We start from the raw sequence: 57671 nt of genomic DNA on the forward strand, positions 1-57671 counted from the left end.
ATTTGGAGAATTTGAATATTGGTTTGCTATGATTAAAATTGTGGCAATCGTTGCCTTTATGGGAATCGGTTTAGCTATTATTTTCGGATTGATCCCAGGTACATCTTCACCTGGTCTAGCTAATTTAACGGGCCACGGAGGCTTTATGCCAAAAGGTACGAACTCTATCTTTTTAGGAGTTATTACCGTTATTTTCTCTTATTTTGGAGCTGAAATTGCGGCTATTGCAGCTAGTGAATCAGAAAATCCAGCAAAAGCTATCACAACTGCTATTCGCAGTGTCGTATGGCGAATTTTAATTTTCTATATTGGTTCAGTTGCTATTTTAGTAACTCTTTTACCTTGGAACTCAGCTGATTTACTAAAAAGTCCATATGTAACAATGTTAGAAATGGTCAATATTCCAGCAGCTGCACAAATTATGAATTTAGTCGTATTAGTATCCGTTTTGTCTTGCTTGAACTCTGCTTTGTATACGAACTCACGAATGATTTTATCATTAGCTCAAAAAGGACAAGCTCCTCGCGCTTTAGCAAAAGTAAGCAAATCAGGCGTGCCGGCAAGAGCCGTATGGATTAGCACAGCTGCTGCATATGTATGTGCTATCTTTAGCTTCGTTTCGCCGGATAAACTCTTTTTATTCTTAGTTAATGCATCAGGAGCCATTGCTCTTATTGTGTACTTAGCTATCGCTATTTCTCATTTACGCCTGCGCAAGAAAATGAATCGAGCAAACCAGCCAATTAAAGGGATGAAAATGTGGTTGTTCCCGTATTTAACATACGTAACAATTGCTGTTATTACCGTAATCTTCTTATCAATGGCATTTATCGATTCGATGCGCTCACAGTTTTTCTTAACTCTTGGATTAACCGCTGTGGTTCTTCTTTCATACTCGTTCATCAAAAAAACAAACAACAAGCGACCTGACGATCAATTTTCCGAGTCAGAAAATATTGCAAAATAAAAAAGCCGCATCTGCGGCTTTTTTATTTTGCTTTTGATTATTTCTCAACCGATATGTCACGATGAAGATTTCGAAGCGGCTGAGGAGGGCAAATACGTCGCGTCGTGTAAGAAACGATAAAAATAGTTAACAACCCGCCTACCATCGCAAATGTACGAAACGGAAACATGACCACTCCGTCTTCAATCATCGGGTACGGAAGCAGTGCCTTTAAATGAAGCAATGGTTCTCCTCCACCAATTCGCAGAACAAGAGACACAATGAACCCAGCCAAAGATCCGTACCAGTTAGCTCCTTTAAAGAATAAAGCACAAACCAACTGCGGAAAAAGTATGCAATACACTAGGTCCCCTGATAAATACCATAAAGAGTAAACACTCTCAGAGTTTAAAGCAATTAGAGTTGCTCCGGTTCCAATAATAATGATTGAACGTTTAATAACTTTATCTAACTGCGCCTGTGTCGCATTTGGTTTTACAATCGGACGATACACGTTCCAGGCTGCCATTCCCGAAGCTGAAAGTAACGAAGCTGCTACTGCAGCCATGACGGCAGCAGCTAGTCCTCCAAGCGCAATCGCTCCTACTAAATCAGGCGTTAAGTATTTAAATACATACGTTAAAATCATGGACGCGCTCTCAGGGCTTGACGCTCCAAATGAAGACCAGTCTGCACTATAACCTATCATTCCTATTAAAGCTGGAGGCAATGCCGCTAGCGCGCAAAAGATGCCGGCTGTAATAGATAGCCACATTGCTGCTTTTTCATTTTTAGCAGATAACACGCGCTGAAAATAAATTTGCCATGGAATACCACCAAAAATAAGTAAGAATGTGCTATCCCACCATTGCCAATATGTATTTCCCCATTTCGGATCTTCCCAGCCTTTTAATGGAGGAAATAAATGAAGAGAACCAGTCATGCCTTCTGAATAAGTAGAAAAAACAGCTCCCACTCCTCCCGTATTCGAAAATGCAAAGGGAAGCACCAGAAATAGTCCTAAAAACATAATAGAAAGCTGTAAGATATCGGTATGTGCTACTGCCCACAAGCCGCCAATCACGGTGTATGCAATGGCAATAAGTGCGGAAAGAATGATGGAAATTGAAAAACTGAGGCCTAAAATCACACCGAATGTTGTTCCTAAAGCAGTTAAGATAGCTGCGCTCCAAAACAGCTCTCCCAGTATAGCTGGAAAATAAAGAACCGTAGCCATTTTCTTACCGAAACGAGATTCTAAAGGGTCGAGCATTGTCATAAACTCAAACCTTCTCATCTTTCTAGCAAAAAAGATACCGCCTAAAATCAAGCTGATTGAATAACACCATGGCGCTTGAGTCCATGTCAGCCCTGAGGAATAAACGGTTTCGGCCGTTCCAGCAATATACCCTCCACCTACCCAAGTGGCGGTCATTGTGAACATTGAAATCCATAGCGGCATAGATCTTCCTGCAACAAGCATATCATCTGATTTTCCTTTTTTACTTGCAGCGGCTCGAGCACCAATAAAATAAATAACACCATACATAATGAACATTAAAATGAGGCCTGGCCAATAGAGATCTGGATTATAGAGAGAATAGATAAATGCGACAACCATAAAGATGGAAAATCCTATAATAGTTGTCCATAAGGGGGTTAGTAGACGGTTGTTCCTCTTTGATTTCCCTGAAAAGTCAGAAGTCTCATTCGACTTTTCAGGCCTGGCTTGTTGTGTGTCTGAACGAAATGGCTTTTTAGCATTTTGCATCGTCTCACATCCTTTAAATTGATAAAGAAATCTAAAGACATAATTGTCCTCTATTCCTTTTTCCTACCAGCATACAATTAAACCTAAAAATAGATTTTTTAGAATAAAATATAAATAGTTGGATTATAAATACCAATGCGAAGGGGAGAAATTACGTTTATATAATTATATTAAAATAATTTAAATTGACCTTTTTTAATATTTTGCTAAGAAATCATAATTATTTTCATCTTCCATCTAAACTCCTTTCTTAATTTCCACATTCAAAATCCTTTGTTTTTCAAGGTTTGTATGCAAGCAGATATAGTACTATGGTTAATATATCTGAATGTTTAGGATATTGTCAAAAAAGTTTGAGTGTTTTCATATAAAAAAAGAATAATATTCTCATAGCACATACACAAAAAAACCTTTGGTATCAAGGGACATAGCAATCAGTGATTTTTTATCACTTTTTATTAAATTTTTTCTTAATATCCGAATGATTAGTCTCTTACAGAGAAGATACTCTAATGAATTCAGAACATTTAGAGTTTTAGGATTTGACTAAATTAAATAACCGATGCTATAATTCGAATTGTTAAGAACGTTAAATATAAATTTAACAAATTCTATTATTTGGAGGTCGATGCTATTGGAACAAACACTTACGCTTGAAAAAATGCACATAAACGGCGAATGGGTTGAAGCACGCAGCGGCGAGAAAAGAGAGATTATAAATCCTTTTAATCAAGAGGTTATCGCTGTTGTTACAGAAGGAAATCGTGCTGATACTGTAGAAGCTATTGAAGCAGCTAGAAAAGCTTTTGATGCAGGTGAATGGTCTAAATTTACAGCGGCCCAAAGAGGTTCTTTACTATTTAAAGTAGCGGAAGAAATTCGTAATGATCGAGAAGAACTCGCTAAACTCGAAACCTTAAATACTGGAAAAACCCTCGTTGAAAGCCTAGCAGACATGGATGGGATTGCTGATGTCTTTCAATACTATGCTGGATTAGCAGATAAAGATGGTGGACAGATGATTGAGTCACCTAATCCCGATTCTGTTAGCCGCGTTGTCCGCGAACCTGTAGGTGTATGCAGCCAAATTACTCCTTGGAATTACCCTTTATTGCAAGCCTCTTGGAAATTGGCTCCGGCACTTGCTGCTGGGAATACAATTGTTATTAAACCAAGCGAAATCACCCCTTTAACAACTATTCATATGATGAAAATTTTTGAAAGAGTTGGCTTTCCAGCAGGCGTCATTAACATTGTACTCGGCCCGGGTGCGACTGTTGGACAAGAAATGGCAGAAAGTCACTTAGTAGATTTAGTTTCCTTTACAGGTGGCGGTGTATCTGGACGTAAAGTCATGCAGGCTGCCGCAGGCAACTTTAAAAAAATTGCTCTTGAACTCGGTGGAAAAAATCCGAATATCGTCTTTGCTGACGCTGACTTTGACACTGCGGTTGACTATGCATTAAATGCGGTCTTCTTTCATGCCGGCCAAGTTTGTTCAGCTGGTGCGAGATTACTCGTTCAAGATGATATTCACGATAAATTTGTTTCAGCAGTTATTGAACAAGCAAAAAAAATTAAGCTAGGAGATGGCATGGATGAAGCCACTCAAATGGGACCTGTTATCTCAAAAGAGCACCTAGCTAAAGTAGAGCATTACATTGAGCTTGGCAAACAAGAAGGTGCTTCCCTTATTTTAGGCGGCAAGCGTCCAACTCAAGAGTCTTTACAAAAAGGTTTATTCATTGAACCAACTATTTTTACAGACTGTCATGGAGATATGAAAGTTGTCCAAGAAGAGTCATTTGGTCCAATTATGACCATTGAGCGCTTCAGCACCGAAGAAGAAGCGGTGGCACTTGCTAACGATACAATCTATGGATTAGCTGGAGCCGTTTGGACAAGTGATATGAATCGAGCTGAACGTGTAGTAAAAGCACTCCGTATGGGAACAACTTGGATTAACGATTATCATCCCTACTTCCCGCAGGCTCCTTGGGGAGGATATAAGCAATCTGGGATTGGAAGAGAGCTTAGCCACATTGGGCTAGAAGAATATACGGAAATTAAACATATTTATACGAATACAAATCCACAGCCAATGCGCTGGTTTCAATAAAATTCAAGGGGGAATGTAAAGATGTTTATGCGATTTGAAAGAATGGAACGTTTAAAAAGTTTTGAGATGCCAACGGTTGTAAAACATGGAATTGGTGCTGTTAAGCATACTGGAGAAGAAGTAAAAAACCTAGGTGTATCTAAGGTTTTACTAGTAACAGATCCTGGTGTAAAAAAAGTAGGCTTAGCAGACCCTGTAATCGCTAGTTTAAAAGAAGCGGACGTAGACGTTGTTTTATTTGACCAAGTAGAAGCCAACCCTTCTATTCACGTAGTAGCAGACGGCACAAAAATGTACAAAGAAAATGGATGCAACGGACTAGTAGCTGTTGGAGGCGGAAGCTCAATGGATACGGCAAAAGCTATTGGTGTAGAAGTAGCTCATAATGCTCCCGTCTTAGATTATGAAGCAGCTGAAGGAAAAAAACCTTTAACAAAACGTATTCCTCCTTTAACAACCATTCCTACAACTGCGGGTACAGGAAGTGAAGTCACACAATGGGCTGTCATTACAGATCCTGTTCGTGAGTTTAAGTTTAATACAGGTGGACCTTTAATTGCTGCTCACTTAACAATTATTGATCCAGAACTGCACGTATCTATGCCTTCACATATTACGGCCGGTACAGGAATTGACGCATTAGCTCATGCAATTGAATGTTATACATGTCACTTTGCACAACCAATGACAGACTCTGTTGCTTTATTGGCTATTGAGTACGTTGGAAAATACTTACGACGTGCAGTTGCAAATGGACAGGACATCGAAGCACGCTATGGAATGGCGCATGCGGCTATGCTTGCTGGCCTTTCATATGGAAGTGAATCTGCAGGAGCAGCTCACGCGATGGCACAAACATTAGGAGGCATTTATCCAATTGCCCATGGCCCTTGCGTAGCAGCTATGCTAGGTCCTGTAATGGAATATAACTGGATGGGCGAGCCTGAAAAATTTGCGCGTATAGCTCAAGCTTTAGGAGTTAATACACATGAATTAACGCTTGAAGAAGCAGCTCAAGCAGCTGTTCGTGAAGTATATCAACTAGTTAAAGATGTACAAATCCCTTCTTTAGAAGAACAAGGTGTTCCAAAAGAAGCCGTTTCTCGCTTAGCTCAAGAAGCATTTAATGATCCACAAACAGTTGGTAACCCTCGTGATTTAACGGTAAAAAGTTACGAATGGATTTATAACCGCTGTTTTGAAGCTACACCGTTAACCGTGTAAAAATAATAAAAAGGCTGTTGATTTTTCAACAGCCTTTTTTATTTACTCTTTCGCTAATTCTTCATTTAAAATATCAATGATTCTTCGGTCGTCAAAAACTTTCACTACTTTTTTCAAGAAATAATAATACTGTTTTGACTCTTTAATCTGCGTTAAATTACGCTTTGCTTTTACTGTGATCCCCTCAGGTACATTCTCATCGTTTAAAAGAATCTGCAGCTTGTTTTCCGCTTCTTCGATTGCCTCTAAATTAACTGAAATTTCTCTTTGCCACTTCTTACAGAAAAATGAAAAAAAGGACTTTGAAAAATCTTTTTCTGCTTCATATAAGTCTTTTCGAACACCTTTTTTCCACACTTTGTGAACCATATCAATATTTTGCAGTGAACGAATGGATGTACTCATCGTTGGTTTACTCATACCCAATTCTTCACTCATTTGATCTAATGTAACAGGCTCATCCATAAAATAAAGCATACCATACAGCCTTCCTACTGAAGGTGTGACCCCATATAAATCCATCGTATCAGCTAAAGCGCTGACAACCACATCTTCCGCTTCTTTTAATAAATCATGATACTCTTGAACATCACTCATTTACTCTCCTCCTCTTTTGTTAAATTTATTTGAATTATACTTAATAAATTTAATGATACACGATAAAAAGGAAAAAAACAGAAATTCAGTTCAATTTTTTTGATAAAAAAGAAGCCTTTCTCTTGAAGAGAAAGGCTTAAGACATAGTGGGGAATACTATATGTTTATCTTTCCCGATTTAGATATTATTTATACCGTATATTTTTGATTATTTTCAAACTGATCGTTTTATTTCTTTTTTGGTAATTGTTTCAGCATATCAATAGCATGCAGTGTAATTTGAGAAGCACTTTTATTTTCGTTACGTATTTCTTCATAAATCTCTTGTCTATGAATATCTACAGACTTTGGAGCTTGAATTCCTAACTTTACTTGATCACCATTAACTGCAAGGACGGTCACTTCAATTTCATCACCTATTTTGATTGTTTCATTTAACTTTCGTGTTAAAACAAGCATGGACTCACTCCTTATCTATTCCTCTTACTCAAATAATCTGTGCTTCGTTTCATAAGCTGTATTCATTAAAATCACTTGTTTAGCAAGCTGTTGCTTTGTATTAATAATAACAGGAGCCTGCAAATTAGCCGTTATCTTTTCCACAGAATCTGACATCGTAAGCATTACGTAAACAGCTGCATCTTCCGTTTGTTGTAATTGAAGCTTTTCAATTTCCTGAGGTTCTAGTTGAAAATCATAATCTAAAAAAAACTGAAATGGATCCGTGATAATAAAAGCGAGTTCTTTGGTTTGAATAGACTGCAGAACTTGGAAAGCTTCGGCTTCCGGAAGTGGTAAAATAACAAATTCAGTTTCATCCAAAAAACCTGGAATCCCTTGATTGAATGTCAGTGTTTGCTGATTATCTATTTCTATATCTCCATGATAGCTTGTTGAAATTTTCATCTCATCACACCTTTGCTAATTGATTTTTTCTTGTTATCTTTTTTCATTGTAAAAAAGCTCCTTCTGTTTAGAAGGAACTTTTTAACGCAAGAAATCTAGCAGCGTAGGCTGAATAATTTGAGCCCCTACTCCCAAAGCAGCACGATGCGCGCTTTCTTGTACGGTTAAATCCGTAATGACTTTTTCAATATCTGCATCTTCATTATTTGAAAGCATCTTAGTAGCTGTAATTTCCTGTGAATCAAGGCGGTTTTCGATCAGCTCAAGCCGATTGCTTCTTGCTCCCAATTCAGATCGCTCCGCTAATAGCGTAGACAGCTGCGTGTCTACCTGTGTAGAAAGATCTTTTAGTGAGTTTACATCATTTTGCTCAAAAGCTGTTTGAACATTGTTCATTAAGTCGAATGCACCTTGTCCGAAAATGTTTTCAGGGTGAATATTGACTCTCAGCTGGATACCTTTTGAGACTTCAACTGAAAAAGGATCCAGGTTAATATTCGATTCTATCATACCGCTTGCATTCTCACTTATAGGCGCTGCTCCTACATTTACACCGTTAAAGATATAGTTTCCTGCCACCTGCGTATTGCCTACTTGCATATAATCCAGCTTTAACTGTTCAATTTCACGTGCAATTGCTTGGCGGTCATCACTTTCATTCGTACCGTTTAACCCCTGCACAACCAGCTCTTTGGTGCGCTGAAGAATAGAGTTGACTTGTTCAAGTCCAGATTCTGAACTATCAAACCAAGACTGAGCTTCTGTTAAATTACGTTTATATTGATTTACTTCAGAAAGATTAGAACGATAAGCCATTCCTTTAGTAGCCACTACCGGATCATCTGAAGGACGAGTAATTTTCTTCCCCGTTGATAATTGGTTTTGAAGTGTTTCCAGCTTATTATAGCTATTGCTAATCTGTTTTAACGAATTAGCCGCTAACATTCCTTGTGTGACACGCATCTTTACCTTCCTCCAGTTCCAAGACCGTTTACAATTTTATCAAGCATTTCATCAATCATAGTCACCATACGGGCACTAGCGTTATATGCATGCTGAAACTGAATCATATTGGTCATCTCTTCATCTAATGAAACTGCACTGGTAGACTGGCGCCTTTGCTCCACAGCTCCCTGGAGAGTTTCTGAATTACTTTTTAAGCGGTTGGCTTGTTGAGCATCTACTGACATTTGGCCAATAACAGATTGATAAAAGCCATCTAGGGAAACAGCTTGATTCCCGGAATTAATAAGCACCTTTTGACGAAATTGAGACAATAGCTGAGCATTTTGTCCATCTCCTTTGCGGCCAGTTCCATCATCTCCAGAGGAGGCCGAAGAAGCAGCAGCAATATTGTTTGTGTTTTGTTTGATTTTATCAGCAATAACAATTCTAGTTGCAGCTCCTTCTTTCTGAGAAATCTCATTAAAAAAGGACATACCAGTTTCACCATCTAGCGTGACACCTTGTTGGTGCTTATCATTAAACCAGTTCACAAATTCATATGCCATTTCATCTAAATCATTAATCATTGAAGCGTAAACACCTGTTTTATCACCACTATTATCTATATATCCAGAAGCCTCAATTAACCCTTTAAGTTTTCCTTGAGGAAATGACTCGGGATTTCGTATCTCATCCCCTATATGAATTTCCGTTACATAGGAATCTTGATTTGTTGTCAAACTGATGGCATTTACTTGATGAGTTTTCCCATCTAAAAGAGTAATAGGCCCTTGAGACGTTTGAAGCTGAACCGTTACCACTCCTTCTGACGTTGCAGAAGCGTTTCCGCTGCTTTTTGTATACTCTAAAGAAACCGGCATAAATTTAGAAATCTCATCTAGCAGCCGATCTCTTTCATCATACAAATCATTAGGCAAATAGCCATTCGGTTCTACGTTTTGTATCTGTTGGTTCACGTTATTTATTTGCTCTAGCAAAGAATTCACTTGCGTTACGGCTACGTCACGCTCGTTTTGTAAATCACCTTGAATCGTTTTTAGAGAAGTAGATAAATAAGAGAAAGTATCGCCTACTGCTTCAGCTCGTTCAATAATAACAGACCTGGCTCCTGCTTCTGAAGGGTGTGAAGCTACATCTTGAATGGACTCAAAAAATTGATTAAAAACAGCTGAAAGTCCATCTTCAGTAGGTTCATTCATAATTTCCTCCATTTTTTCAAGAGCACCAGCGCGTGCATCCCAATACCCCACTTTAATGGTTTCATCTCGATACTGGGTATCTAAAAATGTATCACGTATTCGCTCTACCGTGCTGGCTTCTACTCCCATTCCTATTTGACCCGCAGTTCCAGTCTGATTCATCCCTGGGGCTGGATAAGCTGGGAACGTTTCTAAACTTACTCGCTGACGCGTATAGCCCGGCGTATTTGCATTAGATACGTTATGGCCAATCGTGTAAAGAGCCGCTTGTTGGGCATCCATTCCTCGTTTAGCCACCTGCAAACCATGAAATGTTGAACTCATTCTGCTTTCCTCCGTTCTTTATACCTTCGAATTAAAAATAGAGTTGGACTGAAACGATCTATTATTTGTTTTTGTGTAATTGAACGAATCCTCTCGTTTCGATGGAACAAGAAGGTCTAGTTCGGTATGAATCAGCTGCAAAGACTGTGTGAGCAGCTGATTGTTCAAGTCATTTGCATACTTTATATCTTGAATGATATCTATTAGCTGTTTTTGAAAGGGTATCAAGATGGAGTATTCAGAGAATGAGCCTGCTATTTCTTCAATAGAGCGAGCAGCATGCCCGCTTTTTTCCATCGCTTCTACACGTTTTGTTTCCAGTGCAGAAATAGCAGCTATATGAGATTGCTCTTTTTGCAAAGAAGCCGTCAATGCCTTTACATCTTGTTTAATAATAAAATTCGTTTTCTCTTTAACAATGACAGACAAACTTTTGTGAAGCGTTACTTGTTTTTCTAGTATCGTTTGAATTTCTTGCACGTTCAATCAATGTCAGTCCTTTTATTTTTTATAGAAATCTACAATACTTTTAGCAATTTCTTTTCCGTTAATTTCGTATGTTCCGCTGTTAATTTGCTGTTTTAGTTTCTCCAATTTTTCAAGTCTTTCTGGAGATGGTTCATTTCCCTGAAGTTTCTTCGCCTCAGATGAAATATGAATCTGATCTTGTGGATTCTTTTTAGAGACCTGTTCTGTTTTTTCTGATTGTTTTTTGTACGGATTTATTCCAAATAAGTTCGATGGGTTAATCTTCATCTCTCTCACCTCTTTTTATATTTGTATCCGTTATCTCTATTCATTATATCGGAATTTCCACCCAAACCTTTAGCATCGGCAAGGAAGTTGAGACCATTTTCACAGTCCACCTTAAACATAGGTCTATAGATAGAGAACCTGCAAACACTCAGCACACTTTTACTCTTTTTTCCTTTCGTTAGAACGATAGGTGGGACGCGTCGGCTCTTCATTTGAACGAATCATCTCACGATTATGCTTTTCTAACCCATGTTTAATTTCTTGAGAGCATGAATGACAAAGTTTCCCTTCTCGAATCTGAGCGTTGCATTGCATGCATGGATAGCTTATATTTGGAAAATTAGTTAGTACTAAGCGACCTTGTCGAATAAATTGATGAATTAACGAATCTGAAACGCCCGTTTCTTTCATCACTTCGTAAGTCGTTGCTGTACGATTTGCTCTTTTCTTCAAGAATGAAGAAACACGTTGAAACAGAGCTTCTTCTTTGTCAAAACATGATTTACACATGTTTATTGATCCATTTTTTACAAATAAATGACCGCATTCCCTGCAATTATCTAACGTTCCCATATTCGAAACTCCTCATTTGTTTTTTATTTTACTATCGGTCAAAGTTTGAAATTATACATCTTCATGCACGAATTAAAGTGAGCGAACGAACCGAACGTGCCCCAGCTTCCTGCAAACAATTTGCCGCTTGGCGCACGGTTGCTCCCGTTGTATAAATGTCATCAATTAAGAGAAATTCTTGATTCGTAACCCTTGAGGAATCGACTACTTTAAATTCCAGCCTTTCTGTCAGCCGACTTCGCCTATTTTTCTTTGATTGCTTTGTTCCTGAACAGCGAATAAGAGGTATTTCTATATTGTCACTGAGAAGCTCAGCTAGCGCTAAGGATTGGTTAAACCCTCTCTCATATAATCTTTCGTCCGTTAAAGGTATAGGAACTAGTATAGCTTTTGGATTACATTCTTTTTTATAGAACTTATACCACTGCTCCTTGAATGCTTGGATAATTTCATAATCTCCTTGAAATTTAAAACGTTCTATTATGCTTTGCATAAAATCATTGTACGTATAAAGAGAACGGTTAGAAAAAGAAGCATTATTCCACTTCTGACAGTCCATACATGTGTCTAGCTCATAATGAGAAGGAGCCAGGTCTGCAAGGGAGCGGCCGCACCCCCTGCAAATGCTACTGCTAATGATAGAGCATCTTTGCAAGCAAACAGTGCAAATCCTGTCCATTGAAGAAGGTTTTAACAATGACCTCCAATCGAATGAAGAGACAAGAGGTTCAAAACAAATCAGACATATTGTCATTGATCAATCAGCCCTTCTTTACAAGCTAGAGCATTCATATATTTAATATGTTCTTTTGCTTTTCGCATAGACAGAGATTGCCCATAATGAAAAAAGACCACGTCGCCCGTTGGAAATTGAGCACTCCTCCCTACTCTTCCTGAAATCTGAACAAGAGCACTTTCAGTAAAAATCGTTTCTTCTGCTCCCAATACTGCAACATCTATGTTGGGAACCGTTACGCCTCGCTCTAATATTGTTGTCGTTACTAGAATAACTAGCTGCCCTTCTCTAAATTTCATTACTTTTTCTTTTCGCTGGGAATCTTCAGCATGGACACCGTCTACCTTTTCGGTCAGCTTTCGAATCATGTCTGTGATCGGAGCAATCCACTTAATTTGCGGGACGAAGATAAAACATTGTTTCCCTTCATCTATTCTTTTTTTCAGCCATTTCTCAACATTAGCAGGCAAAGTATCTGTTTTCATTTTTTTCTTCCAATTGCCACACCATTCAAACCGAGGAACAGGAATAAGCATTCGGTGATAGCGGGCTGGAATTTTAACTACTTGTTTTTTTCCTTGCTCAACGTCTTTTTTTAATGATTCACTTGGAGTCGCTGTTAAATAAATCTTTGATGCAGCGTGTTTAGCTGCTTTTGCAACAGCATAGTGCAGCATAGGCTCTGTCGAATACGGGAATGCATCTACTTCGTCAATAATCAGCACATCGAATGCTTGATAATAATGCAGAAGTTGATGAGTGGTGGAAATAATAAGAGAGGATTCATGAAAACGGTCTTCGCTGCCTCCATACATAGCCAGCACAGACATATCCGGAAATGCCGATTGAATTCTTGGCTTTAACTCAATCACTACATCTGTTCTTGGAGTAGCAATACAGACTTTCTTTCCGCTGTTCAACGCTGCTTCAATACCTTTAAATAAAATTTCCGTTTTTCCTGCTCCGCAAACAGCCCAAACTAACAGCTCTTCATCCTTTTTGATAGCTTGAATGAGTTCATTTGAAGCACGTTCTTGAGCTTTAGACAGCGTTCCTTTCCAATTCATCACGCTGCTTTTTGGCATGACATTACTTGCTGGTCCTTCCCAGTTTATAAAGGGTGTACACTCACTTACTTTGCCCATTACGATACATGCTCGGCAATAGTAGCAGTCCTGGTGACATCTACTGCATGGAAATGAAGCAAAATAAAAGGGGCTATCACTTCCACACCGGTTGCATTTATATCCGTTTTCTTTTTGGGTAAGTGCTTTTTGATAGGAAATATATCCGTTTAGATAATGTTCATGAATGAGAGATAAAGGATAGGGAATCTGGGTTAGTAGAAGCTGCTTTCCGCTTAGAGAGCGCTGAAGATCTAAAGAGTAGGGATATGAAGGATTTAAAGGTGGAGTTCTCCACGTATTGATTTTTGAGAGAGGAAAAGCAGCTGGGCTAGGTACTTGAACGGGATTTAGCAATTCTTGTTTAACAGTAAAAAGCATATCTTCATTCCTTTCCATGTTTATCGTACACATCTATACACGCAAAAAAAGGTGTTTTTTCCTGCAAAAAAACCAAATCAAATGATTTGGTTTTCAGTTACTTTTTATACCAGCCTATACCGATGGCACCTTCACCTAAATGCGTGCCAATGACAGCGCCAAAATAAGAAAGACTCCATTCAATATGAGGATATTCTTGTTCTAAGTCTCGTTGAATTTCTTTTGCTTCATTTTCACGATTAGAATGAATAACTACAGCTTTCATAGGTACGTTTTCTTTTGCATCCTCATCAAGAAGCTCGGTGATTCGTTTTAATGCTCGCTTACGCGTACGAATTTTTTCAAACGGAACAATTTTTTTAGATTCAAAATGGAGCACGGGCTTTACTTGAAGCAGACTTCCGATAATAGCCTGAGCAGCATTTAGGCGACCTCCACGCTGCAAGTGAGATAAATCATCTACCATAAAATACGCACGCATTGATAGTTTCATCTCTTCAAAACGGGCAATGATTTCGTCAGGATGTTTATTTAATCCGACCATCTCGGCTCCTTCAATCGCATAAAAGCCTTGAACCATACAGCTGATTTCTGAATCAAATACGTGCACATCAAAGTCTTCTACCATGCTACCTGCTGTCAAAGCACCCTGATACGTTCCACTAATTCCACTAGATAACGTAATAACGATAGCAGCATCGAATTGATCTCGTTTTAACTGTTCAAACAACTCTACAAATTCTCCGATAGCAGGCTGAGAAGTGGTTGGAAGATTTTTTGCTTCTTTAATTTTTTCAAAATATTGATCTGCAGTCATATCTACTTCTTCACGATATGTTTCTTCACCGAAAATAACGCTTAGCGGTACCATATGTATATGATAGTTTGATCGAATTTCCTCTGATATATAGGCGGTACTATCTGTAATAATTGCTGTTTTCATAAGATAGGGATCCATCCTTTGTTATATAAAATAATTTCACTCTATTCTACAACATTTAGGATTAAAATGCATGTAACGAGAGGTTTACCTATTAGTAAAAGCTCCCTCACGTATACATATTAATTAACAAACCTTGAATTTCTCCAACCCGCTTGAGTAAATTTAAACTGTCTTTTTCTTTTCGAAGGATATCATTTGTCAAGTCAACTAGTTTCGTATCCACTTCTTTCACTAACTTATATACTTTAGTCGTTCCTCTATGATTAAATCCTCTTTCTTCATGAAGTTCAAAACCATTTTTAACGACTTCGTTCATAAACTGCTTCACAAGCGTCTTGTATTTCCGCAAAGAATCAATAGTTTGACTTTTCACTAACTGCTTTCCCTGTTCTTCAATTTTATTTATCACTTGAGTTAAATGTTCATGAGTTAGTTCTTTTTGTTTCTTGGCCATTACTCCTGTAAATGAAACCGAACCACTTACTTCTTTTTCTCTAATGAGATTCACGGAAGAAGAAAGACTGTTAATTCGCTGTACCTCCACTATGTATCTCTCCTTTCTCTGTTAGTATACAATCCATTCAATTTAGACTTTTAGATGCGCTAGCTTGATTAGCTGAAAGTTTCGAGAGGCATCTGATGCGTGGATGTGATGATTATCCTTTAGCTAAGAATGATACTTATGTGCTGTTCATAAGAAGACAGCTTGTTTTTTCGGAGCGAAGAGGTAACTTTAGGCGTCGCTTTTAACACTTCATTCCAAGCGTTAGAAAGCTTCTTCATCATTTGTTGAACTTCACATAAAATAAACGTATCTTTTTTAAAATTAGCCCTAATTAATCGCTCAGACATATAGTTGTATAAGATATCTAACTGCTCTGCAATGATACCTGCTTGATATGTTAAACCAATTCCTAGCCGATATAAAATATCGTTGCACTGTTTAATTTTTTCATTCGCTGTAAAATAATCGCTGTGTTGAATTGCTATAACAGCGTCATCAATATTTTGAATAAATTTTTCATACATCATAGCTGTTAGCTCTTGCGGAGATTTATGATAGATTAATTCTTCCGTTATAAAATTCAGCTTCATCACCTTCTTGTCTTCTTTAAATCAGTTTTCTATTTATTCCACTAAAAGCTAACTTTTAAATTTTTTAAAGGACACCCGTTGAGGTTTGAATAAATTCTTCTACGACCTCATATGTATCCGAATGTATTAAAGACCTTTTTTTACAAGAGCATGCATCAACTTGATGGACATTGTTTTGAGGTATGGATGCTTTCGTCGAAGGTTGTAGGACCCTTAAGATTTCCTTTATGGTTAAGTGAAGTTAAAGGACGAGTAAATGTGTAAAGGTATCATCCTTTTCCTTCCTAAAAGATATTTTCTCTCCTTAACTTATCGGTTGTTTCCCTCTCTCATTAAACATGACTTTTTACCTACAATTTCAAAAGAAGTTATAAAAAGAAAAAAAAAGTCCGATATACCTAGTGGTATATCGGACTTTTGAACTTATCTTACTTCTACCCAACCGTTTTTGATTGCCACAACAACAGCTTGAGTACGATCATTTACATTCATTTTTTGCAAAATATTACTTACATGGTTTTTAACGGTTTTTTCACTAATATATAATGCTTCTCCGATTCCTCGGTTACTTTTACCATCAGCTAACAGTTGTAGCACTTCGCACTCACGACGTGTTAACAAATGTAGTGGACGGCGAATCTCAATTGGTTCGTGCGGATAAGAAGACGATTGTCCTTGAGCTGCTAGTCGACGGTACTCTTTTACTAAACTATGTGTTACTTTAGGGTGTAAATATGAACCACCTTCTGCAACTACTTTCACCGCTTCAATTAACGCATCCGCATCCATTTCTTTTAGCAGATAGCCTCGTGCCCCTGTTTGTAAGGCATGAGTTACATATGTCTCATCGTCATGGATAGATAAAATAATAACTTTAGCGTCCGGATTTACTTCTACAAGCTTTTTCGTAGCTTCTACACCATTTACAGCCGGCATGTTAATATCCATGATTACAACATCAGGTTGATGTTCTTCTACAAGGTCAATAACTTCGCTACCGTCGTCACCTTCTGCAACTACTTCAAAATCTTTTTCGAAATCTAAAATTCTTTTTACTCCTTCACGGAATAATTGGTGATCGTCGATTATGATAATTCTTGTCTGCATGTTTGATTCCTCCCCAAATCGAACAACAAATGTTTTACTCTATATTGACCCCTATTTATATACATATCTCTGCCTTTTTAAGCGGCTATAATCGGTACTTTAATCATAACAAGCGTGCCTTGGTTAATTTTCGAATGAACAGAAATAGTCCCATCTAATAAATCAACACGCTCTTTCATTCCTATTAAGCCGAACGAATTCTCTTTTTTCTCTTCTTGATCAAAACCGCAGCCGTCATCTTTGACAAGCAAAATAGCGTGTTCATTGTTAAACTCTATCTTCACTTGGATTTCCGTCGCGTCTGCATGTTTTAATGCGTTCGTTACAGCTTCTTGCACTAGACGAAACAGTGCTACTTCCAATTTTGAAGCAGTTCGCTTCTCTTGTCCAATGGAAATAAACGTAATCCGAGGCTTGCCTTCGTTATAATCTTCGATTGTATCAAGATATTTACGCAGCGTCGGAATTAGACCTAAGTCGTCAAGTGCCATCGGTCTTAAATCATATATAATTCGACGCACTTCGTATAGGGCAGAACGAACCATTTTTCGTAAATCCCGAATTTCCTCCATCGCTTCTTTTGCACTACGTTCCCGGTAAATTCGGTCAATTAATTCCGATCTCATCATAACATTTGCAAGCATTTGAGCTGGGCCGTCATGAATCTCTCTTGACAAACGTTTCCGTTCCTCTTCCTGAGCTTCAATAATTCGAAAGCCAAAATACTCTTTTTGAATAGCATCTTCTACTATTTCCCCTACTTGTTTTAAATCACTTGTTAAATAATTTAACACAACGGAAATTTGACCTACTAAGTGATCTGCACGTTTAATCGTTTCTTCCAATGTAAGCAAGCGTCTTTCTAGTTCATCTCGACGATTACGCAGCTGATATTCGCTTTGCTGATTCATCAACAGCTTGGTTTGTAACTCGTGTGCTTTTTCATAAGCATCTTTTACTTCAGGCTCTGAATAAATTTGAAAATGTCTGCTCACATCTGACAAACGCTTTCGAGCCAACCTTGCCTGAGTTTCCAATTTATCGCCTTGCTCTATCGTCTCAAGAACTTTTCCTTTTAACACTTCTAACTCTTCTTTAATTTGCTGATATTCTTGTCTGGCATCTTCAGAAAGGCGATAGACTTCATTTTTACTATCTCCCACTGTGCCAATAATCTTCTCAAAAATTTCATCAAGTGCCTTGCTTGTTAATTTATGTTTCGACATTTACTCACCCCAAACTATACTCACATTCGGAGAAATGTCTATACGTTCATGCTATATATAGTATTCGTATGACCTATCTGAATTGTGAGGATAAGATCCATATTTTCTCCCTATCTGACTTTTTATATCCAAAAAGTAACGGTTGTTTTTAGTACCCTCAAACTCGACATCAATCGACGCTTGACTCGCGTTATTTGAATAGATTACCATTTACGCTCACTCTTCAACAGTGACTAACTGCCTGTTTAAATCATTTCATTATTTAGCTATACAAGCCTGCACACTCTTTTATTATAACGTATATTCTGTATAGCTTGTTCAAGTGATATTGAATTTGATTAATTGATGTCTTTTCATAAACATTTTATACTAATAGCAAGTAAACAGTACGTAAATACCCGTTTTTCTTCTATTTATAACGCTAAGGAGGATTTTTTGATTGTTATCACAATATTATACCGTAAAACAAGAAGGTTCACATGAAATCACTATTCAAAAATCTAGATTCATTTGTCATATGAAACGTGTAACAACTGAGGAAGAAGCTCAGCAATTTATCCAAGACATTAAAAAACAGCACTGGAGTGCTACTCATAACTGTTCAGCTTACCTAATTGGAGAACGAGATCAATTTCAAAAAGCAAACGATGATGGAGAACCAAGTGGAACAGCAGGCGTACCAATGTTAGAAGTGCTCAAAAAAAGAGGCTTAAAAGATACGGTGGTCGTCGTTACGCGCTATTTCGGAGGCATTAAATTGGGCGCAGGTGGCTTGGTGCGCGCATATGGGAAATCTGTTTCCGAAGCGTTAAATGAACTAGGTACAGTGAAACGAACTCTCATGGCGGTTATGCATACAACCGTCGACTATACATGGCTTGGAAAATTAGAAAATGAGCTTCGCAGTTCCGTTTATCTATTAAAAGAAATCCACTACGCAGATATGGTAGAGATTGAAACATTTGTAGAGGAAGCTCAAACAGAAGCATTTACTGAATGGATGACCGAGCTAACAAACGGCCAAGCAGATATTCGAGCAGGTGAGACGACCTATTTAGAAGAAGATGTAGAATGAATTATTTACTCTCATTAAAAAACATTGTACAATTGATAAATAGCGCAACTATTCTGATGGTTGCGCTACTTGTCAATGAGTAAAAAACCTCGTACAGATGCATAGCTTTGACGAGTTTGATTCATACATTCCAATTTATAACACATACTAAGTGTCACAATAAGTGTTCGAATATACGAATAAAAGGAGAAACCGTATGGCTCAATATAGACGTTTTCAAAAAAGAGTAAACAAACGGAAAAGAAAACGAAGGCTTTTTACATTTTTTCTGTTACCTATCCTTATTTTAGGGCTTTCTGCAACCGCTTATGGCTCTTATTTATTTGTTAAAGCTAAAACAGTAGCTTCTGATTCTTATGAAGGACTCGGAGATCGCGATAATTCTCCTATGCGTGATCGTAAAATCGATCCCAAAAAAGATGATATATCCATTTTATTTATGGGCGTAGATGATAGTGAAACCAGGAAATTCGGAAATTCAGCCCGTACAGATGCTTTAATTTTGGCAACCTTTAACGAAACAAATAAAACCGTAAAGCTTGTAAGCATACCTCGAGATTCGCGGGTTTATATACCTGAAGTGAACAAAAAAGATAAAATTACTCATGCGCATGCTTACGGAGGTCCAAAAGCAACTGTAGAAACGGTAGAACAGCTGTTTAATGTTCCTGTTGATTACTATGTTAAAGTGAATTTTAAAGCTTTCACAGACATTGTAGACTCACTTGGAGGAATCGATTTTGATGTACCTTATGCGATGAGTGAAAAGGACTCAAAAGATCGTCATAATGCCATTGTCTTAAAACCAGGAAATCAACATTTAAACGGTGAAGAAGCATTAGCCGTTGCTCGAACACGAAAACAAGACAACGATATTGAGCGTGGAAAAAGACAACAGCAGTTGATCGAAGCTATGATTAAAAAAGCTGCATCCATCGGGTCCTTAAATAAATATGGCAATCTTATTGAAGCGGTCGGCGATAATATGAAAACGAACTTAATGTTTGGTGAAATGCTTTCGTTTTATGATTATGCTTCGAAAAAAGTTGATATTGAAACCATTAACTTAAACGGTAGTGATGAAAAAATTAACGGCGTTTACTACTTCAAACTAGATAATGATTCAGTGGAAAAAGTAAGTGAAAAGCTCCGCAAGCACTTAGGCATTGAATCAACTTCAGATACAACAGAATAATTAAAAAGACCTCTTGGATATCCAAGAGGTCTTTTTAATTAATTTTTCAAACGAAGCCCACGAACCATATTGAGGATTGGCCTGTATGTCTTATCAACTAGCCCTATCTTTTCAACGATAATTTCAATCGCTACAAGGAGGATAGCTAGTACAAGAAAAGACCCCCACATTGTTTGTACCTTTGAGAAGATAACTGCCGCTAAACCAAATATCGCACTCATTCCATAAATAATTAAAACCGTTTGTCTATGGCTGTACCCTAAGCGCAACAAACAATGATGCAAATGGGATTTATCAGGAGCCGATAGCGGTTGATTTTTTACGATTCGGCGAATAATAGCAAAGAATGTATCTGAAATTGGCACCCCTAAAATGATAACTGGAACAATGAAGGAAATGACCGCTACATTTTTAAACCCTAACAGAGACAATACAGAAATCATATAGCCTAAAAATAGTGCACCGGTATCACCCATGAAAATCTTAGCGGGGTGAAAGTTGTAAAACAAAAATCCGAGCGTACTTCCCAATACGATGAAACCCATGCTTGTCACAAACACATTGCCCATCATAATAGCCATACCCGAGATGGTAATCAATACAATAGAGGAAACGCCGGCAGCTAATCCATCCAATCCATCAATTAAATTAATAGCATTGGTAATTCCTACAATCCATAATACCGTAATTGGAATACTTAACATTCCGAATTCTAATTTTCCGCCAAACGGCAAGTTAATGAAGTCAATTTGGACTCCACCGTATACAACAACAATTAATGTCGCTATTAGCTGACCGCCTAATTTGATTTTAGCGGATAGCTCAATCATATCATCCAAGACACCGGTAATGATGATAATGATGCTTCCGATTAAAATCGGCAGCGCATATTTACTGTCAGGCTGTAAAACGAGGTATCCAATAAGAAAACTAAAAAATATCGCCAAACCTCCAAGGCGAGGCATAATTTTTTGATGAACTTTTCGTTGATTTGGTTTATCCGTTGCACCTATTTTAAACGCCAGCTTCTTAACCAGCGGAGTGATCAGAATAGATGTAATAAAACAAATAAACAAGGTCAAATATAGCATGGAGACCCTCCTCAGGTTTATGTTAACCAAAACCATAAAAAATGTATCCAACTTTATATAATTGGATAGTATTTCAAATTGCGTATCACAATAATTACTTACTTATTCCCAAAATGGATTATATCACAATGATTCTACTACTTAAATAGAAATTTATTCTCAAAAATTAGCACATTTACAAACTATCAATAGAAAAAAACTGTATTTTTTGGTGTATAAACAGCTGATTTACTTTATTGTTATGTGGTTGTTTTATGTAGAACATTTTCTTTACTATACTTTATTAAAATATAAGCGAACTCCCCCCTTTTCGTCTAATTTATTCGTCATCTCTAACTCTTTTTCCTTTTTATTAAGCATATTTAAACCTTTATTTTTATTTCACATAGCCCCACTCATTATATGAACAAACTTTTGACCTATGCATGTCCACTACTTCAAACCACATTCACTGAATCGTTGTCCTTATCTTATATCATTTAAAAGTTAAAATATAATGAAATAGACAGAGGTAAAATTAAACAAAAAAGGAATTTAATCAAAAAAATGAAACTTTTTTCGATACGGTTCGTAATACATAGTAGAAACAGCATCAATTATCTTACATAAAGGGGGTGTTGAATGAACTATGTTTGGTCTATCTGTTCAAACAGTGTATTTGTATGGATTAATTATCTGCGGAAGTCTCACCTTCTTATACATTTTATTTAGCGATTTGTTAGATGGATTATCTGAAGCGATACCTTTTTTTAACCCCACTCTTCTTTTTTCTTTTTTAACATTCTTTAGTGCCAGTGGATATTTGTTCACCTATACGTCATTGCAAAATTATTGGATTATTTCAATTTCCGCTCTTATTGCCCTTCTACTCGTTATTTTGCTCAACGTTTTTGTATTAATTCCTTTATCATCGGCTGAAGAATCTCTTGCTTTTACTGAAGATTCGTTAAAAGGAAGACTTGGTACCATTATTACTTCCGTTCCTGCAGATGGTTATGGAGAAGTATTTATCGAAGGGGTTAGCGGCACTATCTCCAAACCCGCTGCCAGCTTTAAAAACACTGCTATACCTTTAGGCAGCAAAGTGCTTGTTGTAGATATACAAAGGGGCAACGCACTCGTTGTGATTTATGAAGAAGTTATGACCAATCACTCATTATAAATAGTATTAGGGGGAGTTTTATGTTTTCAACACCTATATTAGTTGTCGTTGGAATTGTTGTTTTTTTATTAATTGCGCTGATTGCCGTATTTATTACAAAATACCGTACAGCAGGTCCGGATGAAGCGTTAATTGTAACAGGAAGCTATCTAGGAAATAAAAACGTGCACGTCGATGAATCCGGAAACCGCATTAAAATTGTTCGCGGCGGCGGTACGTTTGTGCTGCCAGTTTTTCAGCAGGCTGAGCCTCTGAGCTTGCTGTCAAGCAAACTGGAAGTATCTACACCTGAAGTATATACAGAACAAGGTGTTCCTGTTATGGCTGATGGGGTATCAATCATCAAAATTGGAGGTTCTATTTCAGAAATTGCAACGGCCGCTGAGCAGTTTTTAGGCAAAGCAAAAGAAGATCGTGAAACCGAAGCTAGAGAAGTCTTAGAAGGTCACCTTCGCTCGATTCTTGGTTCTATGACGGTAGAAGAAATTTATAAAAACCGTGAAAAATTCTCTCAAGAAGTACAGCGCGTAGCTTCACAAGATCTAGCTAAAATGGGGTTAATTATTGTATCGTTTACAATTAAAGACGTTCGGGATAAGAACGGCTATCTAGAATCTCTAGGGAAACCTCGTATTGCTCAAGTTAAGCGAGATGCTGACATTGCAACAGCTGAAGCTGAAAAAGAAACAAGAATCAAGCGTGCTGAGGCTCATAAAGATGCCCAAAAAGCGGAGCTTGAGCGAAATACAGAAATCGCGGAAGCTGAAAAGATGAATCAGTTAAAAACCGCTGAATATCGTCGCGAACAAGATATTGCCAAAGCTCGTGCTGACCAAGCATATGATCTAGAAACGGCTCGCGCAAAACAAGATGTAACAGAACAAGAAATGCAAATCCGCATTATTGAACGCCAGAAACAAATTGAATTAGAAGAAAAAGAAATTCTTCGTCGTGAACGTCAATACGATTCTGAAGTAAAGAAGAAAGCAGATGCAGATCGTTACTCTGTTGAGCAATCCGCAGAAGCTGAAAAAGCAAAACAGCTTGCTGAAGCAGACGCCAACAAATATCGAATTGAAGCAATGGCTAAAGCTGAAGCTGAACGCGTTCGAATTGATGGTTTAGCAAAAGCTGACGCTCAGCGTGCCCAAGGTGAATCTGAAGCTGATATTATCCGCTTAAAAGGTTTAGCAGAAGCAGAAGCTAAACAAAAAGTTGCGGAAGCATTCGAGCAGTTTGGTCAAGCGGCTATTTTAGATATGATTATCAAAATGCTTCCTGAATATGCAAAACAAGTTGCAAGTCCTTTAGCAAATATTGATAAAATTACGGTTGTGGATACAGGAGGCAACGGTGAAAGCAGCGGAGCTAATAAAGTGACTGGTTATGCAACAAACTTAATGTCTTCTCTTCAAGAATCGCTGAAAGCATCCTCAGGTATAGATGTAAAGGAATTGATTGAAAACTTTTCTGGAAAAGGAAATGTGCGACAAAGCTTGCACGAACTAACGGATGAAATCAAGCAACAAAACAAAAAAGAAGATATCTAAAAATAAAAAGCATGCGGATATAATCCGCATGCTTTTTTAACCTCTTAACACTCTAAGAAGAAACCTAGGCAATTCTAACTGACGCTTCCATCTCCATGGTTCTTTTAAGAGTCGATAAAGCCACTCTAAACCAAATTTTTGAAAAACAGCCGGTGCCCGGTTCAAGCGTCCTGAAATAACATCAAACGAGCCGCCTACGCCTTGATAAACAGAAGGATTAAGTTTCTCTTTATGAGCAATAATCCAATTTTCTTGCGCTGGACTGCCTAAAGCGACAAACACAATTTCTGCTCCTGAATCATTAATCGTACGTTCAATGACTTCTTCATTTTTTTCATAGCCATTTAATGTTCCAACAATTAAAATCCCTGGAAACATCTCTTCCAACTTAGCTTTGGCTTCATCTGCAATGCCAGGCTTGGCTCCGTATAAAAAAATTCTTTTACCGTTATTTGTTGCTTCTTTGCACAGCTTCAGCATCATATCAATACCCGTTACACGCTCACGAATACGTCCCTTTTTGAGCTTTGAAGCTAAAATCACACCGATTCCATCTGGAATTTGATAAGTCGCCTGGTTTAATAGTAACTTTAATTCCTTGTCTTCTTGTGCTTTCATAATTTTTTCAGGGTTGATTGCTACAATAAATGATTTTCGGCCTTTATCTATATCCTGAAGTAACTTTACCGCTAGCTCATCGTACGTGTCGCTACAAACGTCTATTCCTAAGATGTTTTCCTTCATTAAATCACCCGTATGTTGATTTTTTAGTTTTTTACAAACGAAAGACAGGCTGTTCAGCCCGTCTTTTTATAAAGTAGAAACTTTTGAATCACCAAGTAACACTACGTCAAAGCCTGCTGCTTTCCATTGATCACGCTGAATGCAGTTTTTCGTATCAAAAATAACTTTTGTACGCATATGATTTTCAACAGCTGATGGAAGAAGCTCTTTGAACTCATTATGATCTGTTAAAATAAGAATCACATCCGCATGTGCAACAGCTTCATCCAAACTTTGCGTTTGACGTTCGATTTTATTCTCTTTGATATGAGGATCAAATGCTGTGTAATCAACACCTAGCTTTTCTAAGTGATGAAGCACATCCGTTGATGGACTTTCACGCATATCATCAATATTTCCTTTAAAAGCTAAACCTAAAACAGCTACACGTCCATGTTGAATGCCCTTTTCATCTAGTAGGCTTTTCGTTTTTAACGCTGTATATTCAGGCATTGAATCATTTGTCTGACGAGAAAGAGAAATAATTTTCGCAAGTTCTGGCTGAAGCTCCGTTAAGAACCAAGGGTCAACAGCAATACAGTGGCCGCCTACACCAGGACCTGGTAAGTGGATGTTTACACGTGGATGATAGTTCGCTAATTTAATCGCTTCCCACGCATTTACACCAATTTTTTCACTGATTTTTGCCAGCTCGTTTGCAAAGGCAATGTTCACATCACGATATGTGTTTTCAATTACTTTCACCATTTCAGCTGTTGTAGCATCCGTTACGTGAATATTTCCTTTTACAAATGTTTTATAAAGCTCAACAGTCAAGCGACTGGACTCTTCGTTAATACCACCGACAATACGGTCATTATTTACTAGTTCCTCAAATACCTTTCCTGGAATAACACGTTCAGGTGAGTGAGAAACAAATAACTCACTGCCTAATTCTAAACCAGTTTCTTTTAGCACAGGTAGCATAACGTCTTCTACTGTACGCGGAGGAACTGTGGATTCTAAAATAACTAAATTTCCTTTACGAACGTAAGGAACAATTGATTTTGTCGCTTCTCGAACATAGTTCAAGTTTGCCGTTTTATCTTCATTAATTGGTGATGGTACAGCAATAATAAAAATATCCGCCTCTTCAGCTGTTGTGCCTACCGTGAAGTGGCCGTTGTCAACTGCTGATTCTAAACGTTCTTGTAAGCCGTTTTCTTCTATATGAAGCTGCTTATTTTTAATTAATTCTACTGCTTTTTCATTTACGTCGACACCATGTACATATAGGCCGTGATTGGCAAACATAACAGCTGTCGGTAAACCTATATATCCTAAACCAACTACACACAATTTCTTTGTCATTGCAGAAAATCTCCTTTATATGACATGCTTAATAAATAAAACCTATCTGATATTATATCGAAAAATGTCATTTCATGATAGCATTTATATAAAAACATGAAATAATTTCTTTTACTTATTATTATGTAACATTTTATGAGAATTCATCAATAAACGATATAACCATCTTTTGTACAACGGGCTCTAACCCAAAAGAACTATTGAAAATCTCCATGATTCCCAATAGTTCCCTTAGTAAATATATTTTACATATGCCCTTCTTTTTCGACAATTTCTCTAAAATAGCTCACTAACTCTTCTCGCAGCGGTTCTCTTTGCAGAGCTAAATCAATTGTTGCTTTAATAAATCCAAATTTATCTCCAACATCATAACGTTTTCCTTCAAAATAATAAGCAAGAACACGTTGGAATTCATTCAGACGTAAAATAGCATCTGTTAATTGAATTTCTCCTCCTGCGCCAATCTCTTCTCTGCTTAAGATATCAAAAATTTCCGGTGTTAAAATATAGCGCCCCATAATTGCATAGCCTGAAGGGGCCTCTTCTGGATTCGGTTTTTCAACGAGCGTTTCTACGTCTAATAATCCTTTTTCAAGAGGCTCTCCTTTAGGACCTACAATTCCGTACTTTGAAGTTTCTTTTCTAGGCACCTCTTGTACACCAACTACAGCGCATTCATATTTTTCGTATACGTCCATTAACTGTTTCAAACAAGGTGTTTCTGATTGAACTACATCATCGCCTAGCATAACAGCAAAAGGTTCATCTCCGATAAAACTTCTTGCACAGTGAATGGCATGACCTAATCCTTTAGGTTCCTTTTGACGAATGTAGTGAACATTAGCCAAATTCGAAATTCCCTGCACTTCTTCGAGCATGTCCCACTTTTCCTTTGCGGCTAATGTTTCTTCTAACTCATATGATTTATCAAAATGGTCTTCGATTGCTCGTTTTCCGCGACCGCTTACAATTAGAATATCTTCAATACCTGATGCTACTGCTTCTTCCACAATGTATTGAATCGTTGGTTTATCTACAATTGGCAGCATTTCTTTAGGCTGTGCTTTTGTAGCCGGCAAAAAGCGTGTCCCTAATCCAGCTGCTGGAATAATAGCTTTACGAATTTTCACTTACTTTTCCTCCTGTCAATGTCAATCGTGCTTATTGGTTATAGTATAGTAAGTCTGCGATTGAGTATGTACACAAAGTCATGTTGAATCCATTTCTTTTTATAAAGAGTCATGTTGGATTCTGCTTTATCATAACAAAAGATTTTGTATAATTCTATTTTTATCATTTATAATGAAAAGAAAATTAATCACTTATAAATATAATTTTATGCTCCACTTATGTATAGAAAGGAATGGGATTATGAGTTCGTTTTCAGATCACTTACAGCACCAATTTATACATCATTTCCCGTACAGTGATGCACGCTATCGTACGAATGCCCAAGCAGGACTAGACCTTTACCGTACCCATTCATTCTTCATTTTGCACAATGATGAACAGATATTAAACGTTAAAATCGATTCGTTTTATGTTGAACTAAACAAGCAGCTGCTCCCTGAAAGTACCTGTTCTTGTCAGTATAACGGATTTTGTGAACACTGCTTTGCAGCGTTTTTTTATATGTATTCATTAATAGAACCGCTTGCGCCCCTATTCAAAGAATGGCGAAACCATGAAAAAGCAGCTTTGACTATGCTATCTGCCAAACAAGTGTTAAAAAAGCCGAAGGCAACTTTTCAAGAGTGGAGACAAACTTTTGAGGAGCAGTATACGCTTTTTATGCAGGGGCGGAACGAAAATGACCGTTCCATTTATCACGAATATTATCAGTACTATTACCGTTCTTTAGTGAAAAAGGCTCCTGAGCATCCATTGCTTTATGCTTTATTTTGTATGTATGGAGCGGTTCATACATTCTATAAACTATCAGCTCAATTACAGGCACATCAGCTTTCTACTAACATCGAGGAATCATTTGTATATAGTCACGTCTACAAAATAACAAATGAAATTTATGCTACCGCTGATTCATTAAAGCAAATGAAATACGATGGAGATGCATTATCTATTGTAAAGGACAGCATCCCATACATCCGAGAATTATTGCATAAAGATATGCCTTTACAATATGAACGTATTGAGATTTATCGCGTTATTTGGCAAAAAATCTTCACGTTAGAAAAGTGGCGAAAAACTGAGGAAAGCGAATTAAAAGCTAAGCACGGTTCTTTTATAAACAATACAGCTCTTTCCTATCTTTTATTCCTTCAAGAAAAAGATGGCGAAGCAAAAGAACGTTTGAGCGATGAAACACTACAAATGATTCCCTATCTTATTCCTTGGTTAAATGATTTATTGCACGAAAAAGAAACTGACCGCTTTGCTCAGTGGGGCTCTTATATAATGACCTATATAGGAGATTACGTACGCACCGTTCCGACTACTTATCAAGGAAGCCGAAACATGGTCTCCATGATTGTAAATTTATTTCAGCACTATAAAGACTTAACGAACGACCAAACTTTGTATACTGAAGCATTGCAAACATTACTTCCCTATAGTTTTATTGAATACAGTGATTTTCTATATGCTTCTGACCAATTGAAAAAGTGGGTTGAATTACAGGTGCTTCTTCAATATGACAGTATCAAATATGACGAGCAAACGATAGAAGCCTTAAAACAAAAAGATGAAAAGCTGGTTATTCCTCTTTATCATCAAATGATTTCAAAGCTGATTTATGAAAAAAAGAAAAGCAGTTATCAAGAAGCCTATATCTACTTACAAGAATTAAAGAGACTTTATCTACAAATGAATCGCTCTCTACTATGGGAACATTATATGGAAGAATTAGCGATAAAAACGAAGAAACAGCGCGCGTTTCAACAACTATTAGAAAAAGGAGATTTACTGAATGTTTGATTTGTTTCATTTAACACTTGAAGTCGAACCTGTACACGGTGACTTTTTTCTCTACTGTGTATCACCTAGCGGCCAAATTTTGCTCCCTGATACATGGAAAGATGCGCTGTTTCTATGGCATGAACAGACCTATTACGGAAGCGAAGCTACACAGGTTGAGATTAATGGAAAAAAAGGAATTCTTCTTTCTGCATGGCAAATGTTCACTTTCATACAATTACCTATTCAACAGCATGTGTTGAAACCGGCTTTGTCCGCTTCAGCGGAAGCTTATCAGCAAATTGCAGTCGATATGACAAAGAGGATTATCCAAGGGAAATTTCATTCTCTTCCTTTAAAAAAACAAATGACTGGATCGCTTTCACAAGCTGATGAGCAAGAGTGGCGAGCACAAATTAAAGAGAGCCTATTAAAAAAAGAAGGAAAGGACTTTTTAATAAGCATAGAAGGCGAGAGCTATAATCCTCCCTTTGACCTTTCATTGCGTATTGTAGAGCCAGCGACCGATGGAGATGTATGGACGGCTGAAACATTCGTGATTCCCCACGATGAAGCTAAAGAACCTTTTATGCTGGGAAGAACGCTTCCTAAAGAGTGGAATCACTACGAGTCATATATCGCTTACGAACACGAACGATGGAAAACATTGGCTCCTACTTTATACCAAAAAGGAGCGTTTATTCAGTCTGTCCTAACAGATGAGGAAGTATGGGAATTTCTAACTCAAGATAGTGCAGCATTGATTAAACAAGGCGTCTCTATCCATTTGCCAAGCTGGTGGGAATCATTAAAAAAAGCCACCATAAAAGTATCTGGCGCTATAGAAAATACTTCATCTGCATTGTTTGGTAAACAAGCTATCAGCAGCTTCCGCTGGTCATTTTCTATTGGCGATCAAACTTTCTCAGAAGAAGAGTTTCGGAAATTAGTCGAACAAAAACGCCGATTATTATCTATTAACGGACAGTGGATTAGACTGGATTCTAGATTAATTAAACAAGCGCAGAAAATTGTTAAAGAAGCTAGTAAAAAAGGCGTCTCAATTCATGAAATTTTAAAAACGAAGCTAACCTACTTGGCAGACAGTAAAACTGATGAAGAAGAGGTAAAAGTTGAGTTCCAACTCCCCGCTTCCTTTCAATCATTTATTACATCCTTAACGGATTTAGAACGGCTGCCGGAAGTGCTGCCTTCCTCTGAATTTAAAGGTGCATTAAGACCTTATCAGCAGCAAGGTTTGAATTGGCTCATGTTTCTAAGAAAGTTTAACTTAGGAGGATGTCTAGCAGATGACATGGGGCTAGGTAAAACCATTCAATTGATTAGTTATTTAACAAATATTCATCAGTTACATAGCTCTCCTTCTCTTATCGTTTGCCCAACTTCTTTAATTGGAAACTGGGAAAAAGAATTACAAAAATTTTCCCCTTCTCTTCGTGTTCATGTTCATTACGGACCGAAAAGAACCAACGGATACGCATTTGAGAAGATATGTGAAAGTACTGACGTTGTGATCACGACTTATCAAGTTGCTCTTTTAGATGTCGAATTGTTGAAAGGGTTTATGTGGAACAGCATTTCCTTAGACGAAGCACAACATGTTAAAAACCCGCAGACTAAACAGGCGAGAGCCATCCGTCAGCTGCAAGGAAGACACAAAATTGCGCTTACTGGAACTCCAATTGAAAACCGTCTGCTGGAACTATGGTCATTATTTGAATTCATCAATCCTGGTTACTTAGGAACAATCAATTCATTTAAAAACCGATTTGTAGCCGGCATTGAAAAAGGCGAGAAACCTGAACGAGCTGTTGAGCTTAAAGCACTCATTCAACCTTTCTTATTGAGAAGAACAAAACAAGATAAAAACATCGCCCGCTCACTGCCTGATAAACAAGAACAAAAAGAATATATCCCGCTGACAGCGGAACAAGCTTCACTTTACCAAGAGCTAGTTCAAGGAATGCTTCAAGAAACAGAGGAAAAAACAGGATTTGAACGAAAAGGCATGATTTTGCAAACACTAAATAAGCTAAAATTATTATGCAATCATCCAGCTTTGTACTTAAAGGAAAGTCCATCTAAACAAACGGTAAGGCGATCTCATAAGAGTGAAAAGATTATTGAACTCGTAGAGAGCATTCGCACACAGCAAGAAAGCTGTTTAATCTTTACTCAATATATTGAAACAGGACTCATGCTGCAAAGAACCTTAGAAAAAGAAATCAACGAGCCGGTTTTATTTCTTCACGGAAGTTTGTCAAAAGAACAAAGAGATGAAATGGTTGCTCAATTTCAAGCAAGAAAAAAAGCCATCTTTATCCTTTCTCTTCGCGCAGGTGGAACTGGATTGAATTTAACAGCTGCAAATCACGTTATTCATTTTGACCGATGGTGGAACCCAGCCGTTGAAAACCAAGCAACCGATCGGGCTCATCGAATTGGGCAGAATAAATTTGTTCATGTTCATAAGTTTATTACAAGAGGAACGATTGAAGAAAAAATTGATGAAGTGATCAATCAAAAACAACATCTAAACAATGAACTCATCCAAGGAGATCAATGGGTAACAGAACTTTCTAATAAAGAACTACAAGAGCTTCTTGCGTACAGAAATGAATAAGAAAAATTATAAAATGTGTTAAAACGTTACTAAAAAGAGGACTTTTTTACTTGTCCTCTTTTTTTATTAGATCATTCGACACAAAAAAATAAGTGTAAATCATTCTACAGCTACTAATAAAGATACAAAAAGCACAATAAATAGCGTTTTTTGAATAAAAAGGTATTTTTATAGCGAAAAAGACCCTTTACTTTCTCTTTAAATTCCAGCATATTTATACATATAATATTTTTGTAATTTAATAGACATATTGGAAAAATAAACACGAAATATTTACATAATTAGGGGGATTTATTGATGAAAAAAAGGCAGCTCGCTTTATCTCTAGGCGCCATTGTTGGCGGGACATTTTTATATCAAGCTTCAGCTGAAGCATCTGCTTCAACTGTTCAAGTGAAAGCTGGAGATACACTTTGGTCATTATCTACCAAATACCATACAACGGTAGAAGCTTTAAAAAGCGTAAATAAGTTATCTTCAAATACAATTCGTGTAGGACAAACGTTATCGATTCCTTCTGCTTCAACCTCTCAACCATCTAATAAGGAAGAAAAGCCTTCAGCTCCTGCTACTGGTTCAACCTATAAAGTTCAAAGCGGCGATACCCTTTGGAAAGTTGCTACTCGTTTTAATATGAGCGTAGAAGAATTAAAACGTTTGAACGCTCTTTCTTCTAACATTATTTATATTAACCAAACGTTAAAAGTAAATGGAAGCAATAGCGCATCAACTCCAACTACGAGTAAACCAGCAGAAACTCCTTCTAAGGATGCAAACGGAACTTACAAAGTTCAGCGTGGAGATAGCCTATCTAAAATAGCTTCGACATTTCACATGAGCATCAGTGAGCTAAAACAAATAAACGGATTAACGTCTAATACGATTTATGTAAATCAACAATTAAAGGTATCAAAAAGCAGCCAAACAACTACGCCAACAACAAAACCAAGTACATCTACACCTTCAACTTCTAACGGAACATTAAATGTATCGCAAATGATTTCAGATGCAAAACGTTATATAGGTGTTCCTTACAAATGGGGTGGTACAACTCCTTCTGGTTTTGACTGCAGCGGATTCATTTATTACGTAACGAAACAACAAATTTCTACAACGCGCTATACGACGGCTGGTTATTGGAGTGTATCAACACCCGTGAGTAATCCACAGCCTGGAGACTTAGTGTTTTTTAATACATATTCTAGCGGTCCTACACATATGGGCATTTACCTTGGTAATCGTCAATTTATTCATGCTGGATCTTCTACGGGTGTAACCATTGCAAGCTTAGATAACAGCTACTGGAGCAAGCGCTACTTAGGTGCAAAAAGATTTTCTAAATAATTGATAGAAGCTGAAACAAAATTATGTTAGTTGAAGGAAGATCCGAACGAGTTTAATTCTTGATGGAGAATCAAACTCGTTCGGATCTTTTCATTGGTAGGGTAGACGTAGGTTTCATATGTGTAGGTGCTTCTAGCTGTTAAGTGGAGGGCAAAGCGAAGACTCCTGCGAGAAAAGCAGAATAGATGAGACCGTGCGCAAGTGACGAGGAGGCTCATCGGCCGCCTGCGGAAAGCGAAGTCTTGCACGGAAATCAACAGTGGTGTAACAAGTGACCTATACTAGCTCATCCCATTTGTTTGTCTTTAAATTGCATTGATTCAGTTACGTCTCAATTTCTTATATACAGAAAAAAACCGTTAAATGATTTAACGGCTGAAATAGAGGAATAGTTCGGGGATAGTAAATACTTTAATTTTCTCTCTTGAGAATATAGAAAGAGCCTTGCTCTTAAAGAGGATCTATCTTCTATTATGATAGATAAGAGGACTTAGAACCTTAGCTGAATTAATCACCCCCTTTCATGCTAGATAACTTTATTCTTCTTGTTGATTTGAATCAAATGAAGAAGAACTGGATGGCTTTCCACTTAAAAACTTAACAGCATCAGCCACAACGTCGGTCATATATACTCGTTGCTGAAGATTATTTTCAAATGTGCGCGTTTGTACACGCCCTACCACACCTATAACCGCTCCTTTATCACAGTAAGCAGCCGTATTTTCTGCATTTTTTCTCCACAGAGTAATGTTGACAAAATCAGCATCATATTCACCTTCAACATTTCGAAACGTTCGATTAATTGCTAAAGTAATAGTAGATACTGCAATCCCTTCATGGGTATATCGAAGCTCAGGTTTTTTTGTCAGTCTTCCTACAAGAACAATATGGTTAATCATAGCCTACCACTCCAACTGATTGAATAATGGGAATCTTTAAGCTCATTCATGTTATAATATGGATAACCTACTATTTACGTAAAGGAGGAAACATCAATGAAAACATTTAAACTTGTGTCATTTCAATTGGTTGATGATCAAGAAAAACGTCAGTCTGTCTCACTAACTAATGGCCTTATTATTAATAAAGAAGACGGCGAAAATAACTGGATTTTAGAAGCAGTTATCGATAAGAAATGGTACGATGAATTTCATGTTTTGTTGAAAGATAAACGAAAAGTGACGGTAGAAGCTAAAATTACGAAAGAAACAAATGATCCGGCTACCTTTATAGCTACCGTGGCTTCCATCACTTCAATTGGTGAAAATCGTATTAGTTTGTTGATGAAAGGTGTTTTAAAAGAACGGAGACTCCATTATGCTGAAATGCTCTTAGAGGATTTAATTAACCAAGGGTTATCAGGTCAAGATTTACTTCAACAGTTCAAACTGCAGCTTCGAAACAGACCGATAAAAAGTACATCTAAAAAATAAGTCAAGTCATCTCAAGGTGTCTGGATTTAAAAGAGAGGATTATTGTTTGCGGTCTTTTTCGTTGGTCCATGAGAAGGGTAAAGAAAAGAGAACTCACTGGAGAGGTACCTTTCTTTTTTTCCTAAAAATAAATGAGCACACCTAGAACGTTTGAAGCGATTATCTCTTATGCGAGCGCCTTGCCTTTTCAAATAAAAATTTGTCATTTTTTCACTCCTTTTTCTTTGTAATTCGTATATTAATGCATTTTTCCCCGTTATTCAACCATTTTTTTCAATATACCGAACAAAAAATAGGATTTTTTTACTATAAAAACCTCTATTTTTGTTCTTTTTTTTATATCTATGCAGAAAAATGAATCTTTTTAGAGAAAAAAAAGAAATAAAAACAGGTTTTATTCCCTTTATTACAGAAGGTAAAGTGTATATGTTTCATATTGTGCAAATTCAGCATGTTACAAAGAACATGAACTACATTCGAACAATAAGACATATACTTATCTTTACGAAATCAGGTGATGCATATGAAAAATTTGGGAGAAAAAATTAAACATTTCAGACTAAAAGGAGGGTTTTCACAAGAAGAATTAGCAAATCAGTTGAATGTTTCTCGTACAACTATTTCAAAATGGGAATGTTCGAAACAAACACCTTCCATTTTTGATTTTCTATCTCTATGTAATTGTTTTCAAATTACGCTGGACCAACTTATTGAGCCTTCCTCTTATAAACAAGATTATTTACATGACTTCCAACTTCTTTACTTAACAAGAAAACGTGAATCGGATTCACAAGACGATACCATTTTAACCCTCATAGATAAACAGCCCTTATTGAAACATGTGCTCTTACAATTTTCATCTCTGTCACCAACTCTTCAAAAAGAGTTGCTAACGGATATTATACCTTTATTAAAGAAACTTTTTTCTGCTTTGCAGCGCCAATAAAAAAAAGCTGCATCAGCAGCTCTTATGTACTATTCTTTTTTATCGCCTAAAGCAAACATAATATCTGTTTCGCAGACTAACTCTCCATCTACAGTTGCGATACCTTTTCCTTTGCCAATAGATCCACGCGCACGTACAATTTCAACCTCTAAACGCAGTTGATCACCGGGTCTTACTTGCTTTTTAAAACGGCAGTTGTCAATGCCTGCAAAAAATGCTAAACGTCCTTGGTTTTCTTCTTTTTTTAGCATAGCTACTGCTCCTACCTGAGCCAAAGCTTCTACAATTAAAACCCCTGGCATCACAGGATAGTCAGGGAAATGCCCGTTAAAAAATTCTTCATTGGCAGATACGTTTTTTAAACCAACTGCTTTTTTTCCCTCTTCCACTTCTAAAATACGATCGACCAATAAAAATGGATATCGGTGTGGAATAATTTCTTTAATTTGTTCAATATCAAGCATAAATAAGTCTCCTTTCAAACCGCATGTAACATACGATACTATTATCAATATACAGAATGCTCAATTGAGAAGCAACTACTTGCTTAAGCTCTGATTCCATTCACCAAGCCCATCATTTGATCTGCAATTGAAATAGAGCGGGAATTAAATTGATACGCACGTTGAGCAATGGACATATCAGTGAGTTCTTTGCTCAAATCTACATTTGACTGTTCCAATTTCCCTTGCTCTACGCCTGCTGTTCCTCGAGCTTTCCCAGTCAAATCTGTAAACATATTCGGTTGGTTCATCCCAGCTGGAAAGGCAAATAGATTTTCTCCTTTAGCTTCTAGCACCTGCGGTTTTTGGACATTTGTTAACCCAAGGGTAAACTGGTCAACGCCTGTATTCGTAGTAACTGTTATCGTTCCACTTCCATCAATTTGTATATCTTTGAACGCGTTACTGAAAATAATAGCTTGACCATTTTCCCCCAGCACATCCTGACCAGAACCGTTTACTAATTTAACATTGTTCGGGCCTTCAGGGCTAAGATGAAAAGAACCATCTCGCGTATATTGTACAGGCTGTTGGGAATCGTTTACGGCAACTTGAAAATAAACGTTTGGATTTGATGCAGCTACGTCTAATAGTTTATCTGTGTTCTGAAAAGCACCTTGCGTCATATTCAAGCTCGTTTGATCTAAATAAGCGCCTGTACCTTGCCGAATTCCGGCTGGCGTAAGCCGCTTTTCTGTTCCTTTATCTTCTTGATTGTTTACTTGTTGATACAGCATATCATTAAATGAAGCATCTCTTGATTTATATCCTGTCGTATTTGTATTAGATAGATTATGACCAATGACATCAAGCTGCTGCTGCAGCTGTCCCATCGTATTAGCCGCTGTTATCATTGTACGGTTCATCCTTCTCATCTCCCCTGTTGCTTTTAGCGCACACGCCCAATTTCATTTGCCGCTTTATCCATGCTTCTATCATAAGCTTGCATTATTTTTTGATTTGCTTCAAAAGCTCTGTAAGCCGTCAGTAAATCAGTCATACTTTGAGCAGCATCTACATTGGAACGTTCAACAAATCCTTGCTTTAACTGATAAGAAACTCCTGGATTATTCCGTGCTGAAGGCAGGGGCTGATTGTTAAGGGTTTCATATAATCCATTCCCTGCCTTTTTAATCGTTTGTAAGTCACTAGCATAAGCAATACCGATTTGTGCAATCTGCTGATTATTTTCTGTTACGTTACCCTGTGAATCAACTGTAAAGTTTTCACTTTTTAGTTGAATTGGCTGATTATTTGTATTTAATACATAAGCTCCGGTAGACGTAGTTAAAAAACCTTCTTCATCTAATGTAAAATTACTGTTTCTTGTATATTGAGGCGTATTATCAGGGCTTTTTACCACAAAGAATAATCCGCCCTCTTTTGTAGGCATATTTTGCTCCATCAATGCAATATCAGTTGATTGAGACGTTTGCTGAAAATCACCTTGTGTAAAATTTGGAACTGTTTCTTGCATATACACGCCCGTATTAATCGCACCTATATCTTTTTTGTTCTGAACAGAGATGCTACGGTCAGTAGGTAAATCTTCAGATTCCATTCGCTGCAGTAACATATCAGGAAATGCCTTTAACGTACCTTGATCTGCTTTAAATCCTGGCGTATTAGCATTTGCTATGTTATTCGTTAATAAGTCAGTTTGACGCTGCTGAGACAGCATACCCGCTGCTGCCGTGTAAAACCCTTTAAACATACTTCATCCTCCTTACAAGTAAACGTTGTTCGTTATAGCCAGCTCACAGAGTATAATAAATAAAAGAAGAGACTCCTCTGTATGAAACGAGCCAATAGAGGAGTCTTTATTTAAACAATATTGCGACGAGATAGTTTATCAATATTATCGAGCATAATACCTGTTCCAACAGCTACACAACCCATTGGATTTTCTGCAATTAGCACAGGCACCTTTAATTCTTCCGCTAACAGCTGGTCCATACCGTGAAGCAATGCTCCACCGCCAGTTAAAATAACGCCTCTGTCTATAATATCGGCAGAAAGTTCGGGAGGTGTACGCTCTAATACACTTTTCGAAGCTTGTACAATGACGCTGACAGACTCTCTAAGTGCCTCCTCCACTTCTTCAGAATAAACAGTAACTGTACGAGGGAGGCCTGAAACCATGTCTCGCCCACGAATGTCCAGCTCTTCATTACGAGCTTTAGGAAACACCGTACCAATTTTCACTTTAATTTCTTCTGCTGTACGCTCTCCGATTAAGAGCTTATATTTTTGCTTAATGTACTGCAAAATTTCGGCATCAAAACGATCACCAGCCATCTTAATAGAAGCTGCTGTTACGATATCGCCCATTGAAAGGACGGCCACATCGGTTGTACCTCCACCAATATCTACGACCATATTTCCGCTCGGCTGAAAGATATCCATTCCAGCGCCAATAGCCGCGACTTTTGGTTCTTCTTCCAAATAAATGGTTTTTCCACCGCTTTTTTCAGCAGCTTCGCGAATGGCTTTTTGTTCAACAGAGGTAATATTTGTTGGACAACAAATTAAAATGCGAGGCTTGGATAAAAAACCTTTTACATTTAATTTGTTAATAAAGTGTTTGAGCATAGACTCTGTAATTTCGAAGTCAGCGATAACACCATCTTTTAGTGGACGAATGGCAATAATATTACTGGGCGTTCTTCCTACCATACGTCTCGCTTCTTCCCCTACTGCTAGCACTCTATTTGTATTTTTATCAATCGCCACAACAGACGGTTCATTTAACACAATTCCTTTGCCTTTAACGTGAATTAAGACGTTAGCTGTACCTAAATCGATACCAATGTCTTTTGCTAACATACCTTAAATCCTCCTTCTATTTACATATCTTTGCATGATACCCATTCTTTTTTCCTAATTTACTATTTTATCACAATTTGTATATGTATGTTGTTATTAGCAAAAATATTTATTATATACCTATTTTATCCAAAAAATAAAATGCCCTATACTACCTCTATAAAAAAGGCAATATTGGGCATTTTTTCATTTTACAGTTTCTTCTTCCTTTTTGTACTTTAATTTTGTTGCTTCTCCTCCACGCAAATGCCGAATAGATTTATGATAATCAAGAATTTCTTTTACTTCATTTGCTAACTCAGGATTTATTTCTGGTAGACGCTCTGTTAAATCTTTATGGACAGTACTTTTCGAAACGCCAAATTCTTTCGCAATTACACGAACTGTTTTCTTTGTTTCTACAATATACTTTCCAATCTTGATAGTTCTCTCTTTGATGTAATCGTGCACACTACTCGCCCTCCCCAAATTGGATATGAGAAGTATCCAAGGGAATGTATATATTATCCCTTTTCTAACATTCTCTTTATAGGTTTGTAACAGTTTATTAGCTTGTGTGCAGATATATGCTAGAAAAGTCAGTAAGGACAAGTGATTTCTTATATTTTTTTGAAAATTTAGTGTTTTTTATTTATTTTTTTAACATAATGCATCCCATTTTAAAAAATTTCATAAAAAAAGAAGCTCGGTTTTGCCAAGCTTCTTTTCGTATTTATAGCCTTGCTTTATGCATTTGGTTTAGACGTATCTGTTGAAGGATGTTTTGAATCTTTATCTTCTTTAGTCTTTTCATCAGATGATTTTTCGCTATCCTTTGATTCTTCAGAAGAAGAGTCGTCTTTTGGTTCTGTCACTTCAGCTGCTTTGACTTCTTTGATAGAACTAACAGATTTTCCAAAATAACTGCTTGGATTAATTGCTACACCATCTTTACGAACTTCAAAATGCACATGTGTTTTTGCTTCTTGATTATATAAGCTTTTTCCAGCTTTTGCGATCGTTTGGCCTTGTTTAACAATATCTCCTACTTCTACATCAGCTTTCTCAAGAGATTGATACTGTGTGACTAAACCGTCTTTGTGATCAATTTCTACTACATAACCTAGTAAAGGATCTTTTGTTGCTTTTGTTACTGTACCGCTAGCTGCTGCTACAACATCAAATGATTTATCTCCCTTAACAGCTAAGTCAACACCTGTGTTTGGATGATACGTATTGTTGTAGAAAACTAGTGCTTCTTCTTGCTGTTTTTCAGATGCTTGATCGTCGTAGAAAGGCTTTTTCACGATAGCTGATGCTTCACTAGCAACTGGCATTTTTAAATTTTCAAGCGAAGCATTTACCTCTACAGCGTCGTCTCGATAAGCCGTACCGTCTTGGCTATAGCCGCTTTTGTCTTCTTTGCTAATATCATTTCCATTAGCTTGAAACCAAAGGACTGCTGTAAGAATAATTGCTGCACTCGCTAAATAGATAGCCGGGAACACCCAACGCTTTCTAACTAATTTTTGAACTTTCGATTTTGGAGAAGTACGTTTCTTTTCTTCCTCTCTCATATATCATCACCTCAGCAATCAGTCTGAACACAATTGAATGAATATATACACAGCGATAAAAAATTTTTTTCGATTATTTTTCAACAGATGAATCTAAAATATACATTTTATTTAAAAAAAGTGAAAAACATAAAAAAGACCCTGCTATAAGGGTCGTTGAATTAGCGTTTAGCTGTCAATTGTGCAACAAACTGATCGTTAGGAGTAATCGCAACACCTGTATAATAATGAGTAACAATATCTTTATACGTTTTTCCTTCCAGTGCCATACCATTTGCTCCGTACTGACTCATCCCAATACCATGTCCATATCCTTTTGTATTGATGATAATTTCATTCCCTTTTTTTGTCCAATGAAAGTCGGCTGACGATAAATCCAGTTTTTCCCGAACATCTTTTCCCGACAGTTCTTTACCGTTTATCTTTACGTAATCTACGCGCTGCCCCGGTGTTCTAGAGACGATTTCACCTACTGATCCACTGTTTGTTAATTTCACTCCAAGCCTCTGTTCAAAGCTAGCAACAGACATTACTTTCTGATTTGTAAATTCAGGAGACTTTTTATCCCATGGACTAGCTACACTTTTTAGATAAGGAATGGAATTCTTCCAATACGCTTCTGAATTTTCAGTGTAACCATTGCTGGTAGAAAAGAACGTAGCATTAATTGGCTTATTTTTATACGTAAGAATTTGACCTTGGGTGTCCTTCACTGCTTCTTGAATTTTTTTGATTTTCCAATCATAGTCTTTGTTCCATCGGCTTCTTAGCTCATCTTTATTTAAATATACTTGGTACTCTACGGTATCAGTCACATCCGCTCCTTGGGGAAGATGACTATTTCCATTCATCATAGTTTGCACAATATAGGTTCTGGCTGCCAAACTTTGAGCCTTAAGTGCTTCAAGTTCAAAAGTAGCAGGCATTTCAGCTGCTACTACCCCTACAAGATAGTCTTCGAGCGGCAGTTTTTCTACTTTTTTCGTTTCCGTACGATAAACACTGACATCAAGAGGAGACGCTGTCACTTTTTGTAGTTTTTCGGTTTTTGGGGTCTGTTTGACATTTTCATGTAGCTTTCCATCTGTCTTTTCAGTAAAAGGAACAACGAGAAGTGTTGGGATGAGTAACACAACGAAAAAAAAGATGACTCCTAGTACGACGATTGGCTTTGCTTGTTTCATGAACGCCTAGCCTCCATATCTATTATTTTGACAAGGAACACCTATATCCCTATATTCCATATGTATGGAGGTGGACAACCTTTTATGACAGCAAACCGGCCATAAGGGTCGTCCAACGACAAAAAAAGCATCTCGCTATGAGATGCTTTTTTATGACATATTTACTTGACGTCTGAAGCCTGTTGAGTTTGTTCTACCTGCTTTGTTTCGTCATTTACACGTTCAATATCAGCGCCTAAAGCGGCTAATTTATTGTGGAAATTTACATAACCACGATCAAGGTGTTTTAATTCCGTTACACGCGTATAACCGTCTGCTACAAGTCCTGCTAATGTTAACGCTGCTGCTGCACGAAGATCTGTTGCTGCTACTTCAGCGCCTTGTAGTTGAGAAGGTCCGTTAATAATAACAGAGCGTCCTTCAATTTTAATATCAGCGTTCATGCGGCGAAACTCTTCTACGTGCATAAAGCGGTTTTCAAAAACTGTTTCTGTAATCATACTTGTGCCTTCTGCTGCTAATAATAATGCCATCATTTGAGATTGCATATCCGTAGGGAACCCTGGATGAGGCATTGTTTTAATATCTACTGATTTTAGCTTTTCAGGTCCTACAACACGTAAGCCGTCGCCTTCTTCAGTAATTTCAACACCCATTTCTTCCATTTTAGCAACAAGTGAACTGATGTGCTCTGCTACTGCACCGCGTACAAGTACGTTTCCACCTGTAATAGCTGCTGCTACCATGAATGTTCCAGCTTCGATACGATCTGGAATAATTGCATGTTCTGCACCATATAATTTATTAACACCTTCAATACGGATCGTACCAGTTCCTGCACCGCGAACTTTAGCGCCCATTGCGTTTAAGAAGTTTGCTAAGTCGACAATTTCAGGTTCTTTTGCTACGTTTTCCATAATTGTAGTGCCTTCCGCTAATGCTGCTGCCATCATAATATTTTCTGTGGCACCTACACTTGGGAAGTCTAAATAAATTTTAGCACCTTTTAGTCTTCCTTCAACTTTTGCATCAATAAAACCATTTCCTACTTGAACTTTAGCACCCATTGCTTCAAAGCCTTTAAGGTGCTGATCAATCGGTCTTGATCCAATCGCACATCCACCAGGTAAAGCTACACGAGCCTCACCCATACGCGCCAATAAAGGACCCATTACAAGTACTGAAGCGCGCATTTTTCTTACATATTCAAAAGGTGCATCTGTTTTTAACTCTCTTGATGCATCTACAACTACACGATTTGTTTCAAAATCTACTTCTGCATTCAGATGTCTTAAAACTTCGCCAATCGTAAATACATCGGAGAGAGCTGGTACATCATTTAGAATTGTTTTTCCTTCACTAGCTAATAAGGTTGCAGTGATAATAGGTAAAACGGCATTTTTTGCTCCTTCAACTTTAACTGTACCGCTTAATCTATTTCCACCGCGGACGATGATTTTTTCCAAGGTATTCCCCTCCGCGTCCATTTTCTCTATATTAATATTCAGACGTAATGATAGGTGTGCCAACAACTATGGTTGTTTGACCGCCCATTCTTGTCTTGCGTAATGCAATTTGTAAGTTCATTTCCTGCTTTTTCGTTTGAAGAGCTTCTTTCCACAGTCCAGTATATGCTGAAACAGAGGTAAATGACTCTTCCACTAGAGATTCCACTGGTTTAGCATTGAAAGCTCGTAATAGGTCTTGAATTTCAACAGACAAAACACTTTCCATCTTATCATTGATTTCCCCTGTTGCACAAGAGAAAATTATGGGTTCTGACAGGAAAATTTTTTCATAATTTGTCTGAAATACATTTTGAAAATGGGTCATATTTTTTTCTTTTAAACCTTGTCCCGTTACATGATACGATATGTACGCATTGCTGTGTTCATCGATCGCATAAGTTAACAGAATGACTTCGTTCACATCTTCACTTTTGCGTGTACCTATTGCTTTCCATAGGTCTCTTTCCCTCTTCACTTCCCATTTAAAACCTCTAAAATTACTTTTAATACTTTTTGCTTGCGAATAAAAGGTTTTTTGGTCAGTAACAGCTTTTACTTCTTCTCTTGCATACAACGATACTTCAGTTAACGAAACATGCTGCTTATTTAAGGTGTGAACAATCTTCTCAATAGTAGTTTCATTGTTTTGGGCATTGCTCACATAACTTCCATGATATACGAATAAGCCAGTAATGAAAATAGCCAAAAAGACACTAATTTTTTTAAACATTTCGCCACTCCCTCTCCGTACTCATCAGTCTTTCCAGAAGGCGATGATACATACATGAAAAGGGTCGTCATATTTAGACATAGCGACATACATTAGCGTATAAATTCGTATATCTTCAACGAATGAACGTCTATTTTATCATAGACTCATAGCCTGCCAATCATTGAAAAAATGAGGGAATGCGCTGTGACCAAAATAAATAATCCAAAAAGAAATTACTTACTGTTGATGAAATAGTAATGGTCAATAAAATAAGCATTAATTTTGCTTGAAACACATGATTAGGTTTCATCGGCTTTTCAATTTGAAAGCCTTGCAAAGCATACCAAGTAATCACAATAAAAATCAAATGTGAAATCATGGTTAGTAACGTTTGCTGCTCAATTCCTCCAAACAATAAAAGCACTCCTTTTAAACACCATATGAAAAGAAGAGACGATCATCGTCTCTTCTTTTCATATTAAAGCACACTTATGCAAATTCGTAAACGGTAACATGAAAAACATTTATTTTATTCCCTATTTTAAGATCCTTTTCCATTATTAAGAAAAATAAAGAAGACGGATACGCTTAGTTAAATAGAATATATAATCATAGACGAATGCTATTTGCTCTTCCTCTTTTATATAATAGAGCAAAAAAGCCCTCTCATTCGTTTGAGAGGGCTTTTTTTAGAACTTACGTTGACTAATATCTAAACGATTGACTGCCCGTTTTAAGGCAATTTCAGCACGCTTAACATCAACGTCGTCTTGTTTGCTATCAAGGCGCATTTCAGCGCGCTTTTTCGCTTCTTCTGCACGAGCTACGTCAATCGCTTCAGCTGTTTCAGCAGCCTGTGCAAGAATTGTTACTTTGTCAGGTCTTACTTCAAGAAATCCTCCGCTAACAGCCACAAGTTCTGTACTGCTTGCTTTCTTCAAGCGGACGGCTCCAATTTGTAAAGGAGCAACCATCGGAATATGGCCATGTAAAATACCAAGCTCACCGCTCTGTGCTCGGGTACTTACCATTTCCACTTCTGATTCGTAAACTGGGCCATCAGGAGTCACTACACTGACATGGATTGTCTTCATTTAAAAAACCTCCTATGTCCCTTAAATTAAACTTCTACTCCCATACGTTTCGCATTTTCAATAACTTCTTCAATGCGACCAACTAAACGGAACGCATCTTCAGGTAAATGATCGTATTTACCTTCCAAGATCTCTTTAAATCCTTTAACAGTTTCTTTTACAGGAACATAAGAACCTTTTTGACCTGTAAATTGTTCTGCTACGTGGAAGTTTTGAGACAAGAAGAATTGAACGCGACGAGCACGTTGTACAACAAGTTTATCTTCATCAGATAACTCATCCATACCTAGGATTGCAATGATATCTTGTAACTCTTTATAACGCTGTAACGTTTGTTGAACTTGACGCGCAATTGCATAGTGCTCTTCTCCAACAATTTCAGGAGATAAAGCGCGAGATGTAGATGCTAATGGATCTACCGCAGGGTAAATACCCATCTCTGATAATTTACGCTCTAAGTTTGTTGTTGCATCTAAGTGAGCAAATGTTGTCGCTGGAGCTGGATCCGTATAGTCATCGGCTGGTACGTAAATCGCTTGAATCGATGTTACAGAACCTACGCTTGTTGACGTGATACGCTCTTGAAGCTGACCCATTTCTGTCGCTAATGTTGGCTGATAACCTACTGCTGATGGCATACGGCCAAGTAATGCTGATACTTCTGAACCCGCTTGTGTGAAACGGAAGATATTATCGATAAAGAATAATACGTCTTGACCTTGTTCGTCACGGAAGTATTCTGCCATTGTTAATCCTGTTAATGCAACACGCTGACGTGCACCAGGCGGCTCATTCATTTGTCCAAATACCATAGCCGTCTTCTTAATAACACCAGAGTCTGTCATTTCATGGTATAAGTCATTACCTTCACGCGTACGCTCACCTACACCAGCGAATACCGAAATACCGCCGTGCTCTTGAGCAATGTTATTGATTAACTCTTGAATTAATACTGTTTTACCTACACCGGCACCACCGAATAGACCGATTTTTCCACCTTTAATGTAAGGAGCTAATAAGTCTACTACTTTAATACCTGTTTCAAGAATTTCAGCTTGTGTAGATAGATTTTCGAACTTTGGTGCTTGACGGTGGATCGGATCACGACGTGCACCTGCATCGATTGGGGCGTCTAAGTCGATTTTTTCACCTAATACGTTAAATACACGACCTAACGTAACGTCACCAACTGGTACTGAGATTGCTGCACCTGTATCTTCTACTTCTAATCCACGAACTAAGCCGTCAGTGGATGACATTGCTACTGTACGAACTGTGTTATCACCTAAGTGAATCGCAACTTCTAATGTTAATTCGATTGCAACTTCACTTGCACTGCTCGGTTTATGTGAAATTTTAAGGGCGTTATAAATTGCCGGAAGGTGTCCGTTGTCAAACTTTACGTCTACAACTGGACCCATGATTTGAGTAACGCGTCCTTTTGTCATCGTGTTCCCTCCTAACTTGCTTTTCCATTAAACTTTCTATTCTAACGCTGCCGCTCCGCCAACAATTTCCGTAATTTCCTGGGTAATTGCCGCTTGACGTGCACGGTTATATGACAATGTAAGATTATTGATAAGATCTTTTGCATTGTCTGTTGCACTTTTCATCGCTGTCATACGAGCAGCATGCTCACTTGCTTTTCCATCAAGTAGGCCGCCGTAAATTAAACTCTCTGCATACTGAGGAAGTAATACTTCTAAAATCTCTTCTTGTGATGGTTCAAATTCATAACCAACAAGTTTACCAGAAGGTTGAAGATCTGTTAGAGGCAATAGCTTCTTCTCCGTCACTTCTTGTGAAATCGTATTGATAAAGTGATTGTAGTATAAGTAAAGTTCATCAAACGTACCGTCCGCAAACATTTGAACTGTTTGTGAAGCAATTCCTTGAATGTCAGCAAAAGCTGGCTGATCTGCTAAGCCTGTGATTTCAAGCAAAACCGGAATACCGCGTTTTACGAAGAAATCTCTCCCTACTCGTCCAATTGCAATCACACCGTATTCATCAGGTGATTGATGGCGTTCTTCAATAGCTTGAGATACTTTTCGCAAAATATTACTGTTATATGCTCCTGCTAGACCGCGATCTGAAGTGATTACGATATAACCAGTCTTCTTCACGCTGCGCGCAGTTAACATTGGATGTGAAGCGCCTCTGCTGCCTAGGGCTACACTTGAGACTACCTCTTGAATTTTTTCCATATATGGAACAAACGATTTTGCATTTTGTTCCGCTCTATTCAGCTTTGCAGCTGAAACCATTTCCATTGCTTTCGTAATCTGGCTCGTTTTTTTCGTCGATGTGATTCGAGTTTGTATATCACGTAATGATGCCAAAGGTTTCACCACCTTGTTTTAGAAGATCACGTGGTATGAAAGGTGAACAAATGTTCACCTTCACCTTATTGAAAGATTGTCTTAACATACCATGCTGACAATATATTATTCAGATGCAATAAATGTTTTCTTGAATTCTTCAAGTGCTGATTCGAATACGCCAGCTTCAGGAAGGCCACCAGTTGTACGGATTGATTCAAGTACTTCTTTACGGTTTGATTCTAACCATGTTAAGTACTCGTCTTCAAAGCGTGTAATATCTGATACTGGAACATCATCTAAGAAGCCTTTTGTTAATGCGTAAAGCACAGCTACTTGTTTTTCTACGCGAAGCGGTTTGTGTAAACCTTGTTTTAAGATTTCAACTGTACGCGCTCCTCGATTTAATTTTGCTTGAGTTGCTTGGTCAAGATCAGAACCGAACTGAGCAAACGATTCAAGCTCACGATAAGATGCAAGGTCTAGACGCAGTGTACCTGCTACCTTTTTCATCGCTTTAATTTGTGCAGATCCCCCTACACGTGATACAGAAAGACCAGCATTAATCGCAGGACGTACGCCTGAGAAGAATAGATCTGACTGTAAGAAAATTTGTCCGTCTGTAATCGAAATTACGTTCGTTGGGATATAAGCAGATACGTCTCCTGCTTGCGTTTCAATAAATGGAAGAGCTGTTAATGAACCTCCACCTTTTGCGTCCGATAACTTTGCCGCACGCTCTAATAAACGAGAGTGCAGATAGAATACATCCCCTGGGTACGCTTCACGACCTGGAGGACGGCGTAATAGTAATGAAAGTTCACGATAAGCTGATGCTTGTTTTGTTAAGTCATCGTAAATAACAAGTACGTGCTTACCGTTATACATAAACTCTTCACCCATTGTTACTCCAGCGTATGGTGCTAAGAATAATAGTGGAGCTGGTTGTGAAGCTGATGCTGTTACAACGATTGTGTAATCTAGAGCACCGTGTTTACGTAATGTCTCTACTACGTTACGAACTGTTGATTCTTTTTGGCCAATCGCTACATAGATACATACCATATCTTGATCTTTTTGGTTTAAGATTGTATCGATTGCTACCGATGTTTTACCCGTTTGACGGTCACCGATAATTAACTCACGCTGTCCACGGCCGATCGGCACAAGTGCGTCAATCGCCTTGATACCTGTTTGAAGCGGCTCATGTACTGATTTACGATCCATAACGCCAGGTGCAGCACCTTCAATTGGACGTGTTTTTGTTGTTTCTACCGGGCCTAAGCCGTCTACTGGCTGACCTAATGAGTTAACAACACGACCGATTAACTGCTCTCCTACTGGAACTTCCATGATGCGTCCTGTACGGCGAACTTCGTCACCTTCACGAATTTCTGTATATGGTCCTAAAATAATGATACCTACATTGTTTTCTTCTAAGTTTTGTGCCATTCCCATGACACCATTTGAAAATTCAACCAGTTCTCCAGCCATGACATTGTCGAGGCCATGAGCACGTGCGATACCATCCCCAACTTGGATAACAGTACCTACATCACTCACTTTAATCTCAGACTGATAGTTTTCAATTTGCTGCTTGATCAGCGCACTAATTTCTTCAGCTTTGATGCTCATGAATTTCACCCCTATCTACGATCTGTGTGCAAGAAGTCCTCGGTGGATCGTTTCTAATTTGCTGCTAATGCTGCCATCATAGATACGATTACCAATGCGAAGCTTCACGCCGCCGATTAGGCTTTTATCTACTACATTTGAAATATTTAACGTATGTTTTCCAACTTTTGAAGCAAATGATTGCGAGATTGCTCGTTTCTCATCTGCGCTTAAAGGTTTGACAGAATAAACAGTTGCGTCTGCCACGCCACGTACTTCGTTCGCTAGGAAACGATACTCTTGCACCATTTGGCTAACAATTTGAATGCGGTGACGCTCTAATAATAGAAGAACCGTATGTTGAACAGTTGGTGAAAGTTCAGCAAATGCCTCACTTACAAACTGTTTTTTTCGCTCAATTGTAATTTTTGGATGAGTTAATACATCCATTAATTCAGGTGTTTTAGCAAACACCTCTTCAACGATTTGTAGCTGGTCTTGCATTTCATCGATCATCTGTTTTTCTGTTGCTAATTGAAAAAGAGCTAGTGCATAGCGCTTGGCTACAGCTGGTTGACTCATCGTACATCCCCTACTTCTTGGATATATTCATGAATTAACTTCTCTTGATCTTGTTCAGAAAGTTCTTTTTCAATAACTTTCGACGCAATTAAAACAGATAATGAAGCAACTTGCTCACGTAACGCAGCAACTGCTTGATCTTTTTGCTGTTCGATTTCTTGTTTTGCTGCAGCTTTTAGACGCTCAGACTCTTCGCGTGCTGCTGCAATGATTTCTTCTTTTTTATCTTCTGCAGACTTTCTAGCGTTTTCCATCATTACTTGCACTTCTTGACGAGATTGCTTTAAGATTTCACGCTGCTCTTCAACAAGCTTCTTCGCTTCCTCATTTTGCTTTTCTGCTTCATCAATCTCACCGGCAATATGCTCTTCACGTTTTTTCATGATTCCCATTACAGGACCAAACGCGAATTTTTGAAGTAACGCAAGTAGGATAAGGAACATCACTAATTGGAAAAGAATATCTCCACCATTAATGCCTGCTGCTCCTAACACAAACATGTTCGACACGGCCATGTTCACTCCCTTCAGAGACTCCACATATATAATTTACTTCTTAAAGACATAAAGTAATGGCGAAGGTTCTTTTGAATGATCTTCGCCACATGTAACACATTATTATTTACCTTGTACCATGAATGCAATAACTACGGCGATAATTGGAAGCGCCTCAACTAAGGCAACCCCAACGAACATCATTGAAGTTAATGTACCACGTGCTTCTGGTTGGCGAGCTGTGCCTTCAATCGTCTTAGAAACGATAAGACCGTTACCAATACCAGCACCTAGTGCCGCTAAACCAATCGCAATTGCAGATGCTATTAAACCCATTTTATAAAGTCCTCCCTTAATATATATGATTTTGTTTAACTAAGTTTTGTTTTGTCCAAATTGGGTATTACTTGAACAAAGCTTTATAAATTAATGGTCGCTACTCACTTTGTGAGATAAATAAACCATCGTTAACATTGTGAAAATGAAGGCCTGAATTGCGCCTACAAAAATACTGAATCCTTGCCATAAAAGCATTGGGATAGCAGCTCCAATTGTACCTAGGAAGCCTGTTGTTGCTAAACCAGCTAGCAAGCTTAACAAAATTTCCCCAGCATAAATATTACCGTAAAGACGAAGGCCAAGCGTTAACGTATTGGCAAACTCCTCGATAATCTTAAGCGGGAATAAAAATGCCATTGGCTTGAAGTAATCTTTCGTGTATGCAGAGAAACCTCGCATTTTAATACCATAATAATGTGATAGTACAACTACCATAACGGCTAACGTCAGCGTAATTGCTGGATCAGCGGTTGGCGATTTCCACCATAAGTTATGGTCAATCACGATGGCGAATGGAAGACCCAACATATTTGACACAAAAATGTACATAAGTAAAGTTACACCTAGCGTCAAAAAGCGGCCACCTGTTTTCCAATCCATATTGCTATTAACGAGTCCTTTAACAAAATCTAAGACCCATTCAATAAAGTTTTGTGCACCGCTTGGCTTCATAGCAAGAGTACGAGTACATAAAACTGCAATTAAGAATACAATAACAGAAGCTACGGTAACCATAAGCAAGTTACTTTGACTAAAAGTAAGGCCTAGAAACTCTATAGTTGGTGATTCATGACCCAACTGTGTTCACCTCTCTTTCTATCTTCTACGCATATTTTGAACAACTAAATCTATGATAATGACAACATAATACGTCATTAATCCCACAACTACACTAATAATATGAAAGGTTTTTGGATAAGAGATGGTAATCACAACTGCGAGAGCAGCTGTTGCAAATCTTACAACAGTCCCAATTGAACGGGGCTTTTTCCCCTCATCCAACGCCTGTCCAAACTGCTCAAACTTTCTTACTAAGTTCCACAAATTATACAAACTCAAGGCGGTTCCTAAAATTAAACCTGCAAAAACAGCCTTATAACTTGTAAATCCCCAGCCGAGAACGTATAATGCTAACAAATACAATATGTATGAACGAAGTCTTGGAAAAACGTGCTGCAAATCCTGCATGAATTATTAATCTCCTGAAAAAAAATGGTGGACTGTCCGCAGCATCATAAAAACACCTGCTGCTAGCCCTGAAAGAAGGCCTAAAATCAAAAATAGTGGTTCGGTGTCAAGCCATTGATCAGCCCATCTTCCAGAGAATAAGCCAATTAAGACTGAACCTGCTAACTGTGATAGAATGATTGACACTAATGCCATCGCTTGCAAAGGATGACGGTTGCGATCTTTCATAAGCTCATACCCCTTTTGCAAAATTTTCTTTTTTCCGAATTCTCTATCGTTTTCATAGCTCAATATATGATAGAAAGGCAAAAAAAATTGCTAAAAAAGGTAAAAACAGCTAATAAAATACGCAGAAATATCAACGGTTTTCACAGGTTGAAAACCTTATCATTTATATTCCCTGTAAGCATACAATAGCGTATATTTAATGTCAATGTGTTTAAGCTAAAAACTTCACAATCTCTTCTTATTGTTCACATTTCTGCCACACATAAAACCTCTTCAAATGAAAACATTTAAAGAGGTTCATTCAATCGTTATTGTACTGTGTACAACCTGCTCTTGTCTATGCTTTTTCACAAATGCAAATATTTGGTACACTCCTGGTACAAGCGATTCATCAATCGTTATTTTTCGTTTTCTCATGCCTCTTTCTACATCCACGTCAACATCTAAATACGATACAAACTGTAAAGACTGCTTATCAAAAAGAGCGACGCCTAACTGATCTGCTCCTTCAGGCAAAAACAGTTCATAGCTATACGTATTTTTCTCTTTTTCCGCTGCTACTTGCAATCCCATGACACGAGGATAATCTGGAATGCTAATCATGTACATATAGGGAAGCGAAAATGTTTCACGTGAATCATTTATTTCCAAATATCCGTCATATATACCTTTATTTTTAAAACGGGGCTGCACCGATAAAGTGACAGCTATCTCTTTTGTCTGACGGGGTGGCACCGTGACGGGTAATGGAACATCCCAGTTCACTCCTTCATCCCTTTTTGGAACGTTTAAGCGATACGTTTTTGCTTTATCAGACTGGTTATCAATTTTAAAAGATAAAACTTTCTTTGATGGACGCGTAAAAATACCAAAAGATAAAGAAGATGGATAAAACAAAGATTCTGCTGTGACGGCTTTTGCTATTTGAATTCTTCCCGCTCCTTGTTCATATACGCGATACGTTTGACCGTTTAGCTGCTGCATTACTTTACTGGTGTTCATCAATGAAGCTTTGACTTGTTCAGGAGACCAGTTCGGGTGAGCTTGTAAAATCAGCGCACACGCTCCAGCTACATGGGGCGCAGCCATACTTGTGCCATGCATGCGTTCATATCCTCCAGGAACTGTACTATTAATGAAGTAACCTGGTGCGACGACGTCTGGTTTGATTCCCCAAGTAGTCGTTACAGGCCCTCTTGAACTGAAAGATGTGAGCAAGTCTTGCACCACTTGCTGGCCAGTGCGTAAGTACGGTTGTTGAGACTGAATGTGTTGGCTAATGGTGTCACCGCTTTTTTTACTTACCCATATCACGGGAATATTTACTGACTCTTTTAGTTTACTGACTATGCTTTTTTCTGTCGGGCTATATAAAATAACCGCTTTTGCTCCCGCCAGTTCAGCTTGTTTAATCTTTTTTTGAACCGCATTTCCTTCTGCTTTTAGCAAAATGACGTTACCCGACGCATGCTTTTGCTCTTTGGAATCTTCTTCATTTATTACACGCAGCGTTTGATTAAACGTCCATGGACGAGACCCTTCTACTGGCGCCATCATAATTTTTTCTTTGTTAAATCCAATTGTTAGAAATTGAACTGTTGTCGGAGAAACAGAAGCGCCAACGGAAATAGCTTTTCCCGCTGTACCCGGAGAGCCCACCGTCCATAAACCTGGACCTGAATTGCCGCTAGATGTAACCGTTACAATTCCTTTTTCAACAGCTCGATCTAACGCTAAGCTTGTTGGTAAATCAGGGCCATTCACATCATTTCCTAATGATAAATTAATAATATCTACATCATCTTGAATTGCTTTTTCAATAGCTAGAATAACACTTTCAGACGTTCCAGCTCCTCCAGGTCCAAGAGCTCGGTATGCATAGATTTCCGCTTGGGGTGCTACGCCTTTAATATTCCCATTCGCTGCAATAATACCAGCTACATGAGTACCGTGCAGAGTCGGTTCTCCTTGCTCACGAGTGGTTTCCATCGGCTCATAATCTTCATCTATTACATCGTAACCCCCTCTGTAGGTTTGTTTTAAATCAGGGTGAGAATAATCAACCCCCGTATCGATAACGCCTACTTTGATCCCTTTTCCTGTTAAGCGCTGATTGTGAGTATCAAACAAGCCTCTTACCTGTTCTGAGCCAATGAACGTTACGCTATTTTCTTCTGTAACCTGATAGTTTTTAATAGAATGTGAACTAATAATAGATGGATTCTGAGATAGTTTTTCCAAATCCGAGATGGAGCCGTTTAATGAAAGTCCTGTAAACACTGTGTGAAATTCGCTCTTAATCTTTATATTAGGATAATTTTTTTGTAGCTGACTTTTAAATTTCGTGAATTTTTCTTTTTTAATCATCACAATGATTGATTTTTCCTGATGATTCATTTCTTGTTTTATAGAAGGAAATGTCGGATTGAGCGACATTTGCCCTCCTCCACTTCCCAATATAAAGCTAATCATTAACCATTTAATCCACATAAAAAAACACCTCTCACACTATCGTGTCTCAAAGAGACGCTTTTCATGTGAAAGGTGTTTAGAAATCTTACGAAAGCGGATTAAAAGCTTCCGGTCTGTTTTCACGGCGGTTGAAATAGTAGCTAATAGCATCACAAATGCGTTTAGAAGCTAAGCCGTCTCCGTAAGGATTCGATGCTTGTGACATTTGCTTATATACGTCTTCATCTATTAACAGCTCTTTTGCTAGCGTATAAATCGTTTCTTCTTCCGTGCCTGCTAGTTTGAGCGTTCCTGCTTCAATTCCTTCCGGGCGCTCTGTTGTATCGCGAAGTACCAATACAGGTACGCCTAATGAAGGAGCTTCTTCTTGAACACCGCCCGAATCTGTCAAAATAATATGAGCGCGCTCAGCGAAGTTATGGAAGTCAATTACATCTAACGGTTCAATTAAATGAATGCGCGGGTCATTTCCTAAGATATCGTTTGCTGTTTCTCTAACTACTGGATTCAAATGAACAGGATACACAACTTGCACATCTTCATGTTCATCTACAATACGCTTAACAGCACGGAACATATTTTTCATTGGTTCGCCTAAATTTTCGCGGCGATGTGCCGTTAACAAAATAAGACGATCATCTCCCAATTTCGTTAACACTTCATGCTCATATGTCTCTTTTACTGTTGTTTTTAACGCATCAATAGCTGTATTTCCAGTCACAAAGATTCGCTCTTCTTTTTTGTTCTCTGCTTGCAAATTAGCTGCAGACTTATCTGTTGGAGCAAAGTGCAAATCAGCGAGAACACCTGTAAGCTGACGGTTCATTTCTTCCGGGTATGGAGAATATTTATTCCATGTGCGCAAACCTGCTTCAACATGCCCGACCTGAATCTGATTATAAAAAGCTGCTAGCCCAGCAATAAACGTCGTAGTTGTATCACCGTGTACAAGTACCATGTCCGGCTTTACTTTTTTCATTACGTCGTCCAAGCCTTGTAATCCTCTGGTCGTTACGTCCATAAGGGTTTGGCGATCCTTCATAATGTTCAGGTCATAGTCAGGCTGAATGTCAAAGATGCTCAATACTTGGTCTAACATTTCACGGTGCTGAGCCGTTACTGTAACAATTGCTTCGAACTCTTCTGGTCGCTTTTTAAGCTCTAATACTAGAGGAGCCATTTTAATTGCTTCTGGTCTTGTCCCGAATATCGTCATTACTTTAATTGGCTGCTTCATGTTCATCACCCAAATCTACAAATTATTTTGTACCGAATAAACGATCCCCTGCATCACCTAAACCTGGAACAATATATCCATGGTCATTTAATTTTTCATCTAATGCTGCAATGTAAATATCTACGTCAGGGTGTGCTTCTTTTACAATTTCCACGCCTTCAGGAGCAGCAATTAAACACATAAATTTAATGTTTTTAGCGCCTCTTTTTTTCAGAGAGTTGATTGCTTCTACAGCTGACCCTCCTGTTGCAAGCATAGGATCTACTACAATAAAGTCACGCTCTTCTACATCATTAGGTAGCTTTACATAATATTCAACAGGCTGTAATGTTTCTGGATCACGATATAAGCCAACGTGTCCAACTTTAGCAGCTGGCATTAGTTTTAAAAATCCATCTACCATGCCGATACCAGCACGAAGAATTGGAACGATACCAAGCTTTTTCCCTGCAATAACTTTTGACTTTGTTTTGCAAACCGGTGTTTCAATTTCAACATCTTCTAGCGGTAAATCACGTGTTGCTTCAAAAGCCATTAAGCTTGCCACTTCATCAACTAATTCACGAAACTCTTTCGTTCCCGTTTTTACATCGCGTATGTAAGTTAATTTGTGTTGAATAAGCGGGTGATCAAATACGTATACTTTGCCCATTGATATCTCTCCTTATATATAAAGATGTACACATTAAAATACCATTCAACGAATTGAATGGTACGTACTAGTAAAAACATATCTCTTGCTAATTAAATTTATACATTGCATTCATTTTACAGAAAAAAGTTTTTGAGTTCAAGCATTATTCAAAAAATGATTGAATTGCTACCACTTTCTCCATAAAAAAAACAGGCACAAAGGCCTGTCTCTCTTAAAGTGATTTATACATTTCAAACTTGCTTGTTAAAGCTTCAACGCGTGTTTTAGCTTCAGCTAACTTTTCTTCATCTTCAATATTTTTAAGCGTTAATCCGATGATAGAAGCAATTTCATCCATCTCTTCTAAGCCAAATCCGCGAGTTGTAACCGCAGCTGTACCAATACGGATACCGCTTGTTACAAATGGGCTTTGCTCATCATAAGGAATTGTATTTTTGTTTGTTGTAATACCTACATCATCAAGCGCTTTTTCAGCTACTTTACCTGTCAAATTCATTGAGCTTACGTCGATTAACACAAGGTGATTGTCTGTTCCTTCAGATACAAGAGCAAATCCTTCTTTCTTTAATCCTTCTGCTAAACGATTAGCATTGTCGATGATATTTTGAGCATAGTGCTTAAATTCATCTTGTAATGCTTCACCAAACGCTACTGCTTTGGCAGCGATAACGTGCATTAATGGACCACCTTGAATACCAGGGAAGATTGACTTATCAATCTTTTTCGCGAATTCTTCTTTACATAAAATCATACCGCCGCGTGGTCCGCGCAGTGTTTTATGTGTTGTAGTTGTAACGAAATGAGCATGTGGCACAGGATTTTGATGAAGTCCTGCAGCTACCAGACCAGCAATGTGAGCCATGTCTACCATTAAATAAGCCCCTACTTCATCAGCGATTTCACGGAAACGCTTGAAGTCGATTGCGCGTGGATATGCGCTTGCACCAGCCACAATTAATTTTGGTTTATGTGTACGAGCTTTTTCTAATACATCATCGTAGTTAATACGATGTGTTTCACGATCTACGCCATATTCGATGAAATTGTACTGAACACCACTAAAGTTAACAGGACTTCCGTGCGTTAAGTGACCGCCGTGCGATAAATTCATACCTAGTACTGTGTCTCCAGCTTCTAAAACAGTGAAGTATACAGCCATGTTTGCTTGTGCACCTGAGTGAGGTTGAACGTTCACGTGCTCTGCTCCGAAAATTTCTTTTGCACGATCACGAGCTAAGTCTTCTACTACGTCCACGTGTTCACAACCGCCGTAGTAACGTTTAGCTGGATAGCCTTCAGCATATTTATTTGTTAAAACTGAACCTTGTGCTTCCATTACCGCTGTTGTTACAAAGTTTTCTGAAGCAATTAGCTCAATTTTAGTACGTTGTCTTTGTAATTCATCCTTGATCGCATTATAAACTGCTGGATCTTGTTGCATTAGTTGTTTCTCCATCAAAATCCTCTCCTCGTTTCGTATTCGCAATGTTCGTTATTTGTTGATTCAACTACATTGTAACATGATTTATTTAGAATAAAAAAGAAAAAATGTGTATTATTTTAATATATTTAATTACGAAAGTTCGTAAAACGCTCTCATTCCACCAATTAGTTTTGGACGCGTCTTTGCTACAGTAACATGAGCGTGTCCAACTGCGTTTAACGTACAACGAACGGGTACTGCGACATGCTTTAAATGCATACCAATGAATGTATCT

General features: G+C 37.9%; 58 protein-coding genes (2 of these 58 running past the window's edge). 12 read left to right on the forward strand and 46 right to left on the reverse strand.

Annotated elements, in window-relative coordinates; translation table 11 throughout:
- Window positions 1–967: the 3' portion of an amino acid permease gene (locus tag MMB69_RS22445; protein WP_013059755.1), read on the forward strand. Its footprint begins 431 nt before the window's first position; only the last 967 of its 1398 coding nucleotides appear in the window; its start codon lies beyond the left edge, outside the window; the stop codon is at window positions 965–967.
- 37 nt (window positions 968–1004) lie between these two features.
- Here MMB69_RS22445 and MMB69_RS22450 read toward each other — a convergent pair whose 3' ends face one another.
- Window positions 1005–2717, reverse strand: coding sequence for a high affinity choline transporter 1 (locus MMB69_RS22450; protein ID WP_221785848.1), 1713 nt, complete (start codon window positions 2715–2717; stop codon window positions 1005–1007).
- A gap of 628 nt (window positions 2718–3345) precedes the next feature.
- Here MMB69_RS22450 and betB point away from each other — a divergent pair.
- Complete coding sequence (gene betB, locus MMB69_RS22455) at window positions 3346–4836, forward strand: betaine-aldehyde dehydrogenase (protein ID WP_176526477.1); 1491 nt, start codon at window positions 3346–3348, stop codon at window positions 4834–4836.
- Window positions 4837–4857: 21 nt separating this feature from the next.
- The gene (locus MMB69_RS22460) at window positions 4858–6060 is read left to right on the forward strand and encodes an iron-containing alcohol dehydrogenase (RefSeq protein WP_057239926.1); all 1203 of its coding nucleotides are present in this window, start codon (window positions 4858–4860) and stop codon (window positions 6058–6060) included.
- 42 nt (window positions 6061–6102) lie between these two features.
- Here the strand turns inward: MMB69_RS22460 and cudC are convergent, their stop codons facing one another.
- The 15 genes from cudC to MMB69_RS22535 form a co-directional block, all read right to left on the reverse strand.
- A complete protein-coding gene (gene cudC, locus MMB69_RS22465) occupies window positions 6103–6657 on the reverse strand; it encodes a choline uptake/conversion transcriptional regulator CudC (RefSeq protein ID WP_277448470.1) in 555 nt (184 codons plus the stop codon).
- A 228-nt stretch (window positions 6658–6885) separates the two neighbouring features.
- On the reverse strand, window positions 6886–7116 hold the full coding sequence (gene csrA / locus MMB69_RS22470; RefSeq protein WP_013085431.1) for a carbon storage regulator CsrA: 231 nt from the start codon (window positions 7114–7116) through the stop codon (window positions 6886–6888).
- A 24-nt stretch (window positions 7117–7140) separates the two neighbouring features.
- Complete coding sequence (gene fliW / locus MMB69_RS22475; RefSeq protein ID WP_221785850.1) at window positions 7141–7563, reverse strand: flagellar assembly protein FliW; 423 nt, start codon at window positions 7561–7563, stop codon at window positions 7141–7143.
- A gap of 81 nt (window positions 7564–7644) precedes the next feature.
- Window positions 7645–8526 carry a flagellar hook-associated protein FlgL gene (gene flgL / locus MMB69_RS22480; RefSeq protein ID WP_221785851.1) on the reverse strand — a complete coding sequence of 294 codons (882 nt, stop codon included), beginning with the start codon at window positions 8524–8526 and terminating at the stop codon, window positions 7645–7647.
- Between the two features lie 2 nt (window positions 8527–8528).
- Window positions 8529–10052 carry a flagellar hook-associated protein FlgK gene (gene flgK, locus MMB69_RS22485; RefSeq protein WP_221785852.1) on the reverse strand — a complete coding sequence of 508 codons (1524 nt, stop codon included), beginning with the start codon at window positions 10050–10052 and terminating at the stop codon, window positions 8529–8531.
- 18 nt (window positions 10053–10070) lie between these two features.
- The gene (locus tag MMB69_RS22490) at window positions 10071–10532 is read right to left on the reverse strand and encodes a flagellar protein FlgN (protein WP_223260217.1); all 462 of its coding nucleotides are present in this window, start codon (window positions 10530–10532) and stop codon (window positions 10071–10073) included.
- A gap of 21 nt (window positions 10533–10553) precedes the next feature.
- Complete coding sequence (gene flgM, locus MMB69_RS22495; protein ID WP_014457790.1) at window positions 10554–10808, reverse strand: flagellar biosynthesis anti-sigma factor FlgM; 255 nt, start codon at window positions 10806–10808, stop codon at window positions 10554–10556.
- A 159-nt stretch (window positions 10809–10967) separates the two neighbouring features.
- Window positions 10968–11381: a TIGR03826 family flagellar region protein gene (locus MMB69_RS22500; protein ID WP_221785853.1), complete on the reverse strand. Its 414-nt coding sequence runs from the start codon at window positions 11379–11381 to the stop codon at window positions 10968–10970.
- 61 nt (window positions 11382–11442) lie between these two features.
- On the reverse strand, window positions 11443–11940 hold the full coding sequence (locus MMB69_RS22505) for a ComF family protein (RefSeq protein ID WP_260507025.1): 498 nt from the start codon (window positions 11938–11940) through the stop codon (window positions 11443–11445).
- Window positions 11941–12131: 191 nt separating this feature from the next.
- Window positions 12132–13640: an ATP-dependent helicase ComFA gene (locus MMB69_RS22510; RefSeq protein ID WP_260507026.1), complete on the reverse strand. Its 1509-nt coding sequence runs from the start codon at window positions 13638–13640 to the stop codon at window positions 12132–12134.
- 79 nt (window positions 13641–13719) lie between these two features.
- Window positions 13720–14565 carry a DegV family protein gene (locus MMB69_RS22515; protein WP_221785855.1) on the reverse strand — a complete coding sequence of 282 codons (846 nt, stop codon included), beginning with the start codon at window positions 14563–14565 and terminating at the stop codon, window positions 13720–13722.
- A 106-nt stretch (window positions 14566–14671) separates the two neighbouring features.
- A complete protein-coding gene (locus tag MMB69_RS22520; RefSeq protein WP_221785856.1) occupies window positions 14672–15109 on the reverse strand; it encodes a YaaR family protein in 438 nt (145 codons plus the stop codon).
- Window positions 15110–15228: 119 nt separating this feature from the next.
- The gene (gene fliS / locus MMB69_RS22525; RefSeq protein WP_221785936.1) at window positions 15229–15660 is read right to left on the reverse strand and encodes a flagellar export chaperone FliS; all 432 of its coding nucleotides are present in this window, start codon (window positions 15658–15660) and stop codon (window positions 15229–15231) included.
- A gap of 423 nt (window positions 15661–16083) precedes the next feature.
- Entirely contained in the window at window positions 16084–16767 is a 684-nt protein-coding gene (locus MMB69_RS22530) for a response regulator (protein ID WP_013059772.1), read from the reverse strand.
- 77 nt (window positions 16768–16844) lie between these two features.
- Window positions 16845–17993, reverse strand: a complete 1149-nt coding sequence (locus MMB69_RS22535) for a sensor histidine kinase (protein ID WP_025752518.1) — start codon at window positions 17991–17993, stop codon at window positions 16845–16847.
- A 439-nt stretch (window positions 17994–18432) separates the two neighbouring features.
- Between MMB69_RS22535 and MMB69_RS22540 the strand changes: the two genes are divergently transcribed.
- Both MMB69_RS22540 and MMB69_RS22545 read left to right on the forward strand, forming a co-directional pair.
- Window positions 18433–19068 carry a YigZ family protein gene (locus tag MMB69_RS22540; protein WP_221785857.1) on the forward strand — a complete coding sequence of 212 codons (636 nt, stop codon included), beginning with the start codon at window positions 18433–18435 and terminating at the stop codon, window positions 19066–19068.
- 196 nt (window positions 19069–19264) lie between these two features.
- Window positions 19265–20263, forward strand: a complete 999-nt coding sequence (locus tag MMB69_RS22545; protein ID WP_221785858.1) for an LCP family protein — start codon at window positions 19265–19267, stop codon at window positions 20261–20263.
- Window positions 20264–20301: 38 nt separating this feature from the next.
- Here the strand turns inward: MMB69_RS22545 and MMB69_RS22550 are convergent, their stop codons facing one another.
- The gene (locus MMB69_RS22550; protein ID WP_153252761.1) at window positions 20302–21354 is read right to left on the reverse strand and encodes a glycosyltransferase family 4 protein; all 1053 of its coding nucleotides are present in this window, start codon (window positions 21352–21354) and stop codon (window positions 20302–20304) included.
- A 628-nt stretch (window positions 21355–21982) separates the two neighbouring features.
- On the opposite strand from MMB69_RS22550, the gene MMB69_RS22555 reads away from it, so the two are divergent.
- Both MMB69_RS22555 and MMB69_RS22560 read left to right on the forward strand, forming a co-directional pair.
- On the forward strand, window positions 21983–22516 hold the full coding sequence (locus tag MMB69_RS22555; protein WP_013059777.1) for an NfeD family membrane protein: 534 nt from the start codon (window positions 21983–21985) through the stop codon (window positions 22514–22516).
- Between the two features lie 20 nt (window positions 22517–22536).
- On the forward strand, window positions 22537–24066 hold the full coding sequence (locus MMB69_RS22560) for a flotillin family protein (RefSeq protein ID WP_221785859.1): 1530 nt from the start codon (window positions 22537–22539) through the stop codon (window positions 24064–24066).
- Between the two features lie 36 nt (window positions 24067–24102).
- Here the strand turns inward: MMB69_RS22560 and MMB69_RS22565 are convergent, their stop codons facing one another.
- The 3 genes from MMB69_RS22565 to galU all read right to left on the reverse strand — a co-directional run bounded on the left by MMB69_RS22565 (window position 24103) and on the right by galU (window position 27290).
- Window positions 24103–24810 (reverse strand): WecB/TagA/CpsF family glycosyltransferase, encoded by a 708-nt coding sequence (locus tag MMB69_RS22565; RefSeq protein ID WP_221785860.1) that lies wholly within the window; start codon window positions 24808–24810, stop codon window positions 24103–24105.
- 66 nt (window positions 24811–24876) lie between these two features.
- Window positions 24877–26160 (reverse strand): nucleotide sugar dehydrogenase, encoded by a 1284-nt coding sequence (locus MMB69_RS22570; RefSeq protein ID WP_014457779.1) that lies wholly within the window; start codon window positions 26158–26160, stop codon window positions 24877–24879.
- A 245-nt stretch (window positions 26161–26405) separates the two neighbouring features.
- A complete protein-coding gene (gene galU, locus MMB69_RS22575) occupies window positions 26406–27290 on the reverse strand; it encodes a UTP--glucose-1-phosphate uridylyltransferase GalU (RefSeq protein WP_029319374.1) in 885 nt (294 codons plus the stop codon).
- Window positions 27291–27531: 241 nt separating this feature from the next.
- On the opposite strand from galU, the gene MMB69_RS22580 reads away from it, so the two are divergent.
- From MMB69_RS22580 to MMB69_RS22590, 3 genes are all read left to right on the forward strand, one after another.
- Entirely contained in the window at window positions 27532–29094 is a 1563-nt protein-coding gene (locus tag MMB69_RS22580) for a replication initiation protein (protein WP_221785861.1), read from the forward strand.
- Window positions 29087–31717, forward strand: a complete 2631-nt coding sequence (locus MMB69_RS22585; protein ID WP_221785862.1) for a DEAD/DEAH box helicase — start codon at window positions 29087–29089, stop codon at window positions 31715–31717. Before MMB69_RS22580 ends, MMB69_RS22585 begins: the two co-directional genes overlap by 8 nt.
- Window positions 31718–32014: 297 nt before the next feature.
- Window positions 32015–33061: a C40 family peptidase gene (locus MMB69_RS22590; protein ID WP_221785863.1), complete on the forward strand. Its 1047-nt coding sequence runs from the start codon at window positions 32015–32017 to the stop codon at window positions 33059–33061.
- A 536-nt stretch (window positions 33062–33597) separates the two neighbouring features.
- Here MMB69_RS22590 and ssb read toward each other — a convergent pair.
- Window positions 33598–33960 carry a single-stranded DNA-binding protein gene (gene ssb / locus MMB69_RS22595; RefSeq protein ID WP_221785864.1) on the reverse strand — a complete coding sequence of 121 codons (363 nt, stop codon included), beginning with the start codon at window positions 33958–33960 and terminating at the stop codon, window positions 33598–33600.
- A gap of 96 nt (window positions 33961–34056) precedes the next feature.
- Here ssb and MMB69_RS22600 point away from each other — a divergent pair, with 96 nt between their 5' ends.
- Together MMB69_RS22600 and MMB69_RS22605 are read left to right on the forward strand one after the other, a co-directional pair.
- Window positions 34057–34494, forward strand: a complete 438-nt coding sequence (locus MMB69_RS22600; RefSeq protein WP_221785865.1) for a YwpF-like family protein — start codon at window positions 34057–34059, stop codon at window positions 34492–34494.
- A gap of 523 nt (window positions 34495–35017) precedes the next feature.
- Window positions 35018–35440, forward strand: a complete 423-nt coding sequence (locus MMB69_RS22605) for a helix-turn-helix domain-containing protein (protein ID WP_221785866.1) — start codon at window positions 35018–35020, stop codon at window positions 35438–35440.
- A gap of 29 nt (window positions 35441–35469) precedes the next feature.
- Here MMB69_RS22605 and fabZ read toward each other — a convergent pair whose 3' ends face one another.
- The 25 genes from fabZ to MMB69_RS22730 form a co-directional block, all read right to left on the reverse strand.
- On the reverse strand, window positions 35470–35904 hold the full coding sequence (gene fabZ / locus MMB69_RS22610) for a 3-hydroxyacyl-ACP dehydratase FabZ (RefSeq protein ID WP_013059788.1): 435 nt from the start codon (window positions 35902–35904) through the stop codon (window positions 35470–35472).
- An 83-nt stretch (window positions 35905–35987) separates the two neighbouring features.
- The gene (locus MMB69_RS22615; protein ID WP_221785867.1) at window positions 35988–36809 is read right to left on the reverse strand and encodes a flagellar hook-basal body protein; all 822 of its coding nucleotides are present in this window, start codon (window positions 36807–36809) and stop codon (window positions 35988–35990) included.
- A 23-nt stretch (window positions 36810–36832) separates the two neighbouring features.
- On the reverse strand, window positions 36833–37657 hold the full coding sequence (locus tag MMB69_RS22620) for a flagellar hook-basal body protein (protein ID WP_221785868.1): 825 nt from the start codon (window positions 37655–37657) through the stop codon (window positions 36833–36835).
- A gap of 110 nt (window positions 37658–37767) precedes the next feature.
- Window positions 37768–38769, reverse strand: coding sequence for a rod shape-determining protein (mreB, locus tag MMB69_RS22625; protein ID WP_013059791.1), 1002 nt, complete (start codon window positions 38767–38769; stop codon window positions 37768–37770).
- 186 nt (window positions 38770–38955) lie between these two features.
- Window positions 38956–39219 carry a sporulation transcriptional regulator SpoIIID gene (spoIIID, locus tag MMB69_RS22630; protein WP_013059792.1) on the reverse strand — a complete coding sequence of 88 codons (264 nt, stop codon included), beginning with the start codon at window positions 39217–39219 and terminating at the stop codon, window positions 38956–38958.
- 275 nt (window positions 39220–39494) lie between these two features.
- Entirely contained in the window at window positions 39495–40325 is an 831-nt protein-coding gene (gene spoIIQ / locus MMB69_RS22635) for a stage II sporulation protein SpoIIQ (protein WP_016765919.1), read from the reverse strand.
- Window positions 40326–40486: 161 nt separating this feature from the next.
- Window positions 40487–41509, reverse strand: coding sequence for a stage II sporulation protein D (gene spoIID / locus MMB69_RS22640; protein WP_028411991.1), 1023 nt, complete (start codon window positions 41507–41509; stop codon window positions 40487–40489).
- 161 nt (window positions 41510–41670) lie between these two features.
- Complete coding sequence (gene murA, locus MMB69_RS22645; protein WP_028411990.1) at window positions 41671–42975, reverse strand: UDP-N-acetylglucosamine 1-carboxyvinyltransferase; 1305 nt, start codon at window positions 42973–42975, stop codon at window positions 41671–41673.
- A gap of 31 nt (window positions 42976–43006) precedes the next feature.
- Window positions 43007–43747, reverse strand: a complete 741-nt coding sequence (locus MMB69_RS22650) for a YwmB family TATA-box binding protein (RefSeq protein WP_013059796.1) — start codon at window positions 43745–43747, stop codon at window positions 43007–43009.
- Between the two features lie 160 nt (window positions 43748–43907).
- Window positions 43908–44144: a DUF1146 family protein gene (locus MMB69_RS22655; RefSeq protein ID WP_277448474.1), complete on the reverse strand. Its 237-nt coding sequence runs from the start codon at window positions 44142–44144 to the stop codon at window positions 43908–43910.
- Between the two features lie 274 nt (window positions 44145–44418).
- The gene (locus MMB69_RS22660; RefSeq protein WP_028411988.1) at window positions 44419–44823 is read right to left on the reverse strand and encodes a F0F1 ATP synthase subunit epsilon; all 405 of its coding nucleotides are present in this window, start codon (window positions 44821–44823) and stop codon (window positions 44419–44421) included.
- Window positions 44824–44849: 26 nt separating this feature from the next.
- Window positions 44850–46271, reverse strand: coding sequence for a F0F1 ATP synthase subunit beta (gene atpD, locus MMB69_RS22665; RefSeq protein ID WP_013059799.1), 1422 nt, complete (start codon window positions 46269–46271; stop codon window positions 44850–44852).
- A 36-nt stretch (window positions 46272–46307) separates the two neighbouring features.
- On the reverse strand, window positions 46308–47165 hold the full coding sequence (locus tag MMB69_RS22670; protein WP_013059800.1) for a F0F1 ATP synthase subunit gamma: 858 nt from the start codon (window positions 47163–47165) through the stop codon (window positions 46308–46310).
- A 105-nt stretch (window positions 47166–47270) separates the two neighbouring features.
- The gene (gene atpA / locus MMB69_RS22675; RefSeq protein ID WP_013085461.1) at window positions 47271–48779 is read right to left on the reverse strand and encodes a F0F1 ATP synthase subunit alpha; all 1509 of its coding nucleotides are present in this window, start codon (window positions 48777–48779) and stop codon (window positions 47271–47273) included.
- 15 nt (window positions 48780–48794) lie between these two features.
- The gene (locus tag MMB69_RS22680; protein WP_028411987.1) at window positions 48795–49340 is read right to left on the reverse strand and encodes a F0F1 ATP synthase subunit delta; all 546 of its coding nucleotides are present in this window, start codon (window positions 49338–49340) and stop codon (window positions 48795–48797) included.
- Complete coding sequence (locus MMB69_RS22685; protein WP_013085463.1) at window positions 49337–49855, reverse strand: F0F1 ATP synthase subunit B; 519 nt, start codon at window positions 49853–49855, stop codon at window positions 49337–49339. Before MMB69_RS22685 ends, MMB69_RS22680 begins: the two co-directional genes overlap by 4 nt.
- A 102-nt stretch (window positions 49856–49957) precedes the next feature.
- Window positions 49958–50170, reverse strand: coding sequence for a F0F1 ATP synthase subunit C (atpE, locus tag MMB69_RS22690; protein ID WP_013059804.1), 213 nt, complete (start codon window positions 50168–50170; stop codon window positions 49958–49960).
- Window positions 50171–50260: 90 nt separating this feature from the next.
- Window positions 50261–50971, reverse strand: a complete 711-nt coding sequence (gene atpB / locus MMB69_RS22695) for a F0F1 ATP synthase subunit A (RefSeq protein ID WP_013059805.1) — start codon at window positions 50969–50971, stop codon at window positions 50261–50263.
- Between the two features lie 18 nt (window positions 50972–50989).
- Window positions 50990–51361 carry an ATP synthase subunit I gene (locus MMB69_RS22700; protein WP_013059806.1) on the reverse strand — a complete coding sequence of 124 codons (372 nt, stop codon included), beginning with the start codon at window positions 51359–51361 and terminating at the stop codon, window positions 50990–50992.
- A 6-nt stretch (window positions 51362–51367) separates the two neighbouring features.
- Window positions 51368–51589, reverse strand: coding sequence for an AtpZ/AtpI family protein (locus MMB69_RS22705; protein WP_013085464.1), 222 nt, complete (start codon window positions 51587–51589; stop codon window positions 51368–51370).
- 297 nt (window positions 51590–51886) lie between these two features.
- Window positions 51887–54079 carry a S8 family serine peptidase gene (locus MMB69_RS22710; protein WP_277448476.1) on the reverse strand — a complete coding sequence of 731 codons (2193 nt, stop codon included), beginning with the start codon at window positions 54077–54079 and terminating at the stop codon, window positions 51887–51889.
- A 67-nt stretch (window positions 54080–54146) separates the two neighbouring features.
- Window positions 54147–55298, reverse strand: coding sequence for a non-hydrolyzing UDP-N-acetylglucosamine 2-epimerase (wecB, locus tag MMB69_RS22715; protein ID WP_033580399.1), 1152 nt, complete (start codon window positions 55296–55298; stop codon window positions 54147–54149).
- A gap of 22 nt (window positions 55299–55320) precedes the next feature.
- Window positions 55321–55950: a uracil phosphoribosyltransferase gene (gene upp, locus MMB69_RS22720; RefSeq protein WP_013059810.1), complete on the reverse strand. Its 630-nt coding sequence runs from the start codon at window positions 55948–55950 to the stop codon at window positions 55321–55323.
- Window positions 55951–56164: 214 nt separating this feature from the next.
- Window positions 56165–57409 carry a serine hydroxymethyltransferase gene (locus tag MMB69_RS22725; protein WP_013059811.1) on the reverse strand — a complete coding sequence of 415 codons (1245 nt, stop codon included), beginning with the start codon at window positions 57407–57409 and terminating at the stop codon, window positions 56165–56167.
- 117 nt (window positions 57410–57526) lie between these two features.
- Window positions 57527–57671 carry the 3' end of a TIGR01440 family protein gene (locus MMB69_RS22730; RefSeq protein ID WP_029319400.1) on the reverse strand. It continues 407 nt past the right edge of the window, so 145 of the gene's 552 nt are visible here — the last part of the coding sequence; the start codon falls outside the window, past its right edge — the gene reads right to left on this strand; it ends in the stop codon at window positions 57527–57529.

The organism is Priestia sp. P5 (assembly GCF_029522155.1).
In the GTDB taxonomy this organism is placed as follows: Bacteria; Bacillota; Bacilli; order Bacillales; family Bacillaceae_H; genus Priestia; species Priestia megaterium_E.

What these genes read in the sequence shown, in the direction of transcription:
- MMB69_RS22450 (WP_221785848.1), bottom strand. Translation starts at nt 2,717, where the DNA reads ATGCAAAATGCTAAAAAGCCATTTCGTTCAGACACACAACAAGCCAGG.
- betB (WP_176526477.1), top strand. Translation starts at nt 3,346, where the DNA reads ATGCTATTGGAACAAACACTTACGCTTGAAAAAATGCACATAAACGGC.
- MMB69_RS22460 (WP_057239926.1), top strand. Translation starts at nt 4,858, where the DNA reads ATGTTTATGCGATTTGAAAGAATGGAACGTTTAAAAAGTTTTGAGATG.
- cudC (WP_277448470.1), bottom strand. Translation starts at nt 6,657, where the DNA reads ATGAGTGATGTTCAAGAGTATCATGATTTATTAAAAGAAGCGGAAGAT.
- csrA (WP_013085431.1), bottom strand. Translation starts at nt 7,116, where the DNA reads ATGCTTGTTTTAACACGAAAGTTAAATGAAACAATCAAAATAGGTGAT.
- fliW (WP_221785850.1), bottom strand. Translation starts at nt 7,563, where the DNA reads ATGAAAATTTCAACAAGCTATCATGGAGATATAGAAATAGATAATCAG.
- flgL (WP_221785851.1), bottom strand. Translation starts at nt 8,526, where the DNA reads ATGCGTGTCACACAAGGAATGTTAGCGGCTAATTCGTTAAAACAGATT.
- flgK (WP_221785852.1), bottom strand. Translation starts at nt 10,052, where the DNA reads ATGAGTTCAACATTTCATGGTTTGCAGGTGGCTAAACGAGGAATGGAT.
- flgM (WP_014457790.1), bottom strand. Translation starts at nt 10,808, where the DNA reads ATGAAGATTAACCCATCGAACTTATTTGGAATAAATCCGTACAAAAAA.
- MMB69_RS22500 (WP_221785853.1), bottom strand. Translation starts at nt 11,381, where the DNA reads ATGGGAACGTTAGATAATTGCAGGGAATGCGGTCATTTATTTGTAAAA.
- MMB69_RS22505 (WP_260507025.1), bottom strand. Translation starts at nt 11,940, where the DNA reads ATGGACTGTCAGAAGTGGAATAATGCTTCTTTTTCTAACCGTTCTCTT.
- MMB69_RS22510 (WP_260507026.1), bottom strand. Translation starts at nt 13,640, where the DNA reads ATGGAAAGGAATGAAGATATGCTTTTTACTGTTAAACAAGAATTGCTA.
- MMB69_RS22515 (WP_221785855.1), bottom strand. Translation starts at nt 14,565, where the DNA reads ATGAAAACAGCAATTATTACAGATAGTACCGCCTATATATCAGAGGAA.
- fliS (WP_221785936.1), bottom strand. Translation starts at nt 15,660, where the DNA reads ATGAAGCTGAATTTTATAACGGAAGAATTAATCTATCATAAATCTCCG.
- MMB69_RS22530 (WP_013059772.1), bottom strand. Translation starts at nt 16,767, where the DNA reads ATGCAGACAAGAATTATCATAATCGACGATCACCAATTATTCCGTGAA.
- MMB69_RS22535 (WP_025752518.1), bottom strand. Translation starts at nt 17,993, where the DNA reads ATGTCGAAACATAAATTAACAAGCAAGGCACTTGATGAAATTTTTGAG.
- MMB69_RS22545 (WP_221785858.1), top strand. Translation starts at nt 19,265, where the DNA reads ATGGCTCAATATAGACGTTTTCAAAAAAGAGTAAACAAACGGAAAAGA.
- MMB69_RS22550 (WP_153252761.1), bottom strand. Translation starts at nt 21,354, where the DNA reads ATGCTATATTTGACCTTGTTTATTTGTTTTATTACATCTATTCTGATC.
- MMB69_RS22555 (WP_013059777.1), top strand. Translation starts at nt 21,983, where the DNA reads ATGTTTGGTCTATCTGTTCAAACAGTGTATTTGTATGGATTAATTATC.
- MMB69_RS22560 (WP_221785859.1), top strand. Translation starts at nt 22,537, where the DNA reads ATGTTTTCAACACCTATATTAGTTGTCGTTGGAATTGTTGTTTTTTTA.
- MMB69_RS22565 (WP_221785860.1), bottom strand. Translation starts at nt 24,810, where the DNA reads ATGAAGGAAAACATCTTAGGAATAGACGTTTGTAGCGACACGTACGAT.
- MMB69_RS22570 (WP_014457779.1), bottom strand. Translation starts at nt 26,160, where the DNA reads ATGACAAAGAAATTGTGTGTAGTTGGTTTAGGATATATAGGTTTACCG.
- MMB69_RS22580 (WP_221785861.1), top strand. Translation starts at nt 27,532, where the DNA reads ATGAGTTCGTTTTCAGATCACTTACAGCACCAATTTATACATCATTTC.
- MMB69_RS22585 (WP_221785862.1), top strand. Translation starts at nt 29,087, where the DNA reads ATGTTTGATTTGTTTCATTTAACACTTGAAGTCGAACCTGTACACGGT.
- MMB69_RS22590 (WP_221785863.1), top strand. Translation starts at nt 32,015, where the DNA reads ATGAAAAAAAGGCAGCTCGCTTTATCTCTAGGCGCCATTGTTGGCGGG.
- ssb (WP_221785864.1), bottom strand. Translation starts at nt 33,960, where the DNA reads ATGATTAACCATATTGTTCTTGTAGGAAGACTGACAAAAAAACCTGAG.
- MMB69_RS22600 (WP_221785865.1), top strand. Translation starts at nt 34,057, where the DNA reads ATGAAAACATTTAAACTTGTGTCATTTCAATTGGTTGATGATCAAGAA.
- MMB69_RS22605 (WP_221785866.1), top strand. Translation starts at nt 35,018, where the DNA reads ATGAAAAATTTGGGAGAAAAAATTAAACATTTCAGACTAAAAGGAGGG.
- fabZ (WP_013059788.1), bottom strand. Translation starts at nt 35,904, where the DNA reads ATGCTTGATATTGAACAAATTAAAGAAATTATTCCACACCGATATCCA.
- MMB69_RS22615 (WP_221785867.1), bottom strand. Translation starts at nt 36,809, where the DNA reads ATGAACCGTACAATGATAACAGCGGCTAATACGATGGGACAGCTGCAG.
- MMB69_RS22620 (WP_221785868.1), bottom strand. Translation starts at nt 37,657, where the DNA reads ATGTTTAAAGGGTTTTACACGGCAGCAGCGGGTATGCTGTCTCAGCAG.
- mreB (WP_013059791.1), bottom strand. Translation starts at nt 38,769, where the DNA reads ATGTTAGCAAAAGACATTGGTATCGATTTAGGTACAGCTAACGTCTTA.
- spoIIQ (WP_016765919.1), bottom strand. Translation starts at nt 40,325, where the DNA reads ATGAGAGAGGAAGAAAAGAAACGTACTTCTCCAAAATCGAAAGTTCAA.
- spoIID (WP_028411991.1), bottom strand. Translation starts at nt 41,509, where the DNA reads ATGAAACAAGCAAAGCCAATCGTCGTACTAGGAGTCATCTTTTTTTTC.
- MMB69_RS22650 (WP_013059796.1), bottom strand. Translation starts at nt 43,747, where the DNA reads ATGTTTAAAAAAATTAGTGTCTTTTTGGCTATTTTCATTACTGGCTTA.
- MMB69_RS22660 (WP_028411988.1), bottom strand. Translation starts at nt 44,823, where the DNA reads ATGAAGACAATCCATGTCAGTGTAGTGACTCCTGATGGCCCAGTTTAC.
- atpD (WP_013059799.1), bottom strand. Translation starts at nt 46,271, where the DNA reads ATGACAAAAGGACGCGTTACTCAAATCATGGGTCCAGTTGTAGACGTA.
- atpA (WP_013085461.1), bottom strand. Translation starts at nt 48,779, where the DNA reads ATGAGCATCAAAGCTGAAGAAATTAGTGCGCTGATCAAGCAGCAAATT.
- MMB69_RS22680 (WP_028411987.1), bottom strand. Translation starts at nt 49,340, where the DNA reads ATGAGTCAACCAGCTGTAGCCAAGCGCTATGCACTAGCTCTTTTTCAA.
- MMB69_RS22685 (WP_013085463.1), bottom strand. Translation starts at nt 49,855, where the DNA reads ATGGCCGTGTCGAACATGTTTGTGTTAGGAGCAGCAGGCATTAATGGT.
- atpE (WP_013059804.1), bottom strand. Translation starts at nt 50,170, where the DNA reads ATGGGTTTAATAGCATCTGCAATTGCGATTGGTTTAGCGGCACTAGGT.
- MMB69_RS22700 (WP_013059806.1), bottom strand. Translation starts at nt 51,361, where the DNA reads ATGCAGGATTTGCAGCACGTTTTTCCAAGACTTCGTTCATACATATTG.
- MMB69_RS22705 (WP_013085464.1), bottom strand. Translation starts at nt 51,589, where the DNA reads ATGAAAGATCGCAACCGTCATCCTTTGCAAGCGATGGCATTAGTGTCA.
- MMB69_RS22710 (WP_277448476.1), bottom strand. Translation starts at nt 54,079, where the DNA reads ATGTGGATTAAATGGTTAATGATTAGCTTTATATTGGGAAGTGGAGGA.
- wecB (WP_033580399.1), bottom strand. Translation starts at nt 55,298, where the DNA reads ATGAAGCAGCCAATTAAAGTAATGACGATATTCGGGACAAGACCAGAA.
- upp (WP_013059810.1), bottom strand. Translation starts at nt 55,950, where the DNA reads ATGGGCAAAGTATACGTATTTGATCACCCGCTTATTCAACACAAATTA.
- MMB69_RS22725 (WP_013059811.1), bottom strand. Translation starts at nt 57,409, where the DNA reads ATGGAGAAACAACTAATGCAACAAGATCCAGCAGTTTATAATGCGATC.